This window comes from Nocardia niigatensis NBRC 100131 (assembly GCF_000308655.1).
Lineage (GTDB): Bacteria > Actinomycetota > Actinomycetes > Mycobacteriales > Mycobacteriaceae > Nocardia > Nocardia niigatensis.
In genome coordinates this window covers 57,672-115,342 of sequence record NZ_BAGC01000054.1, presented here as the reverse complement: position 1 = coordinate 115,342, position 57,671 = coordinate 57,672, and the positions used below count along the sequence as shown (strand labels likewise).

Annotated in this window: 21 protein-coding genes (1 of these 21 only partly in view); 14 read left to right on the top strand and 7 right to left on the bottom strand. The window is 69.9% G+C overall.

Annotated elements, in window-relative coordinates; all coding sequences use genetic code 11:
- The first annotated feature begins 84 nt into the window (after window positions 1–84).
- Together ON33_RS26125 and ON33_RS26120 are read left to right on the top strand one after the other, a co-directional pair.
- Complete coding sequence (locus tag ON33_RS26125) at window positions 85–528, top strand: SRPBCC family protein (RefSeq protein WP_040861739.1); 444 nt, start codon at window positions 85–87, stop codon at window positions 526–528.
- A gap of 21 nt (window positions 529–549) precedes the next feature.
- Window positions 550–1,314, top strand: a complete 765-nt coding sequence (locus tag ON33_RS26120; RefSeq protein WP_040861738.1) for an enoyl-CoA hydratase — start codon at window positions 550–552, stop codon at window positions 1,312–1,314.
- A 253-nt stretch (window positions 1,315–1,567) separates the two neighbouring features.
- On the opposite strand, the gene ON33_RS26115 is transcribed toward ON33_RS26120, so the two are convergent.
- Window positions 1,568–2,158 (bottom strand): SACE_7040 family transcriptional regulator, encoded by a 591-nt coding sequence (locus tag ON33_RS26115; RefSeq protein WP_040861737.1) that lies wholly within the window; start codon window positions 2,156–2,158, stop codon window positions 1,568–1,570.
- A 113-nt stretch (window positions 2,159–2,271) separates the two neighbouring features.
- On the opposite strand from ON33_RS26115, the gene ON33_RS26110 reads away from it, so the two are divergent.
- Genes ON33_RS26110 through ON33_RS26085 form a run of 6 tightly spaced genes read left to right on the top strand, consistent with a single transcriptional unit; the run spans window position 2,272 to window position 10,303 of the window.
- Window positions 2,272–3,852, top strand: a complete 1,581-nt coding sequence (locus tag ON33_RS26110; protein WP_040861736.1) for a carboxyl transferase domain-containing protein — start codon at window positions 2,272–2,274, stop codon at window positions 3,850–3,852.
- Between the two features lie 5 nt (window positions 3,853–3,857).
- A complete protein-coding gene (locus ON33_RS26105; protein ID WP_040861775.1) occupies window positions 3,858–5,864 on the top strand; it encodes an acetyl/propionyl/methylcrotonyl-CoA carboxylase subunit alpha in 2,007 nt (668 codons plus the stop codon).
- Window positions 5,861–7,030 (top strand): acyl-CoA dehydrogenase family protein, encoded by a 1,170-nt coding sequence (locus ON33_RS26100; RefSeq protein ID WP_040861735.1) that lies wholly within the window; start codon window positions 5,861–5,863, stop codon window positions 7,028–7,030. Before ON33_RS26105 ends, ON33_RS26100 begins: the two co-directional genes overlap by 4 nt.
- Window positions 7,018–7,527, top strand: coding sequence for a MaoC family dehydratase (locus ON33_RS26095; protein WP_040861734.1), 510 nt, complete (start codon window positions 7,018–7,020; stop codon window positions 7,525–7,527). Before ON33_RS26100 ends, ON33_RS26095 begins: the two co-directional genes overlap by 13 nt.
- Window positions 7,524–8,357, top strand: a complete 834-nt coding sequence (locus ON33_RS26090; RefSeq protein ID WP_040861733.1) for an HpcH/HpaI aldolase/citrate lyase family protein — start codon at window positions 7,524–7,526, stop codon at window positions 8,355–8,357. Before ON33_RS26095 ends, ON33_RS26090 begins: the two co-directional genes overlap by 4 nt.
- Before the next feature lie 11 nt (window positions 8,358–8,368).
- Window positions 8,369–10,303 (top strand): acetoacetate--CoA ligase, encoded by a 1,935-nt coding sequence (locus ON33_RS26085; protein ID WP_040861732.1) that lies wholly within the window; start codon window positions 8,369–8,371, stop codon window positions 10,301–10,303.
- 11 nt (window positions 10,304–10,314) lie between these two features.
- On the opposite strand, the gene ON33_RS26080 is transcribed toward ON33_RS26085, so the two are convergent.
- From ON33_RS26080 to ON33_RS26065, 4 genes are all read right to left on the bottom strand, one after another.
- On the bottom strand, window positions 10,315–10,740 hold the full coding sequence (locus tag ON33_RS26080) for a DUF4254 domain-containing protein (RefSeq protein ID WP_040861731.1): 426 nt from the start codon (window positions 10,738–10,740) through the stop codon (window positions 10,315–10,317).
- A 136-nt stretch (window positions 10,741–10,876) separates the two neighbouring features.
- Window positions 10,877–11,656 (bottom strand): SDR family NAD(P)-dependent oxidoreductase, encoded by a 780-nt coding sequence (locus ON33_RS26075; RefSeq protein WP_040861730.1) that lies wholly within the window; start codon window positions 11,654–11,656, stop codon window positions 10,877–10,879.
- Between the two features lie 80 nt (window positions 11,657–11,736).
- Window positions 11,737–12,318 (bottom strand): TetR/AcrR family transcriptional regulator, encoded by a 582-nt coding sequence (locus ON33_RS26070; protein ID WP_040861729.1) that lies wholly within the window; start codon window positions 12,316–12,318, stop codon window positions 11,737–11,739.
- A 48-nt stretch (window positions 12,319–12,366) separates the two neighbouring features.
- Window positions 12,367–13,506, bottom strand: a complete 1,140-nt coding sequence (locus ON33_RS26065) for an epoxide hydrolase family protein (protein WP_040861728.1) — start codon at window positions 13,504–13,506, stop codon at window positions 12,367–12,369.
- A 92-nt stretch (window positions 13,507–13,598) separates the two neighbouring features.
- Between ON33_RS26065 and ON33_RS26060 the strand changes: the two genes are divergently transcribed.
- On the top strand, window positions 13,599–14,567 hold the full coding sequence (locus ON33_RS26060) for a helix-turn-helix transcriptional regulator (RefSeq protein ID WP_040861727.1): 969 nt from the start codon (window positions 13,599–13,601) through the stop codon (window positions 14,565–14,567).
- Window positions 14,568–14,943: 376 nt separating this feature from the next.
- On the opposite strand, the gene ON33_RS26055 is transcribed toward ON33_RS26060, so the two are convergent.
- Window positions 14,944–15,669: an ABC transporter ATP-binding protein gene (locus ON33_RS26055; RefSeq protein ID WP_040861726.1), complete on the bottom strand. Its 726-nt coding sequence runs from the start codon at window positions 15,667–15,669 to the stop codon at window positions 14,944–14,946.
- A gap of 35 nt (window positions 15,670–15,704) precedes the next feature.
- A complete protein-coding gene (locus tag ON33_RS26050; protein WP_040861725.1) occupies window positions 15,705–16,754 on the bottom strand; it encodes an ABC transporter permease in 1,050 nt (349 codons plus the stop codon).
- 129 nt (window positions 16,755–16,883) lie between these two features.
- Between ON33_RS26050 and ON33_RS26045 the strand changes: the two genes are divergently transcribed.
- From ON33_RS26045 to ON33_RS26025, 5 genes are all read left to right on the top strand, one after another.
- Window positions 16,884–18,062, top strand: coding sequence for a sensor histidine kinase (locus tag ON33_RS26045; RefSeq protein WP_040861724.1), 1,179 nt, complete (start codon window positions 16,884–16,886; stop codon window positions 18,060–18,062).
- Window positions 18,059–18,694 (top strand): LuxR C-terminal-related transcriptional regulator, encoded by a 636-nt coding sequence (locus tag ON33_RS26040; protein WP_040861723.1) that lies wholly within the window; start codon window positions 18,059–18,061, stop codon window positions 18,692–18,694. The genes ON33_RS26045 and ON33_RS26040 overlap by 4 nt, the downstream gene beginning before the upstream one ends.
- Window positions 18,695–18,712: 18 nt before the next feature.
- On the top strand, window positions 18,713–19,138 hold the full coding sequence (locus ON33_RS26035; protein ID WP_040861722.1) for a PPOX class F420-dependent oxidoreductase: 426 nt from the start codon (window positions 18,713–18,715) through the stop codon (window positions 19,136–19,138).
- A gap of 58 nt (window positions 19,139–19,196) precedes the next feature.
- Window positions 19,197–19,955 (top strand): precorrin-4 C(11)-methyltransferase, encoded by a 759-nt coding sequence (gene cobM / locus ON33_RS26030; RefSeq protein ID WP_040861721.1) that lies wholly within the window; start codon window positions 19,197–19,199, stop codon window positions 19,953–19,955.
- Window positions 19,956–20,258: 303 nt separating this feature from the next.
- Window positions 20,259–57,671 carry the 5' portion of a non-ribosomal peptide synthase/polyketide synthase gene (locus ON33_RS26025; protein ID WP_040861720.1) on the top strand. The gene runs 7,104 nt beyond the window's last position, so the window shows 37,413 of its 44,517 coding nt (coding positions 1–37,413); the start codon lies at window positions 20,259–20,261; its stop codon lies beyond the right edge, outside the window.

Here is a 57,671-nt window from a genome sequence, read left to right as displayed (position 1 = left end):
TAGTCACCAGGCATTTCCGTCGACGCCGCGCCGCCGATCTCGTAGGCTGCGCACAGGATCCGCGTCCATCAGAACGGAGCCGGCATGCGCACGGTTGATGTCGAACGCACCATCGCGGCGCCGCCGCCCGATGTCTTCGACTGGCTCACCGATGTCGCCAATTACCAACGGGTCCCGCTGGTCCGCCGCGTCACGCTGGTGCGCCCCGGTGACAAGGCCGGCAACGGCGTGGGCGCGGTGCGGCTGGTGGTGACCCCGCTGCTGCGCCTCACCGAGGAGATCGTGGAATACGATCCGCCCCGGCTCATGCGCTACCGGTTGCTGAATTCCGTTCCGCCGCTGCGGCATCAGGAGGGCTCCATCACCTGCGAGCCGGTCGCGGCGGGCACCCGGGTGCGCTGGTCGTCCACCTTCGAGATCGCTGCCCCCGTACTCGCGCCGCTGTGGACGCGGATCTTCCTGCCGGTGGTGCACGGCGGTTTCGTGATGGTGCTGCGAACCGCGGAGCGCGAACTCGGCGGACGGTGACGCGGGTTACCATCTGGGGCCATGGCGGAGATCAAGGTGGAGCGCCTGAGCTCAGTGGCGCTCGTAACGGTGCACGACCCAGACAAGCGGAATGCGTTGACGCTGGACCTATCCGCCGATCTCGCGGACGCGGTGGCGGACGCGGAGGCCGACGAATCGGTGCACGCGCTGGTGGTGACCGGTACGCCCCCGGCCTTCTGTGCGGGCGCGAACCTGACCGCCCTGGGTGAGGCGAGGGAAGAGGGCCTGCGGGCCATCTACGAGGGCTTCCTCGCGGTCGCGCGCTGCAAGCTGCCGACGGTCGCCGCGGTCGGCGGCGCGGCGGTCGGCGCGGGCCTGAACCTGGCCCTGGCCGCGGACCTGCGTTTCGCGAATACCAAGGCGCGCTTCGACGCTCGCTTCCTGCGCCTGGGCATCCACCCGGGCGGCGGCATGACCTGGATGCTGCAGCGCGCGGTGGGCCCGCAGCAGGCGACGGCCATGACGCTGTTCGGTGAGGTGCTGGACGCGCAGGCCGCGGAGCGGGCCGGTCTGGTGCACCGCGTCGTGGACGGCGATCACGCCGCCCTGGTGGCCGCCGCGGTCGAATTCGCCGCCGCCACCGCGGAAGTCCCGCGCGAGCTGCTCATCACCACCAAGCGCACCATGCGCGCCACCCGGGCCCTGGCCGCCCACGCCGAGGCGGTGAACACCGAGGTGGTGCCGCAGCTGGCCTCGCTGGAGTCTCCGGAATTCGCCGCCCGGCTGGCCGCGGCGCGGACCCGGATCACCGGTTCGAAGCACTGAGAAGGACAGTGGTGCGGGCGGATTCGCTTCCGCTCGCGCCACCGTCCCCGACCGCGCTCGGGGAGAATCGGCCCGCCACCGCGAGTGCCCCACGCCATGGCGTGGTCGCTGGCTCGTCGGGCTGCGGGGTCACCTCTCCCGACCTCGCTCCGCGTGGGCGGACCATCTCCGCCCGCGCCATATCCATGCCGTGCCAGGGGAATTCAGCCCAGTGCCGATCTCACCCAGCGTCGATCTCAATGCGGTGCCGACCTCACCCCAGGGCAGCGAGCGCCATGCGCCGCAGCACCGGTCGTGCGCGGGTCGCGCTGGCCGGTGCGCTGTGCGGCGTGGAGTTGATCAGGCCGAAAGTCGCGTGCGCCTGCACGCGCGCCGTCTGCTCGGGTAGCTCCGGCCGCAGTTCGCGCAGCACCCCCACCCAGACCTCCACGTACTGCCGCTGGGTGCGCCGCACCTGCCGGCGCGCCGATTCCGGCAGGTTCTCCAGGTCGCGATCCTGGATCCGGATGAGTTCGGGCTCGCCGAGCGCGAAGTCGAGGTGGAAGTCCACCAGTCCGCCCAGCGCCTGCTGGGGCGACTCCGCCGATTCGGCCACCGCCTTGCCGCCGTCGAGCAGCCGCTGACTGATGCCGACCAGCAGCTCGACCAGCAGCGCCTCCTTGTTGGGGAAGTGCCGGTACACCGCGGGCCCGCTGATCCCGGCCGCCGCGCCCAGATCGTCGAGCCGCATGCCCAGGAAACCGCGATCGGCGATGAGCCGCGCCCCGGCCTCCAGCAGTTGCTGTCTGCGCTGGGCTTTGAGCTGCTCACGACGGGTGAGCGTGACGGTTTCCGCAGTGTCCACCGTGGCTCCCTCGCGTCGATGCTGGACAACTCAGTTAGTGAAGATTATCTTATTTTCCAGTTATTGGTGACTAACCGAGCGGACCGGACCGGTCGCACGGGGAGGCGGAGCGAATGACGCTGACCGAAGGCACGCGGACCGGGAACCGGGCCGCACATCTGGCGTTGGTCGACGAGTTGCGGGAGCGGCTGGCCGTCAGCGCACTGGGCGGACCGGAGAAGGCCCGGGAACGGCACCTGGCGCGCGGCAAGCTGCTGCCGCGCCAGCGGGTGGACCAGCTGCTGGACACCGGCAGCCCGTTCCTGGAGCTGTCGCCGCTGGCGGCCAACGGCATGTACGACGACCAGTCGCCGGGCGCGGGCGTCATCGGCGGCATCGGCCGGGTCTCCGGGCGCGAGTGCGTGATCATCGCCAACGACGCGACGGTCAAGGGCGGCACCTACTACCCGATGACCGTCAAGAAGCACCTGCGGGCCCAGGAGGTGGCGCTGCAGAACAACCTGCCGTGCATCTACCTGGTCGACTCCGGCGGGGCCTACCTGCCGCGCCAGGACGAGGTGTTCCCCGACCGCGAGCACTTCGGCCGCATCTTCTACAACCAGGCGAACATGAGCGCCAGGGGGATCGCGCAGATCTCCGCGGTGCTCGGCTCCTGCACCGCCGGCGGCGCGTACGTCCCCGCCATGAGCGACGAGACCGTCATCGTGCGCAATCAGGGCACCATCTTCCTGGGCGGCCCGCCGCTGGTGAAGGCGGCCACCGGCGAGGTCGTCACCGCCGAGGAGCTGGGCGGCGGCGATCTGCACTCGCGCACCTCGGGCGTCACCGACCACCTGGCCGAGAGCGATCAGGACGCGCTGCGCATCGTGCGCAATATCGTGGCCACCCTCGGCCCGAAGACCCCGACGCCGTGGGACGTGGTCCCGACCATCGATCCGATCGCGCCGCAGGACGAGCTGTACGACGTGGTGCCGGTCGACCTGCGCACCCCCTACGACGTCCGCGAGGTCATCACCCGCATCATCGACGGTGGCGAATTCCAGGAGTTCAAGGCCGAATACGGCAAGACCCTGGTCACCGGCTTCGCCCACATCCACGGCCACCCGGTCGGCATCGTGGCCAACAACGGCGTGCTGTTCAGCGAATCCGCCATGAAGGGCGCGCATTTCATCGAACTGTGCGACAAGCGCAAGATCCCGCTGCTGTTCCTGCAGAACATCACCGGCTTCATGGTCGGGCGCGACTACGAGGCGGGCGGCATCGCCAAGCACGGCGCCAAGATGGTGACCGCGGTGGCGTGCGCCCGGGTGCCCAAGCTGACCGTGGTCATCGGCGGCTCCTACGGCGCGGGCAACTACTCCATGTGCGGGCGCGCGTATTCGCCGCGCTTCCTGTGGATGTGGCCCAATGCCCGCATCTCGGTCATGGGCGGCGAGCAGGCGGCGTCGGTGCTGGCCACCGTGCGCGGCGAAGCGCAGGGAGGTGGAGCGCAGTCCGAGGCGGATCTGGAGGCGTTCAAGGCCCCGATCCGTGAGCAGTACGAACACCAGGGCAACCCGTACTACTCCACGGCCCGGCTCTGGGACGACGGCGTCATCGACCCGGCCGACACCAGAACCGTTGTCGGCCTTGCCCTCTCGGTCTGCGCGCAGGCCCCGCTCGAGCCCATCTCCTACGGCGTCTTCCGGATGTGATGACCATGATGAACAGCGCACTACCTGTTGCCTTCGACACCGTGCTGGTCGCCAATCGCGGCGAGATCGCGGTGCGGGTCATTCACACCCTGCGGGCCATGGGAATTCGATCGGTCGCGGTCTACAGCGACGCCGACGCCGGCGCCCGCCACGTCCGCGAGGCCGACACCGCGGTCCGCCTCGGTCCCGCCCCCGCGCGCGAGTCCTACCTGAGCATCGACAAGGTGGTCGCGGCCGCCGTGCGCTCCGGCGCGCAGGCCGTGCACCCGGGATACGGCTTCCTGTCCGAGAATTCGGCCTTCGCGGCCGCGCTCGAGGCGGCGGGCATCGCCTTCCTGGGCCCGTCCGCCCGCGCCATCGAGGTGATGGGTGACAAGATCACCGCCAAGAACGCGGTCGCCGAATACGGCGTGCCCGTGGTGCCCGGCATCGCCCGGCCCGGCCTCACCGACGCCGAATTGATCGACGCCGCAACGGAGATCGGCTACCCGGTGCTGGTGAAGCCTTCCGCCGGTGGCGGCGGCAAGGGCATGCGCCGGGTCGATGATCCGGCCGATCTGCCCGCCGCCCTGGCCAGCGCCCGGCGCGAGGCCGGCGCGGCCTTCGGCGACGACACCCTCTTCCTGGAACGTTTCGTCACCCGCCCGCGCCACATCGAGGTGCAGATCCTGGCCGACCAGTTCGGCCACGTGCTGCACCTGGGTGAACGCGAGTGCAGCCTGCAGCGCCGCCACCAGAAGGTGATCGAGGAGGCCCCCTCTCCGCTGTTGGACGCGGAGACCCGCGCCCGGATCGGCGCGGCCGCCTGCAATACCGCGCGCAGTGTCGACTATGTCGGCGCGGGCACCGTGGAGTTCATCGTCTCCGCCGACCGGCCGGAGGAGTTCTTCTTCATGGAGATGAACACCCGCCTGCAGGTCGAACACCCGGTCACCGAGCTGGTCACCGGTGTCGACCTGGTGGAATGCCAGGTCCGGATCGCGGCCGGGCAGAAGCTGGCGGCCGCCCAGGACGACATCCGCCTCACCGGCCATGCCATCGAGGCGCGCGTCTACGCCGAGGATCCGGGTCGCGACTTCCTGCCCACCGGCGGCACCGTGCTCGCGTTGTCGGAGCCGGAAGGTCCCGGCGTGCGGGTGGATTCGGGCCTGCGCGCGGGCACCGTGGTCGGCACCGACTACGACCCGATGCTGTCCAAGGTCATCGCCCACGCCGCCGACCGCACCGCCGCCATCGCCAAACTCGATGCGGCCCTGCGGGATACCCAGATCCTGGGCGTGCGCACCAACACCGATTTCGCGCGCTTCCTGCTGGCCGACCCGGATGTGCTCGCCGGACGGCTCGACACCGGACTGCTGGATCGTCGCGCCGCCGATTTCGCGCCCGCGCCGGTCACCGACGGGCAGTTCATCGCCGCGGCCGCGCAGCTCTGGCTGGACCGCTGGCCGGCCGGCCCGGTCGATCCGTGGCAGCAGCCCACCGGCTGGCGGGTCGGCGCGCACACGCCCACCGGCATTCGCCTGATCGGCGGCGACCGCACCGCGCACGTGTACCTGGCCGGCACCCCGGACCGGGCCACTGCCTGGGTCGAGGGCGGCGAGAAGCGCACCCTGACAGTCGAATCCGACGGTGACGCGCTCGCCCTGGTGCTCGACGGTCTGCGCACCCGCTACCGGGTCGCCGCGCAGCCCGGCCGCATCTGGGTCGCCGACCGCACCGGCACCGCCCTGCTGCGCGAGGTCGCCGAGGCCGATGTGCGCGGCGGTGACGCCCATGTCGGCGACGCCGAGATCCAGAGCCCCATGCCGGGTTCGGTCATCGCCACCCCCGCCGCCGACGGCGACCTGGTCGCCGCGGGCACGCCCATCGTGGTGGTGGAGGCCATGAAGATGGAACACACCCTCACCGCACCCATTGCCGGTCGCGTCGAACTGCTGGTCGAGCCCGGCGCGCAGGTGAAACTCGAACAGCCGCTGGCTCGCATCATCGCCGAGGAGAACACCCAGTCATGACCGACTTCCTGTCCACCGGAACCCTGCCGGACGAGTACCGCGACCTCGCGCTCACCGTCCGCGATTTCGCCAACCAGGTGGTGGCCCCGGTCGCCGCCAAGCACGACGCCGAGCACAGCTTCCCCTACGAGGTGGTCGCGGGCATGGCCGACATGGGCCTGTTCGGCCTGCCGTTCCCCGAGGAGTTCGGCGGCATGGGCGGCGACTACTTCGCCCTCTGCCTGGCCCTCGAGGAGCTCGGCAAGGTCGACCAGAGCGTGGCCATCACCCTGGAGGCGGGCGTCTCGCTGGGCGCCATGCCGATCTACCGCTTCGGCAACGACAAGCAGAAGGCGGAGTGGCTGCCGCTGCTGGCCAGCGGGCGCGCGCTGGGCGCGTTCGGCCTCACCGAGCCGGGCGCCGGCAGTGACGCGGGCGGCACCCGGACCACCGCGCGGCTGGACGGCGACAGCTGGATCATCAACGGCTCCAAGCAGTTCATCACCAACTCGGGCACCGACATCACCCGGCTGGTGACGGTCACCGCGGTCACTGGCGAAGTGGACGGCAAGAAGGAGATCTCGACGATCATCGTGCCGGCCGACACTCCCGGCTTCACCGCCGAGCCCGCCTACAACAAGGTCGGCTGGAACGCCTCCGACACCCACCCGCTCAGCTTCGACGACGTCCGGGTGCCCGCCGAGAACCTGCTCGGCGAGCGCGGCCGCGGCTACGCCAACTTCCTGCGCATCCTCGACGAGGGCCGGATCGCCATCGCGGCGCTGTCGGTCGGTGCGGCCCAGGGCTGTGTGAACGAGAGCGTGCGCTACGCCAAGGAACGGGAAGCCTTCGGCCGCCCCATCGGCACCAACCAGGCCATCGCCTTCAAGATCGCCCGCATGGAGGCGCGCGCCCACATGGCCCGCACCGCCTACTACGACGCGGCCGCACTCATGCTGTCCGGCAAGCCTTTCAAGAAGCAGGCCGCCATCGCGAAGCTGGTCGCCAGCGAGGCCGCCATGGACAATGCCCGCGACGCCACACAGATCTTCGGTGGCTACGGCTTCATGAACGAATATGCTGTGGCCCGGCACTATCGCGACAGCAAGATCCTGGAAATCGGTGAGGGCACCACGGAGGTGCAGTTGATGCTGATCGGGCGGGAGCTCGGGCTGTGGCAGACGTAGCCCCGAAGCGGGTTGTCCAGCGCGGCTTGTGGTTCGACGAGTTCGAGATCGGCGTGGTGTACGAGCACCGGCCCGGTCGCACCATCACCGAGGCCGACAATGTGCTGTTCACGACGCTGACCATGAACACGCAAGCGCTGCACCTGGATGCCGCGTTCTCCGAGGCGCTGCCGCCGTTCCATCAGCGGCTGGTGAACTCCATGTTCACGCTGTCCACCCTGGTCGGCCTGTCGGTGGCGCAGCTGACCCAGGGCACCATCGTGGCCAACCTCGGCTTCTCCGAGATCGCCTTCCCCAAGCCGCTCTTCCACGGGGACACCCTGTACGCGGAGACCGTGGTCACCGACCTGCGCGAGTCCAAGAGCCGCCCGGGCGAGGGCATCGTGACCTTCGCGCACACCGGGCGCAACCAGCACGGTGACATCGTGGCCACCGCGACCCGCAAGACCCTGGTGAGGCGGAGTCCCGCAGCCGGCTCGCCGGAGGACCCCGCATGAGTTGGGAAATGCCCGGCCCCGCTTGGCTGTTCTGCCCCGCGGACCGGCCCGAGCGCTACGGCAAGGCCCTCGCCGCGGCCGACGTGGTGATCCTCGACCTCGAGGACGGCGTCGCCGAGTCCGACAAGGCGGCGGCCCGCGAGGCGCTCATCGACACCCCGCTGGATCCCGAACGCACCATTGTCCGGGTCAATGCCGCGGGCACCTTCGAGCACATGCTCGACCTGGACGCTCTGGTGCGCACCGGGTACCGGCGCATCATGCTGCCCAAATGCGAATCGGCCGAACAGATCACGCGGCTCGCCGACTACGAGGTGATCGCGCTCATCGAATCCCCGCTGGGCGCGCTCGCCGTCGGCCGGGCGGTCATGGTGCGCAATGCCATCGGCGTCATGTGGGGCGCCGAGGACCTGGTCGCCGCGCTCGGCGGCAACTCCAGCCGGCACGCCGACGGCGGCTACCGGGACGTGGCGCGGCACGTGCGCTCCCAATCCCTGCTGGCAGCCAAGGCCTACGGCAAGTTCGCGCTGGACTCGGTGTTCCTGGACATCCCGGATCTGACCGGGCTGGCCGCCGAATCGGAGGACGCGGTCGCCATCGGCTTCGACGCCAAGGTGGCCATCCACCCCAGCCAGGTGCCGGTGATCCGGACCGCCTACGCGCCGACGGCCCGCGAAGTCGACTGGGCGCGCAGACTATTGGCGGAAGCGCCGAATCATCGAGGTGTCTTCACCTTCGAGGGGCGCATGGTGGACATGCCGGTCATCCGGCATGCCGAGCGAATCGTGCAGCGGGCCGCCACGGCCGGCGGCGCGGGACTCGCATCGTAGGAGGGATTGCGGTGGAACCACAGTGGGTGCCGGGCGACCGGGACATCGCCGAGGCGCAGGTGACGAGCTTCGCGCTGTTCGTCGAGAAGCGCACCGGGCTGTCCCTGCCGGACTATCGAGCCCTGTGGCAGTGGTCGGTGGACGATCTGCCCGGCTTCTGGGGCGCGGTCTGGGACTACTTCGATCTCGGCGAGCGGTCCGACGAGGTGCTGGCGAGTACGGAAATGCCCGGCGCGCAGTGGTTCCCGGGTACCACGCTGAACTATGTCGGGCAGGTGATGCGGCAGGTCCGCGACGACCGGCCCGCCATCCTGTCCGTCGACGAGACCGGTGAGATCACCGAGATCTCCTGGGCCGCGATGATCGCCACCGCCGCCGCCTTCGCCCGCACCCTGCGCGCGCTGGGCGTCGGACCCGGCGACCGGGTCGCCGGATACCTGCCGAACATCCCCGAGGCCGTCATCGCCTTCCTGGCCACCGCCAGCATCGGGGCCGTCTGGAGTGCCTGCGGCCAGGACTACTCCGCCCACGCCGCGCTCGACCGGCTCGGGCAGCTGGAACCGAAGGCCCTGGTCACCGCGGACGGCTACCGGTTCGGCGGCAAGGCGCACGACAAGACCGCCGATATCGCCGCCCTGCGCGCCGGGTTGCCCTCGCTGGCGGCGACCGTGCTGGTGCCGCGCCTCGGCCTCACCGTGCCGGACACCCTGGCCTGGGAGAGCGCCGATCCCGGTGACGGGTTCGTCGAACTCGCCATCGAGGAGGTGGAATTCGCGCACCCGCTGTGGGTGCTGTACTCCTCCGGCACCACCGGCAAGCCCAAGGGCATCGTGCACGGGCACGGCGGCGTCATGCTCGAGCATCTCAAAGCCGTAGCCCTGCAATCGGATATCGGACCGGAGGACACCTTCTTCTGGTACACCAGCCCGAGCTGGATGATGTGGAACTTCCAGGTCGCCGGGTTGCTGGTGGGCGCGACCATCGTCTGCTACGACGGGAGCCCCGCCGCGCCCACGCCGGATGCGCTGTGGCAGTTGGCCTCCCGCACCAGAGCGACCGTGCTCGGCACCAGCCCCGGCTATGTGCTGGCCTGCGCCAAGGCCGGATCCGTGCCGCGCACCGACCATGACCTGTCGGCGCTCCGGCTGGTCGGCATCACCGGCTCGTCGCTGCCGCCCTCGTCCTCGCTGTGGTTGCGCGACAATGTCGGCGAGCAGGTGCCGGTGGCCTCGATCAGCGGTGGCACCGATGTGGTGTCCGCCTTCATCGGCGGCGTCCGCACCGTGCCCGTCTGGCCCGGCGAACTGTCGGCGCCGTATCTCGGTGTGGCCCTCGACGCCTGGGACGAGCAGGGTAACCCGGTGCGCGACGAGGTCGGCGAACTGGTCATCACCAAGCCCATGCCGTCCATGCCGGTGTCCTTCTGGAACGACCCGGACGGGTCCCGGTACCGCGACGCGTACTTCGAGATGTTCCCCGGCGTGTGGCGGCACGGCGACTGGATCACCATCACCGAGCGCGACAGCATCGTGGTGCACGGCCGCTCCGATTCCACCCTGAATCGACAGGGCATCCGCATGGGCAGCGCCGACATCTATCAGGTGGTGGAACGCATTCCGGAAATCGCCGAGGCACTGGTCATCGGCGCCGAACAACCGGACGGCGGTTACTGGATGCCGTTGTTCGTGGTGCTGACCCCCGGGGCCGAATTGACCGACGAACTCCGGTCCCGGATCAATGCCACTATTCGCGCCGAGGTGTCTCCGCGGCACGTGCCGGACGAAATCATCGCGGCTCCCGGCATTCCGCACACCCGCACCGGCAAGAAACTGGAAGTGCCGATCAAGAAACTGTTCCAGGGCGCCGAGGTGTCCACGGTGGTGGCCCCCACGGCCGTCGACGTCCCCGAACTCCTGGACTGGTACGCGGCGCGCAAGCCGGAATGAGTCGCGGATTGTCAGTGTGCGCCGGGTAAACGCCGCCGTCCGGTGCACACCTCCGACGCCAAATCCTCATAGCCGACCGCCAATTCGGCCAGATGCTCCCAGGCAATGGTGAGTTCCCGGCCGGATTCGCGCGCCAGCGCCGCATAGGCCGTGGCGGTGAACCGGGCCAGCCGATCGATGACCGCGCCCAGGGTTTCGGTGTGCACCCGGGCCGCGCCGTGCGACGGCGGCAATTGCGCGGTCACCCAGCAGTCGATCTCGTGAACCAAATCCGTTCGGATGGTGTCGAGTTCGATCAGCTGCGCCGGTTCGGCATTGAGCAGGCGCTCGTGCAGCGCGGTCAGATCGTGCGCCGCACGTAGTAATGGATGCCCCGGCTGATCAGAACCTCGACAAGCCTGAAGGACCTGGTTCTTGGACGGCAGTGTGTCCCTCATCGCGACTCCTATAACGCGACCTGCGAATTCCCAGCACGTTAGTCAGCGCAGATGACAAGGACATGACTGCCGGTTCAACAGCCCACTTCGATTCCGCTATTGGAAGCTCGCCGTGCCCGGAGGGCAAACGGTGAGCTCAGGCTGTGGCGCCGCCATCGATGACCAGATCGTGCCCGATGACGAAAGCGGATTCCGGGGAGGCCAGCCACACCACGGCCGCCGCGATCTCGGCCGGATCCGCGACCCGGCCCAGCGGAATCGCCGAGGCCACCCGCGCATCGCGATCGGAACGAGATTCACCCGGGCGGAACGACATTCGCGTATCCGTCGCACCCGGGCTGACCGCATTGATGCGAATGCCGTCACCGATATGGTCACGCGCCGCGGTCTGGGTCAGCACGCTCACCGCCGCTTTGGACGCCGCGTAGGCGGCCAGCCCCGGGCGGCGGCCGTGGGTGCCGATATTCGAGGCCATATTCACGATGACGCCGCCGCCATTGGCGCGCATATGGGCGATCTCATGTTTCATGGACAGGAAAACGCCGGTCAGGTTGACGTCCAGCACTCGATGCCAGTCAGCGTCCTCCAATTCGCCGACCGGGGCGGGGGTGCCCAGAATTCCGGCATTGTTGAAGGCCACGTCCAGGCCGCCGTGCCGGCGCACGACCTCCTCGACCATGGCCGCGACCTGGTAGCTGTCGGTCACGTCGGCGACCACCCAGTCCACCTCTCCGCCCCGGTCCACCTTGCGGCCAGTCGGCCGGGCCTGCGCGGCCGCGGCGGCCAGCTGGTCCGCGTCCCGGCCCGCCAGCACCACGATGGCCCCGAGTTCGGCGAACGCCTGGGCGGTCGCGCCCGCGATCGTGCCCGCGCCACCGGTGATCAGCACAGTTTTGTCATCGAATCGGGTGCTCATGACCGTCCCTGACTCCTTTGGAGAATGATCGTTCTTGAATTCGGGCAGTGAGGAAAGCTGTGGATGAATGGGAAACCTGTTCAGCCGAGCACGGATACGGCCACTCGCGCCGCATCCCGCAGGCGCGCAGCCGAATCCGGTGTTCGCTCGAGAACGCGGACGCCCTGGAAGAAGACCAGCAGGAATCGGGCGAGTGCGCGCGGGTTCGCATCGGCGGCCAATTCGCCCTGTGCGCGAGCGCGCAGGAGCGCGGAGGTCAGTGTTGTCTCGAGGTGAGCCCAGCTGGCCTCCACGAGCCGCGCGACCGCCTCGTCGCGATGCGCCAACTCGACCGCGCTGTTCACGACGAGGCAGCCCAGAGATGAATCGGGACTGGAGGCTTCGCGCACATACCGCTGCACGAGTGCTCGCACCGCGGGCAGGACGGGGCCGGGCTGCGACAGCTCGTCCATGATCACCGGATCGGTGGTCTCGAGGTACTGCCGGAGTGCCTTCAGGTAGAGGTCGCGCTTGCCACCGAAGGTCGAGTAGATACTCGCTCGGGCAATCCCAAGATGCTCAACCAGATCCGACATGGACGTCGCCTCATAGCCGCGCTCCCAAAACAATTCGAGAGCTCGGCGGAGCACCTGGTCGGGATCGAACTCCTTGGTCCTCGCCATGCCGAGGACACTACGACTTTCAAGATCAATCGGTCAAATATGGCAGGCTCAGCGGATCTTGCCGAAGAACGCCTGAATATCGGCCGCGTGCGCCCGGGGCACATCCATGGCGAGGAAGTGGTTGCCGGTATTGCCCTCGGGCCAGTGCACGATGGTGTTGTCGCGCTCGGCGAGCCGGCGCATGAGCGGCGAGCCCCCGGCGTAGACGCCCACCGGGACCAGCTTCTGGCCGGACGGCCACACGAAACCGTCGTCGCCGAGCCCGTTGTACATGGGCCACGACGAGGTGGCGGCGGTATCGGAGAACCAGTAGACGCTGACATTGGTCAGCAGCTGGTCGCGGTCAACCGCATCCTCGAGCCGGTCGGCCAGCGGCGAGAATTCGTGGAACTTGTGGACCATCCAGGCGAGCAGGCCGACGGGGGAGTCGGTCCAGGCGTGCGCGAAGGTCTGCGGCGCCTGACGCAGCAGGACGTGATGATTCACGCCGGACCGCCACTTCTGCATGAGATCCCATTCGGCGCGTTCCTCGGCCGTCATGGTCGGGACGTCCGCCTCGGTGGGCAGGCCGATGCCGCCGTCGATGTGCACGCCGATCAGGTGGCCCGGGTCGGCGATCGCCATCTCCTGCACCACGTACGCGCCCAGATCGCCGCCCTGTGCGCCGTAGCGGTCGTAACCCAGACGGGCCATCAGCTCCACCCACATGTGTGCCACGTGACGTGGCCGCATGCCCGGCTCGCGCGGCGCTTCGGAGAATCCGAAACCCGGCACCGAGGGAATCACGACATGGAACGCCTGCGTCGCCTCCAGGCCGTGTGCGCGCGGATTCGTCAGCAGCGGAATTGTTTTCGTGAACTCCACCAAACTGTTCGGCCAGCCGTGGGTGAGGATGAGCGGCAACGCGTCCGGGTCCTCCGAGCGCACGTGCAGGAAGTGCACGTCCAGCCCGTCGATCTCGGTCAGGAATTGCGGGAACTCGTTGAGTGCGGCTTCCTGTGCGCGCCAGTCGAATTCGGTGTGCCAATGCTCGGCCAGCTCGCGCAGATAGTCCACCGGGACGCCGCGCTCCCAACCCTGGCCCGGGAGTTGCCGGGTCCAGCGGGCCCGCGCCAGCCGGTCCATGAGGTCATCGAGATCGGACTGCGGCACGGCGATACGAAACGGACGGATATCGGCGGTGGTCATCGTGACTCCTGACGTCGGGTGAGCGATCCGCTGATCACGCTAGAAACCATCCAGGACTAATCTCGTCCTACTTCGAACGGAGGATGTCGGGTATGAGCGACACGTCGGCACGACTGCTGCGGCTGCTGTCACTGCTGCAGACCCCACGCGAATGGCCCGGCAGCGAACTTGCCGACCGCCTCGGCGTCACCGATCGGACCGTCCGCCGCGACATCGACCGCCTCCGTGGCCTGGGCTACCCCGTCGAGGCCACCATGGGCGCCACCGGCGGCTACCGCCTGGTCGCCGGGGCCGCCATGCCGCCGCTGCTGGTCGACGACGAGGAGGCCGTCGCCATCGCCGTCGGACTCCGGGCTGCCGCGGGCTCCGCCATCGCCGGCATCGAGGAGGCTTCGGTCCGCGCCCTCGCCAAGATCGAACAGGTCCTGCCCGCCACACTCCGCCGCCGCGTGCGAGTCCTGGGGGCGGCCACCGTCACGCCCCGCACGGGCGCGAACCCTGTCGACCCCGAGTTGCTCACCGCCCTGGCCGCGGCCGTGACCAACAAGGAGCGAGTGCGTTTCGCCTACGAAGCCGCCGACGGCTCCGAAACCCGCCGCAACACCGAGCCCGTGGGCCTGGTCCCGCACAAACACCGCTGGTACCTGGTCGCCTTCGACCTCGACCGCAATGACTGGCGAGTCTTCCGCGCCGACCGAATCCACCGAGTGCACGCCACCGGCGCCCGCTTCACCCCACGCGACCTTCCCGCCGCCAACCCCGCCGCGTACGTGACCGGTGCGCGAACCGACTGGCGCACACCGACATTGCACTTCCTCGTCGACATCGCCGCTCCCGCCGAAGTCGTCATCGGTCGTCTGGGCGAAGGCCCCGGCGACGTCGTCCCGCACGGACCCGACACCTGCGCCCTGGACATGAACAGAGACGACCTCCCCGAATGGGTGGCCCATCGCCTCCTGGAGTTGGGCGCCGACATCAAGGTGCACAGCCCCGCCCAGCTGACCGAAGCCATCCGAACCATCCGCGATCGCGCCGCCCGCGCGATAGATGGCAAAAGCTGATCTGTCGGCCGGTCCGGCTGGGGTTCACCGCACTGCCCGGTCGTGGCGCTGGCGACTTGATAGGAGCCTGTGCCCGCAGGAACGGTACGACGTCTTTCGCCGCACTGCCCTTCGGAAGGGAGCGGTCGCAAGCCTCGATGATCAGCCGTGAATCCAACGCCGACAGCTGCCTTTTGCAGGTCTCCAACCGCTGCATCAACTCGATGACATCACCATCGGTGAAGTCCTTCAGGCTGGAATTCGAAAGGGTCTGGACTGCGGCCGCCAATTCGACGATACCGCAGCCCTCGAGTCCTTCCCCCTTCGAATTCATACCTCTATTCTATCGCCTAAGCCGCCTGCTAGTAACACGAATTGTCAAGTAGTACAACGTATTTCAAGCAGCCAGTGCAGTCTTCTGCTGCGTGAGAACGCCATCCACCATCCGATACACGCTGTCCATCTGATCCAGATGCGACAGATCGTGCGTCACCAGCAATGTCGCCGCCCCATGCTCCCGCACGATCCCCACGATCAGATCGATGATGGCCGCCCCCCGCTCCTGATCCAACGCGCTGGTCGGCTCGTCGATGACCAGCAGCGACGGATCGTTCATCAGCGCCCGTGCGATGTTCACCCGCTGCCGCTGCCCACCCGAGAGCTGAGCCGGCCGCTTGTTCTCATGCCCCGACAGTCCCACCGCCGCCAGCAGATCCCGTGCGTGCGAACGGACTTCGCGCCGCTTGGCGGGTGAGACGAACCAGCTCTGCCCCAGGTGCGCCATCGCCTCGAGCTGCTCGAGCGCGGTCAGCGCCGGAACCAGATTGGACTGCTGGAACACGATGCCGATGGAGGTCCGCCGCAGGGTTGCCGCGTCGCGGCGGCTCAATGCGGCGAGATCGGTCGTGCCCGTGGCAGTTTCGAGTTCCACCCGGCCCGATTCCGGCCGCAGCAGAGTGGAGACGGTGGCCAGCAGGGTCGACTTGCCGGAGCCGGAGGGCCCGGTGATGGCCGCGATCTCGCCGCCACCCACGCGCAGGTTCACTCGGTCGAGGGCGGTGAGGCGGTCCGTGCCGTCCGGGAAGGTGAGGGTCAGGTCGGAGACGGTGAGTGCGTTGGTCATCGCAATGCTCCTGGGAGACAAGGGGAGTGTGGTCATCAGCGGGCCTGGTTGAGTGCGGTGAGGGGATCGGTGGTGACGAGGAAGCGCAGGGCGAACGTCGCGCCGAGCAGGCCGAGCGCGATCAGGGCCGCGGCCGGGAACAGCGTGGTGCTCGCACTGAGGACGAACGGCACCGCGCCGCCCATGAACGCGCCCGCCACCGCGGTCAGTCCGACGCCGATGCCGACGCCGAGCAGCAGCACGATCAGCGCCTGGCTCAGGGCATCCCGGATCAGTGAGCCGGTGGTCGCGCCGAGCGCCTTCAGTGTCGCGATGTCCGGTTGGCGCTGCACGGTCCACACCGTGAAGAACGCGCCGATGACGAGCGCCGAGATGGCGAACAGCATGACGGTCATGAGGGTCAGCGAACCGTTCTCGGCCTGGTAGGAGGCCATGGCCGACAGCGAATTCTTGCTGCTGGTCGTGGTGGTGTGCGCGGTGGCGTCGATCGCCTTCTCGTCGCTCACGCCGGAGACGGCGAGGATGGTGGCCGCGCCCGAGTGCGGGTTGAGAATCTGCCAGTCGGACAGCGTCATCCACACCACCGGCGTGTGCGCGTACCAGTCGTCGTCCGTCACGCCCTGCACGGTGTAGGAGGCCGATCCCAGTTCGACGGTGTCACCGGTCTTGGCGTTCAGGTCCTTGGCGGCCGCCTTGGACAGAATCACCGAACCCTGATCGGTTGCCACGCGCTTGCCGAAAGGGGTGCCCTGGACGCCGAACAGTGCGACCTGGGTGGGTGACGCGCCGTTGAGCGTGGCCCGGGTGCGGCTGATGCCGATGGGGTCGACGGTGCCACCGGACTGCTGCCAGGTCTGCACCTGCTCCTGGCTGAGGGTCGACGCGTCGAAGGAGGGCGCGGATCCGGTGTCGGAGAAGACGACCGTGTCGGACTTCAGCGACTGGATGGCGGAAATGTTCTGATGCGCCAATCCGGCCGTCAGGCCGCTGAGAAAGCTGACCAGCAGCGCGACCAGAGTGACCACCAGGGAAATGAGGAGGAAGCGGCCGCGGGCGGCCCGCAGATCTCTGAGTGCGACGAACATACTTACACTCTGTCCGGGAAACCGCTGGCAGCCATCGCGCCGCGGAACGAATCCCGCTCCGTCGACGGCACGGCGGCGTTTCCTACTTTCGATGGATGCCGCCGCAATAGCCGGGCATAAGCTGGTCGCGTGCACCGCTCGCCCCTGACCCCTGTCTTCTCCGCCCTGCAGCTCGGGCTGCACGCCCTGGTGGTGGCGCTGACCGTGGTGGTGGCGGTGCAGGAGATCGTCTCGGGGTCGTATCCGGTCCTCGTCGTCGTACTGGCCGTCCTGTTCCTCGGTGTCTACTTCTTCGGCGGCCGGTTCCGGCGCAATCTGCCCGCCGCGCAGGTATGGCTGGCGCTGCTCACCCTGATCTGGCTGGGCCTGGTGACCGTCGCGCCGCTCGCCGTCTACCTGGTTTTCGGCCTCTTCTTCCTGTATCTGCATCTGCTGCCGCGCTATTGGGGCCTGGTGGCGGTGACCGCGGCGACCGTGGTGTCGGTGGTCGGGTTTGCCGCGCACCGCGGCTGGACCCTCGCCGGCGTGATCGGCCCGCTGCTGGGCGCGCTGGTGGCCGTCGCGATCGGACTGGGTTACGGCGCGTTGTTCCGGGAGGCCGCCGAACGACAGCGCCTCATCGACGAATTGCTCGCCACCAGAAACACTCTCGCCGAGCAGGAGCGCACGGCGGGCAAGATGGCCGAGCGCGAACGCCTCGCCCAGGAGATTCACGACACGGTTGCCCAGGGCCTCAGCAGCATTCAGCTGCTGCTGCACGCCGTCGAGCGCGCCGCCCCGGACCATCCGGCGCTGGAGAAGATCCGGCTGGCCCGCGAGACCGCCGCCGACAATCTGGTCGAAACCCGCCAGCTCATCGCCGAACTCACGCCGGCCCCGCTCGAAGGTCAATCGCTCGCCGGCGCCCTGCACCGCATCGCCGAGCGGGCCGCCGCGCCCGGCCTGGACGCCGAGGTGCTCGTCGAGGGGGAGCCGCAGGCGCTGCCCATGTCCGTGGAGGCGGCACTGGTCCGCATCACCCAGGGCGCGGTCTCGAATGTGGTGCGGCACGCCCACGCTCAGCGCATGCGGGTCACCCTCACCTACGGCGATGACGCCGTGCACCTGGACGTGGTCGACGACGGGGTCGGCATCGAACCGGCGGTGCTGGCCGAATCCCCTTCCGGCAGCTTCGGTCTCACCGGCATGCGTAATCGGGTGGAGCAGCAGGGTGGCACCATGGACGTCGAATCCGAGCCCGGCCATACCGCGGTCACCGTCTCCTTCCCCCTGGAGGAGCAGCCCAACCTCACCCCGGAGCAGAAATGATTCGCATCCTCCTCGCCGACGACCACGCCATCGTCCGCGCGGGCCTGCGCGCGCTGCTGGACTCCAGCGTCGCCGAAACCGATTCCGACGACGTCGAAGTCGTGGGTGAGGTGGCGACCGCCGAAGAGTCCGTGGCCTTCTGCTCCACCACCCCCGTCGACCTGGTGCTGATGGACCTGCGCTTCGGTCCCGGCAAGTCCGGCGCCGACGCCACCGCCGCCCTGCGCGACCTCCCGAACCCGCCGAATGTCCTGGTGGTCACCAACTACGACACCGACGCCGACATCCTCGGCGCGATCGAGGCGGGCGCGGTCGGCTACATCCTCAAGGACACCCCGCCCGCCGAACTGCTGGCCGCCGTGCGCTCCGCCGCAGAGGGGGAGAGCGTGCTGTCGCCGTCGGTCGCCTCCCGCCTCATGACCCGGGTCCGCAAGCCCGACACCACCCTGAGCCCCCGCGAGATCGAGGTGCTGCGGCTGGTCGCCGACGGTCACTCCAACCGGGAGATCGGCAAACGCCTGTTCCTCTCCGAGACCACCGTGAAATCGCACCTGGTTCACATCTATTCGAAGCTCGGCGTGAAATCCCGAACCTCCGCGGTGGCCCGGGCTCGCGAGCGCGGGGCCATCTGAGGTCGTACGGTGTCGCCCATGGCCTCACTGTCCGATCAGCGTGTACGCGACTTCCTGACCGAGGGCACCCGGACCGGCAAGCTCGCCTTCGTGGCGGGAGACGGCCGCCCGCTGGTCGCGCCCGTGTGGTTCATCCTCGAGGGTGACGAGCTCGTCTTCAATACCGGCAAGGACACCGCCAAGGGCCGCTCGATCCTGCGTGACGGCCGCCTCACCCTGTGCGTGGACGTGGCCGCGCCGCCGTACTCCTTCGTTCAGGTCCAGGGTGTGGCCGAAGTCTCCGAGGATCCGGCCGAACTGCTGCGCACGGCCACCGAGATCGGCGCCCGCTACATGGGCGCGGACCGCGCCGGGGAATTCGGCCGGCGCAACGGGGTCCCGGGCGAACTCGTCGTCCGCCTGCGCCCCACCAAGGTCCTCACCGATTTCGAGGTCAGCGGCTGATACCCGGGTGCGATGACGGCCGGACGGTTCACCGGACACGGTGTGCGAGACTCGGCCGATGACAGTGCACTTCATCGGGGCCGGGCCCGGGGCGGCTGATCTGCTGACCGTACGGGCGGTCGAGCTGCTGCGGCGGTCGCCGGTGTGCCTGTACGCGGGGACCTATCTGGACCCCGAGGTACTCGCGCACTGCGCGCCGGACGCCGAGCTGATCGATACCCAGCGCCTGGATCTGGACGAGATCGTCGCGCACTGTGCCCGGGCACACGCCGAGGGCAAGGACGTCGCACGGCTGTGCTCGGGAGACCCCTCCTTGTATTCCGCGCTGACCGAGCAGAAGCGCCGGCTGGACGCACTGGGAATCCCCTGGGACGTGACGCCCGGGGTCCCGGCCTACGCGGCCGCCGCGGCGCTGCTGGGCGCGGAGCTCACGGTGCCCGAGCAGGTGCAGTCGGTTGTGCTCACCCGCACGCAGGCCCGCTCGACCGCGATGCCGGAGTCGGAGGCGCTGGCAAATTTCGCGCGTACCCGGGCCACCCTGATCCTGCATCTCGCCATCACCCGGATCCGGACGCTGGCCCGGGAGCTGATTCCGGACTACGGCGCGGACTGCCCGGTCGCGGTGGTCTACCGCGCGACCCAGCCTGAGCAGCAGGTTCTCCGGGGCGCCCTGGCAGATATCGCCGATCGGGTGGAGGCAGCCGGGTTTCGGCAAGCGGCTGTGATTCTCGTCGGTCCCGCATTGGCCGAAACCCTCGAGTGCGCCCAATCGCATCTGTACGATCCTGCTCGCGATAGGTCGCACATCACTGGCTGAAAGTGCCAAATGCGATGATAGGTAAGGGCTATGGCCCTTTCTTTATGTGGCTTGCGCGCTGACGGTAGATTGGACCGAGTGTCCGTCACCAAGTTTGCGACCGTGACTGCCCGGGAGCGGGCGCTGGGTGTGGTCGTGCCCATGTAACAAGATCGGCCAGCTGGGGGGATACCCCAGAGAGTCTCAATTTACGGTGAAGTGAGCCCCGAACACCGGACGCCACGCTGAAGCAGGCGTGGCGTCCTGTTCGGGTTTTCGGCGGGGAGCGCTGCGTGTCGTGGTGTTCCGGAAGCGAGGTTTGGGTTGGACCGGCTGGATTTCGGCGGCATCGGCGAAGCTGGCAGCGAAATCGCACCGGGATCGGGCGAACTTTTCCCGCTGTCGCCGGCGCAGCTCGGCATCTGGTATGCCCAGCACCTGGACCCGCAGGTCCCGATCAACATCGCCCAGTACGTGGAACTGCGCGGCGAACTCGACCTCGAGTTGCTGGAACGCGCCATGGTCCACGGCTCGGAGGAGTTCGGGTCGGGCTTCCTGCGCATCGTCGAGCGTGACGGTGAGCCGATGCAGATGGTGGACCACTCGCTGGACCGCACCATCTACCACGTCGATCTGAGTGACGAGGCCGATCCGGCCGCCGCGGCCCAGGACTGGATGCGCGCCGATTACAGCGCCCCGCTGGAGCTCACCCGGGACCGCCTCATCCGCACGGCCATGGTGAAACTGGCCGACGGCCATTACTACTGGTACGCGCGTATCCACCACATCGTGCTGGACGGCTTCGGCGCGGTGACCTACATGACCCGGGTCGCCGAGCTGTACACCGCGTACGTCCGGGGCGAGGAGCCCGCGCCGCACAAGCTGACCGACCTGCCCACCCTGGTCGAGCAGGAATTCGCCTACCGCGAGAGCAGCCGCTTCAAGTCCGACAAGGAGTACTGGGCCGAGCGGGTCGCCGGGCTCGAGGACGGCACCAGCCTGGCCGGCCGCTCCGCGCCGCCGGCCGCGATCAACCGGATCGCCACGGGCGCGCTCAGTGAGGGCCAGTCCTCGCTGCTGGACGAGGCCGTGGCCCGCCACGAGTCCTCGCCCGCGGGCCTGCTGATCGCCGGTTTCGCCGCCTATCTCGCGCAGTGGACCGGCACCGAGGACGTCATCCTCAGCCTCCCGGTGACCGCGCGCACCACCGCGATCATGCGCCGCTCCGGCGGCGCGGCCTCGAACATCGTGCCGCTGCGCCTGAAGGTCGGCCACGACGCCACCGTGGCCGATCTGCTCGGGCAGGTGCAGGTCGCGGTCTCGGGCGCGCTGCGGCACCAGCGCTACCGCGCCGAGGACATCCGCCGTGACGCGGCGAGCCGCGCATCGGGCACCGGCACGGGCGAGTTCAGCGGCGGCGACGTGGGCGCGCAGTTCTTCGGCCCGTGGGTCAACATCATGTTGTTCCACAACGAGGTCGTGCTCGGTGACATCACCGGTGAATACAGCGTGCTGTCCACCGGTTCCATCGAGGATCTGGGCGTCAACTTCTACCAGTCGGTGAAGGGCACCCGGAATCACATCGATTTCGAGACCAACCCCAACCTGTACTCCGAGCGCGAGACGCAGCAGCATCACGCGCGCTTCCTGGAGTTCTTCGACCGCTTTCTGGCGGCGGGGGAGGCGCAGCCGGTCTGGGGTCTGCCCATCACCACCGCGGCCGAGCGCACCCGCACGCTGATCGAGTGGAACGAGTCGGCGCACGAGGTGCCGGTCACCACCCTTCCGGCCCTGCTGGACAAGCAGATTCCGCTGACCCCGGGCAATGTCGCCGTCGAGTTCGAGGGCGAGCAGCTCACCTATGCCGAGTTCGGCGAACGCGTGAACCGCCTGGCCCGCTTCCTCATCGAGGACGGGGTCGGCCCGGAATCGCTGGTCGCCCTGGGTATGCGCCGCTCGCTGGAGCTGGTCGTGGGCATGCACGCGGTGCTGCGCGCCGGTGGCGCGTACGTGCCGATCGACCCGGATCACCCGGCCGACCGCACCGCCTACATCCTGGAATCCGCGGCACCGGTCTGTGTGCTGACCACCGCCCGTGACGAGCTCGAGCTGCCGGAATCGGTGCGGCGCTTGGAGATCGACACCCTCGACGTGTCTGAGTACTCCGCCGATCCGGTGACCGACGCGGACCGGCGCGGCCCGCTGCGCCCTGACAACACCGCCTACGTCATCTACACCTCGGGTTCGACCGGCCGCCCCAAGGGCGTCGCGGTCACCCATCACGCCATCGTCAATCAAGAGCTGTGGATGCTCGACGAGTATCCGCTCACCGAAGACGATGTCTACCTCCAGAAGACGGCCACCACGTTCGACGTGTCGCTGTGGGGCTACTTCATGCCGCTGCTGGTCGGCGCGAAGCTGATCGTGGCGACCCCGGACGGCCACCGCGATCCGCTGTACGTGGCGGAGATGATCGAGCGCCACGGCGTCACGGTCACCGACTTCGTGCCGTCCATGCTGACGGTCTTCGTCGCGCACGCCACCCGGGCCCAGTGCGCCTCGCTGAAGTACGTTTTCGTGATCGGTGAGGCGCTGCCGCCGGAGACCGGCGCGGGCTTCCGTGAGATCACCTCGGCCGGGCTGCACAACCTGTACGGCCCCACCGAGGCCGCGGTCTCGGTCACCTACTGGGAGAACACCGCCGCCGACACCGTCACGGTGCCGATCGGTATGCCCGAGTGGAACGTCGAGGTCTACGTTCTGGATTCGCGCCTGCGGCCCGCCGCCATCGGCGCCTCGGGTGAGCTCTATCTGGCGGGCCGTCAGCTGGCGCGCGGCTACAAGGGCCGCCCGGATCTGACCTCGGACCGCTTCGTGGCGAACCCGTTGTCGCCCAACGGCGAACGCATGTACCGCACCGGTGACCTCGTCCGCTGGAACGACGCCGGGGCCCTGGAGTACATCGGCCGCACCGACTTCCAGGTGAAGTTCCGCGGTCAGCGCATCGAGCTCGGCGAGATCGAGACCGATCTGCTGGCCCATCCGACCGTGAGCCAGGCGGCCGTCCTGGTGATGGACACCGCCACCGGCCAGCAGCTGGTCGCGTATGTGGTCCCGGTCCCGGGTCAGTCCATCGACCCGGCCGAGCTGACCCGTTTCGCCGCCGAGAAGCTGCCGTCCTACATGGTTCCGGCGTCGATCATGGTGCTGGACGCGTTCCCGCTCAACACTTCCGGCAAGCTGGACCGCAAGGCCCTGCCGGAGCCGGTGTTCAGCGCGGACGCCGCCGGTTACCGCGCGCCGCGCACCGCCGCCGAGGAGATCGTGGCGGGCGTGTTCGCCGATGTGCTCGGCCACGACCGGGTCGGCGTCGACGACAACTTCTTCGATCTGGGCGGCAACTCGCTGGTCGCCACCCAGGTGGTGGCCCGCATCTCGGCCGCGTTCAGCACCCGCCTGGGTGTGCGCGCGCTGTTCGAGACCCCGACCGTGGCCGGCCTGGCCGCGCGGGTGGAAGCCGCTGGGCCGTCCGAGATTTCGCGGACCCCGCTGGTGGCGCAGGAGCGCCCCGAGCGGGTGCCGCTCTCGCTGGCGCAGCAGCGCATGTGGTTCCTCAACCAGTTCGACCCGACTGTCCCCACCTACAACCTGCCGTTCGTGGTGCGGTTGCGCGGGCAGGTCGATATCGAGGCCCTGCAGCTGGCGCTGACCGATGTGGTCGCGCGCCAGGAATCCCTGCGCACCATCTTCCCGGAGTCCGGTGACGGCGGCTTCCAGCAGGTGCTGCCGATGTCGGAGGTGGCGCTCGGCGTCGAGGTCGCCGACCTCGCCGAGGCCGAATTGCCTTCCGCGCTGGCGGAATTCGCCTCCACCGGTTTCGATGTCTCGACCCAGCTGCCGATTCGCGTGCGCGTGTTCCGGGTGGCCGGCGACGCCGCGCTCGGTGACGACGAGGTCGATCTCGCGGTCGCCTTCGTGGTGCATCACATCGCGGCCGATGGTTTCTCGTTCGGTCCGCTGTCGCGGGACATGACCGCCGCCTACCTGGCGCGGGTGGCCGGTCAGGAGCCCGCGTGGGCGCCGCTGCCGGTGCAGTACCAGGACTTCAGCATCTGGCAGCGCGAGGTGCTCGGCTCGGAATCCGACGCCGAGTCCATGGCCGCCCGCGAGATCGCCTACTGGCGTGGGGCGCTGGCCGGGCTGCCGGATCAGCTGGACCTGCCGGCCGACCGTCCGCGTCCGCCGGTGCAGAGCTTCCACGGCTCCCGTGTCACCTTCGACATTCCGGCCGAGTTGCACACCCGGCTGGCGGGTCTGGCCCGCGCCCAGGGTGTTTCGCTGTTCATGGTCATGCACAGCGCGCTGGCCGTGCTGCTGGCCCGGCTCTCGGGCACCAGCGACATCGCCATCGGCACCCCGGTAGCCGGTCGTGGTGAGCAGGCGCTCGACGACCTGATCGGCATGTTCGTCAACACCCTGGTGCTGCGTTCGGAAGTGGATGGGGCGGAACGCTTCACCGATTTCCTGGCCCGCACCCGGGAGACCGATCTGGCGGCCTTCGCCAACACCGATGTCCCGTTCGAGCGACTGGTCGAGGTGCTCAACCCGACCCGTTCGCAGGCCCGGCATCCGCTGTTCCAGGTCATGCTGTCGTTCCAGGAGATGTCGCACGGCTCCATGGAGCTGCCCGGTCTGACCGTCTCGGCGGACGAGCTCGAGGTCGACATCGCCAAGTTCGACCTGCAGTGGACGCTGACCGAGCAGCGCGGCCTGGCCGGTGAGCCGGCCGGGCTGGCGGTGGTGCTGTCCTACGCCACCGATCTGTTCGACGCCTCGACCGTGGCCGAGTTCGGGCAGCGCTACCTGCGCGTGCTCGAAACCGCCGTCGCCGCACCGGACACCGTGGTGCGCGATATCGATGTCCTCGACGCCGGTGAGCGCGAGACCGTGCTGCACGCGTGGAACCACACCGCGCGTGAACTGCCCTCCGCCACAACCGTTCTCGACCTTTTCGAGCGGCAGGTGCGGATCCGGCCGGACGCCACCGCCCTGATCTTCGATCCGGGTGAGCGCAGCGGCAGCATGTTCGGCCCCGCCGAGGAGCTGAGCTATGCGGACTTCTCCGCCCACGTGAATCGCCTGGCGCGCAGGCTGATCGCCGCCGGCGTGGGTCCGGAGGCCCTGGTCGCGGTGGGCATCCGCCGCTCGGTGGACATGCTCATCGCCATCTACGCCACCCTCACCGCGGGCGGCGGCTACGTGCCGATCGACCCGGACCACCCGGCCGAGCGCACCGATTACGTGCTGCGCACCGCCGGGCCGGTGGTGCTGCTCACCACCGCCGACGATGCCGTGGAATCCGCGGATTGCCTGGTGCTGCACCTGGATTCGCTGGATCTGAGCGACTACAGCGACGCCCCGGTCACCGACGCGGACCGGCTCGCGCCGCTGCGGCCGGCCAATGCCGCCTATGTGCTGTTCACCTCCGGCTCGACCGGCCGCCCCAAGGGCGTGGCCGTTCCGCATGCCGCGGTGCTCAACCAGATCGCCTGGATCACCAGCGAATACGAGATCGACGACACCGATGTGATCCTGCAGAAGACGCCGGTCACCTTCGACGTCTCGGTGTGGGAGTTGTTCGGTTCGCTGGCGGTGGGCGCGCAGCAGGTCATCGCCGCGCCGGACGGCCACCGCGACCCGATGTACCTCTCGGAGGTCATCGGCCGCCACCGAGTCACCATGACCTCGTTCGTGCCGTCCATGCTGAGCGTCTTCGCCTCCAGCGCCTCGTCGGCCGAATGCCTTTCCCTGCGTGCGGTTCTCGTGGCCGGTGAGGCGCTGCCGCCCGCCACGGTGACCGCCTTCCGCCGCTTCTCCACGGCGGCCGTGCACAACCTGTACGGCCCGACCGAGTTCACCGTGCACGCCACCTACGCGCCCATCGACGCGTCCGTGGTCACCTCGGTGCCGATCGGCCGCCCGGTGTGGAACGCGCAGGCCTACGTGCTGGACGAGGGCCTGCGCCCGGTCGCCGCGGGCGTCCCGGGTGAGCTGTACCTGGGCGGTGTCCAGGTGGCGCGCGGCTACTTCGGCCGTGCCGACCTGAGCGCCGAGCGCTTCGTCGCCAACCCCTACGGCGAGCCGGGTTCGCGCCTGTACCGCACCGGTGACCTGGTGCGCTGGAACCACAACGAGCCGGGCGTCATCGACTACATCGGCCGCACCGACTTCCAGGTGAAGTTCCGCGGTCAGCGCATCGAGCTCGGCGAGATCGAGACCGCGCTGCTGGACCACCCCAAGGTGCAGCAGGCCGTGGTGCTGGTCATCGACACCGTGGCCGGCGATCAGCTGGTCGCCTACATCGTGGCCGGCGGCCCGGTGGACCTGGACGGCGTCAAGACCTCGCTGCAGCGCACCCTGCCCGCCTACATGGTGCCGGGTTCGATCATGGTGCTGGACGCGTTCCCGGTGAACGCCTCCGGCAAGCTGGATCGCCGGGCGCTGCCCGCGCCGCTTTTCGAGGTGCGCGAATTCCGCGCTCCGACAACGCCGATCGAGGAGATCGTCGCCCAGATCTTCGGCGAGGTGCTGGGTATCGCCCGGGTCGGCGTCGATGACGACTTCTTCGAGCTGGGCGGCAACTCGCTCATCGCCACGCAGGTGGCGACCCGCCTGGGCACCGCCCTCGACACCCGCGTGCCGGTGCGCATGCTGTTCGAGGCGGCCACGGTGGAGGCCCTGGCGGCGCGCGTGGAATCGCATGTCGGCGACGGCGGCCGCAAGGCCCTGGTCGCCCGCGAGCGGCCCAGCGAGGTCCCGCTTTCCCTTGCGCAGCAGCGCATGTGGTTCCTCAACCGCTTCGACACCGCCTCGGCGGTCAACAACATCCCGGTCGCCATCCGGCTCTCGGGTGAGCTCGACATCGCGGCCCTGCAGGTCGCGGTCATCGACGTCATCGACCGTCACGAGTCGCTGCGCACGGTCTTCCCGGAGACCGCGCACGGCCCGGTGCAGCGGGTGCTGGACGCCGCGCAGATCGTGCCCGACCTGACGCCGGTGCCGGTCACCGAGTCGAATCTCATCGACCACCTGGTCGAGCTGGCCACCATGGCCTTCGACGTCACCGACGAAGTGCCGCTGCACGCCGCGCTCTTCGAGATCAGCGAGTCCGAGTACATCCTCGGCATGGTGGTCCATCACATCAGCGCCGACGGCTGGTCCATGGGGCCGCTGGCCCGCGATGTCATGGTCGCCTACGCGGCCCGCACCTCCTGGGAGGCCCCGGCCTGGGCCGAGCTGCCGGTGCAGTACGCGGACTACGCGCTGTGGCAGCGCGAAGTGCTCGGTTCCGAGGACGATCCGGATTCGCTGATCGCCAAGCAGATCCGCTACTGGACCGACGCGCTCGCCGATCTGCCGGACGAGCTGGTGCTGCCCGCGGACCGGCCGCGTCCGGCCGTGGCCAGCTATCAGGGTGGCACCTACCCGTTCGCCATCTCCGCCGAAACCCAGCAGGCGCTGGTGGATCTGGGCCGCAGGCACAATGCCTCGCTGTTCATGGTCATGCACAGCGCGCTGGCGGTGCTGCTGGCCCGCCTGTCCGGGACCGGCGACATCGCCATCGGCACCCCGGTGCACGGCCGCGGTGAGGCCGCGCTCGACGATCTGATCGGCATGTTCGTCAACACTCTGGTGCTGCGCACCGAGGTGGACGGCAGCGAGACCTTCGCCGACCTGCTGGCCCGGTCCCGCGATACCGACCTGCACGCCTTCGCCCACGCAGACGTGCCGTTCGAGCGGCTGGTCGAGGTGCTCAACCCGGCCCGCTCGCAGGCCCGCCACCCGCTGTTCCAGGTCATGCTGACCTTCCAGAACACCCGGCAGGCCAGCCTGGAACTGCCCGGCCTCTCGGTCAACGGCATCGACTACGACGCCCGCCTGGCCAAGTTCGACCTGCAGCTGACCCTGCAGGAGGCGCAGGACGACCACGGCGAGAACGCCGGCATGTCCGCTGAGATCTCCTACGCGCTGGACCTTTTCGACGAGCCCACCATCGCGGCCTTCGCGCACCGCCTGGACCTGATTCTGGCGGCGGTGGTCGCGGACCCGGATCGGCCGCTCGGCGATATCGACCTGCTGGTCGCCGACGAGCGCGAGCGGGTGCTCGACGACTGGAACGACACCTCGTTCAATCTGGCGCGGGTGCTGCCCGCGCTGCCGGAGGGCGAGGCCGCGACGCTGGTTTCGCTGTTCGAAGCACAGGCTCTGACCAGCCCTGATGCGCCTGCCGTGGAATTCGAGCACGCCGATACCTCCCAACCGGCTACAGGTCTGTCCTACGCCGAGTTCGCGGCGCGGGTGCACCAGTTAGCCCGCAAGCTCATCGCTCAGGGCGTCGGCGCGGAATCGCATGTGGCGCTGGCCATCCGGCGCTCGCTGGATCTGGTCGTCGCCATGTACGCGGTGCTGGAGGCCGGTGGCGCGTACGTGCCGCTGGATCCGGATCAGCCGGACGAGCGCATCGACTACGTGCTCGACACCGCCCGCCCGGTCGCGATCCTCACCACCAGCCGTGACGATTTCGTCACCGGCCGCAATGTGCCGGTGCTCGAGGTCGACACGCTGAACCTGGAGGCCTACTCCGACGCGCCGATCACGGATGCCGAACGGGGACAGGCGATCCGGCCGGAGCACACGGCCTACGTCATCTTCACCTCCGGTTCGACGGGCCGCCCGAAGGGTGTCGCGGTCGAGCACGGCGCGATCGTGAACCGCCTGCTGTGGATGCAGCACGAGTACCCGATCGACGCGAACGACGCTGTCCTGCAGAAGACTCCCGCCACCTTCGACGTGTCGGTGTGGGAGTTCTTCTGGCCCTTGCAGACCGGTGCGCGCTTGGTGGTCGCCAAGCCGGACGGTCACCGCGACCCGGTGTACCTGGCCCAGGTCATCGCCGAGACAGGCATCACCACGGCCCACTTCGTGCCGTCGATGCTCTCGGTGTTCGTCGCCACCCTCGGCAGCGAGAACGGCGACTCCGCGGTTCCCGCACCGCGTTTGCGTCAGGTGTTCGCGTCCGGTGAGGCGCTGCCCGCGCCGACCGCGCAGAAGCTGCGTGAGTTGACCGGCGCGCGGCTGCACAACCTGTACGGCCCGACCGAAGCGGCCGTCGACGTCACCTACCACGAGGTCGTGGACACCGACACCGTGTTCGTGCCGATCGGCCGCCCGGTCTGGAACACCGAGACCTACGTCCTCGACGCGCGTCTGCACCCGGTCGCGCCGGGTGTCGCGGGTGAGCTCTATCTGGCGGGCGATCAGCTGGCGCGCGGCTACCTCGGCCGCCCCGACCTGTCCGCCGATCGCTTCGTCGCGAACCCGTTCGTCTCCGGCGACCGCATGTACCGCACCGGTGACCTGGTCTCCTGGACGGCCGACGGTGAACTGAACTACCTGGGCCGCACCGACTTCCAGGTCAAGCTGCGCGGTCTGCGCATCGAGCTGGGCGAGATCGAGGCCGCGCTGCTGGCGCAGCCGGGCGTCGCCCAGTCCGTCGTGGTGGTCCGCACCGACGCGCACGCCGGTGACCAGCTCGTGGGTTACGTTGTCCGCGAAGCGGATACGACCGTCGACGTCGATGCGGTGAAGGCCGCGCTGAGCGGCTCGCTGCCCGCCTACATGGTCCCGGCCGCGCTCGTGGTGCTGGACGCCTTCCCGGTCAACGCCTCCGGCAAGCTGGACCGCCGGGCACTGCCCGCGCCGGTCTTCGAGGCCAAGCGCTTCCGCGCCCCCTCGACCCCGATCGAGGAGATCATCGCGCAGATCTTCGCCGACCTGCTCGGTGTCGAGCGCGTCGGCGTGGACGACGACTTCTTCGAGCTGGGCGGCAACTCGCTGGTCGCCACCCAGGTGGTGGCCCGCCTGGCCGCCGCGCTGAACGCCGAGATCGGCGTGCGCGTGCTGTTCGAGGCCCCGACCGTGGCCGGGCTGGCCGCCCGCGTCGAGTCGCACGCGGGAACCGGTGTGCGCCAGGCGCTCACGGTGCAGTCGCGGCAAGCGCAGGGAGGCGGAGCGGAGTACCCGCCGCTGTCGCTGGCGCAGCAGCGCATGTGGTTCCTCAACCGGTTCGATCCGGAATCGGCCGCCAACAACATCCCGGCGGCCGTGCGGCTCACCGGCGCACTGGATCTCGACGCCATGCGCGGGGCCATCGCCGACGTGGTGGCGCGGCACGAGTCGCTGCGCACCCTCTACCCGTCGCACGAGGGCGTCGCCTACCAGAAGGTGCTACCCACCGGCCGCGCCATCCCCGAGCTGGATGTGCTGGACGTGACCGAGGGCGAATTGTTCGCCGCGGTCTACGACTTCGCCGCCCGCGGCTTCGACGTCACCGCCGAGACCGCCGTCCGCCTGCGTGCCTATCGCCTCGCGGCCGACGATCACGTGCTGGTGCTGGTGGCCCACCACATCGCGGCCGACGGTTTCTCGATGAACCCGCTGGTGCGTGACCTGATGACCGCCTACATCGCGCGTAGCAACGGCGAGACCCCGGGCTGGACCGAACTGCCGGTGCAGTACGTGGACTACGCGCTGTGGCAGCGGGAAACGCTGGGCTCGGAAGAGGATCCGCGCTCGCTCATCACCGAGCAGCTCGACTACTGGCGTGACACCCTGTCCGGCCTGCCGGACGAGCTGCGCCTGTCGGCCAAGCCGCGCCCGGCGGTCGCGTCCTACGACGCGGGCACGCACCGCTTCCAGGTTCCGGGCGAGCTCATCGCCGGGCTGAACCGGGTGGCGCAGTCCAACGGCACCACCCTGTTCATGGTGGTGCACAGCGCTTTCGCCGCGCTGCTGGCGCGGCTGAGCGGCACCGACGACATCGCGGTCGGCGTTCCGGTGGCGGGCCGCGGCGAGCAGGCGCTCGACGATCTCGTCGGCATGTTCGTCAACACCCTGGTGCTCCGGTCGCCGGTCGACACCGGCACCAGCTTCACCGACCTGCTGAAGACCGTGCGCGAGCGCGATCTGCAGGCCTTCGCCCACGCGGACGTGCCGTTCGAGCGGTTGGTCGAGGTGCTCAACCCGGCCCGTTCGCAGGCCCGGCACCCGCTGTTCCAGGTCATGCTGTCGTTCCAGAACCTGGGCCGCACCTCGCTGGAGCTGCCGGGTCTGAGCGTGTCCGAGCTGGCCATCGACCAGCAGTCGGCCAAGTTCGACCTGCAGCTGACGCTCAGCGAGATCATCGATGGCGACTCGACCATGGATGCCGAGCTCGTCTACGCGACTGACCTTTTCGACTCGCACTACGCCGGTGTCTTCGCGCAGCGCTTCGTGGCGATGCTCACCGCCGTGGTCGCGGACCCGACCCAGCTGGTCGGCGATGTCGAGCTGCTGAGCGAGGCCGAACGCCGCCGGCTGCTGGTCGGCTGGAACGAGACCGCGTTCGAGTTGGACACCGCGCTGCCGGAGATCTCGGAAGGCGCTGCGGCGACGCTGGTTTCGCTGTTCGAGGCGCAGGTCGCGCTGACTCCCGAAGCGACTGCGGTCACCTTCGAGGGGACACCCGGGCGGAGCCCGGAAAATAAGACACAGTTGTCCTACGCGGAGTTCGCGGCTCGCGTCCGCAAGCTCGCGCGCTGGCTCATCGCCGAGGGCGTCGGACCGGAATCTCTTGTGGCGCTGGGCATGCGCCGCTCCATCGACCTGGTCGTGGGCATGTACGCGGTCACGGTCGCCGGTGGCGCGTACGTGCCGCTGGATCCGGATCACCCGGCCGAGCGCACCCAGTACATCCTCGAGACCGCACAGCCGGTCTGCGTGCTGACCTCCGGCGACGACTTGGAAGGCGTTGACGCGCGCCAGGTCCGGATCGACGAGCTGGACCTGGACGCCTTCGCCGACGCCCCGGTCGCCGATGCCGAGCGCCGCTCGCCGCTGCGCCCGCAGAACACCGCGTACGTGATCTTCACCTCCGGCTCCACCGGCCGCCCCAAGGGTGTGGCCGTGAGCCACGCGGCCATCGTGAACCGTCTCGTCTGGATGCACGCCCAGTACGGGCTGGCCGCCTACGACGTGGTGCTGCAGAAGACCCCTGCCACCTTCGATGTGTCGGTGTGGGAGTTCTTCTGGCCTTTGCAGGTCGGCGCCCGCCTGGTGGTCGCCAAGCCGGACGGCCACCGCGATCCGGCCTACCTGGCCGAGATCATCGTCCGCGAGGGCGTCACGGTCACCCACTTCGTGCCGTCCATGCTGGCGGTCTTCGTGGCCGAGCCCGCCGCGGCCGACTGCGTCAGCCTGACCAATGTCTTCGCCTCCGGTGAGGGCCTGCCCGCGCCGACCGCGCAGCAGCTGCGGCAGCTCACCGGAGCCCGCCTGCACAACCTGTACGGCCCCACCGAGGCCGCGGTCGACGTGACCTTCCACGAGGTCACCGATTCCGATCTGACGTCGGTGCCGATCGGCGCGCCGGTCTTCAACACCCAGGTGTACGTGCTGGATTCGCGCCTGAAGCCGGTTCCGGTGGGTGTCGCGGGTGAGCTGTACCTGGCCGGCGATCAGCTGGCCACCGGCTATGTGGCCCGCCCGGATCTGACCGCGGATCGCTTCGTGGCCAACCCGTTCGGTGACGGCGTCCGCATGTACCGCACCGGTGACCTGGTCACCTGGACGGGCAATGGCGAGCTCGAGTACCTGGGCCGCACCGACTTCCAGGTGAAGCTGCGCGGTCTGCGCATCGAGCTCGGCGAGATCGAGTCGGCCCTGACGGCCATCGGCTCCATCGCCCAGGCTGTGGTCGTGGTGCACTCGGACGCCAAACTGGGCGACCAGCTCGTGGCCTACGTAATCCCGTCCGCTTCCGCCTCGGAGGTTCGAGACCTTCAGCGCCGCGAACCCGCCCGGAGCGAAGCGGAGGGCAAATTCGACGCCACCGCCGTCAAGGACGAACTGTTCGAACGGCTTCCGGCCTACATGGTCCCGGCCGCCTTCATGGTGCTGGAAGCCTTCCCGCTCAACGCCTCCGGCAAGCTGGACCGCAAGCAGCTGCCCGCGCCGACCTTCGCCGCCAAGGCCTTCCGCGCCCCGGCCACGCCGGTGCAGCAGACCGTCGCCGGCACCATCGCCGACGTGCTCGGCCTGGACCGGGTCGGCCTGGACGACGACTTCTTCGAGCTCGGCGGCAACTCGCTGATCGCCACCCAGGTGATCGCGCGCCTGTCGGCCGCCCTGGACGCCGACATCCCGCTGCGCACGCTGTTCGAGGCCACCACCGTGGCTTCCCTTGCCGCGCAACTGGAATCGCGCGTCGGCACCGGCGCGCGCGCCGCGCTGGTCGCCCAGGAGCGCCCGGAGCTGGTGCCGCTGTCCCTCGCACAGCAGCGCATGTGGTTCCTGAACCGCTTCGACAACCGCACCGCGGTCAACAACATCCCGGTGGCGCTGAAGCTCACCGGCGCGATCGACCCGGCCGCCTTCACCGCCGCCATCGGCGACGTGCTGGCTCGGCACGAGTCGCTGCGCACCATCTACCCCGAGGTCGAGGGCGACGGCTACCAGCGCATCCTGCCGCTGTCCGAGGTCGACTTCGAGGTGCGGACCGAGACGGTCACCGCGGCCGACCTGACCGCGCGCATCACCCAGCTCGCGAGCGTGTTCTTCGACGTCACCCGCGAACTGCCGTTCCGCGCCACCGTGCTCAGCCTCAGCGAGACCGAGCACGTGCTGGTGTTGGTGCTGCATCACATCAGCGCGGACGGCGTCTCGCTGCGCCCGCTGCTGCGCGATGTGGTGGCCGCCTACCTGTCCCGCAGCAGCGGCGAGGCTCCGGCCTGGGCGCCGCTGCCGGTGCAGTACGCCGACTACACGTTGTGGCAGCGCGAGATCCTGGGCGCGGAAACCGATTCCGAGTCCGTCGCGGCCCAGCAGATCGCCTACTGGACCGACCGCCTGGCCGACCTGCCCGAGCAGATCGAGCTGCCCGCCGACCGCCCGCGGCCGGAGATCGCCACCAATGCCGGTGGCACCTACGACTTCTCGATCGACGCCGAGCTGCACCGCGCCCTGACCGGCGTGGCCCGCGAGCACGACGTCACCCTGTTCATGCTGGTGCACGCCGCCCTGGCCACCTGGGCCGCGCGCCTGTCCCGCGCCACCGACATCGCCATCGGCACCCCCATCGCGGGCCGCGGCGAGCGGGCGCTGGACGACCTGGTCGGCATGTTCGTCAACACCCTGGTGCTGCGCAGCGAGGTGAAGGCGGACGCCGCGTTCCGCGACCTGCTGGCCCAGGTGCGCCGCACCGACCTGGCCGCCTTCGCGCACGCCGATGTGCCGTTCGAGCGCCTCGTCGACGTGCTCAGCCCGGTCCGCTCGCAGGCGCACCACCCGCTGTTCCAGGTGGCGCTGACCTTCGAGGCCGCCGGGGCCGAGGACGCGGCCGCGGTCGCGCTGCCGGGCCTGGAGCTCGAGGTCGTCGAATTCGACCCGGGCACCGCCAAGTTCGACGTCCAGCTCACCGTGAGCGAGCGCGCCGACGGCTCGCTGGGACTGTCCTGGAACTACGCCACCGACCTGTTCGACGCCGAGACCGTCATCTCCTTCGCCGAGCGCCTGGTGCGCATCCTGCGCGCGGTCGCCGAGAACCCGGCCGCGCTCATCGGTGACATCGACCTGCTGGGCGAGGGCGAGCGCCACAATGTGGCCGAGCACTGGGTCTCCGCGGGCGAGGACATCGTCGCCCTGGCCCGGACCGCGCGGGCCGCGGTCGCCGACGCCGAACGCGCTGTCGCCGAGGGCACCTCGGGCATCGCGCCCGAGGCCGCCGCCCTGCTCGCGCTGGGCGGGTCCGCCGAGCGCCTGGCCAACCCGCTGGCCGCCCTGGCCAGCCCGTTCGTAGCGGCCGACGCCACCCTGTCGAGCCTGTTCGACCTGGCGGTGGCAGCGAATCCGGAGCGCGTCGCGGTGCGCTTCGGCGACGAGGAGCTCACCTACTTCGACCTGGATCGCCGCGCGAATGTGCTGGCGCGCCGCCTGATCGGCGAGGGCGCGGGACCGGAATCGCTGGTCGCGGTGCTGCTGCCGCGTTCGGCGGATCTGGTGGTGGCGCTGCTGGCCGTGATCAAGACCGGTGCGGGCTACGTGCCGATCGATCCCACCTACCCGGCCGACCGCATCGCCTACGTGCTCTCGGACGCGCGGCCGACCAGCGTGATCACCGACTCGACCGTGCAGGTCGAGCAAGTGTTGGGAGGTGGAGCGGCCGCCGACCTGAACACCGTGCTGCTGGACGGGTTCTCGCTGGAGGCCGGCAATATCGTGGACGCGGCCGACGGGCCGGTCACCGATGCCGATCGCCGGGCCGCGCTGCGCCCGGACCACGTCGCCTACGTCATCTACACCTCCGGCTCCACCGGCCGCCCCAAGGGCGTGGCCGTGGCGCACCGGAATGTGGTGCGGCTCATGGCGAACACCGATCGCGAGTTCGGCTTCACGCCCGACGACGTGTGGACCCTGTTCCACTCCTACGCCTTCGACTTCTCGGTGTGGGAGCTGTGGGGCCCGCTGCTCTACGGCGGCAAGCTCGTCGTGGTCGACTACTACGTCTCCCGCTCTCCCGAGCAGTTCCTGGAACTGCTGCGCCGCGAACAGGTCACGGTGCTCAACCAGACCCCGTCGGCCTTCTACCAGCTGGCCGAGGCCGATCGGATCGCTACCTCGGCGAGCCGGGAACCGGATGCCGCCGCGGGCGATCACCAGTCGCTGGCGCTGCGCTACGTGATCTTCGGCGGTGAGGCGCTCGAGCTGCGCCGCCTGTCGGATTGGGTTGCCCGCCACGGTGATTCCACGCCGTATCTGGTGAACATGTACGGCATCACCGAGACCACCGTGCACGTCTCCGTGCGCGTGCTCGACGCCGACACCATCGCCGCCGCCACCGGTTCGGTGGTCGGCCGGGCCATCGCCGGCCTGCGCGTGTACGTCCTCGACGACCGCCTGCACCCGGTGCCGGTGGGTGTCGCGGGCGAAATGTACGTCGCCGGACCGCAATTGGCGCGCGGCTACCTGGGCCGCCCGGACCTGTCCGCGGCCCGCTTCGTGGCGAGCCCCTTCGGCGTGCCGGGGGAGCGGCTGTACCGCTCCGGTGACGTGGCCCGCTGGAACCGCTTCGGCGAGCTCGAATACCTGGGCCGCGCCGACGATCAGGTCAAGGTGCGCGGCTTCCGCATCGAGCTCGGTGAGATCGAGTCCGCCGTGCTGGCCCAGCCGGGCGTGGCCCAGGCCGCGGTCATCGTGCGCGAGGACCAGCCGGGCGATCAGCGCATCGTGGCCTACGTGGTGCCGGCGGACGGCGTCGCGCCGGCCGTGGACGCGGTCCGCGACGGCGCGGCCGAGCTGCTGCCGTCCTACATGGTCCCCTCCGCCATGGTGCTGCTGGACCGGATCCCGTTGACCGTCAACGGCAAGCTGGACCGCCGGGCGCTCCCGGCTCCCGCCGCGCAGGCGCGGGCCTTCCGCGCCCCGGAGACCCCGGTGCAGGAGACGGTCGCCGCTGTCTTCGCCGAGGTCCTGGATCTACCGCGGGTCGGCCTGGACGACGACTTCTTCGATCTGGGCGGTAACTCGCTCATCGCCACCCGGGTGGTGTCGCGCATCGGCGCGGCCCTGGACACCACGGTCGCGGTGCGCACCCTGTTCGAGGCCACCACGGTCGAGGCCCTGGCGGCCCGCATCGAGTCGCACGCCGACGGCGCGTCCCGCGCCAAGCTGGTGGCCCGCACCCGCACGCCGGGTGAACTGGTGCCGCTGTCGTTCGCGCAGCAGCGCATGTGGTTCCTGAACCAGTACGACACCTCCTCGGCGGCCTACAACCTGCCGCTGGCCATCCGCCTGCGCTCCGTCGACCCGCGCTTCGGCGAACTCGACACCGCCGCACTGGAACTCGCGGTCGCGGACGTGGTCCGCCGGCACGAGTCGCTGCGCACCCGATATCCGGAGCACGGCGGCACCCCGATGCAGGTGGTCGTCCCGGCCGAGGAGATCGCCCTCGACCTGCGGCCGGTCACGGTCGCGCCCGAGGACGTGACCGCCACCGTGACCGCCTTCGCCACGCTGGGCTTCGATGTGGCCGAACAGGTTCCGCTGCGCGCCCGCCTGTTCCGCGTCGGCGGCGAGGACGCCGCCGAGCACGTGCTCGTGGTGGTCGTGCACCACATCGCCGGTGACGGCTTCTCGATGTCCCCGCTGGCCCGCGACGTCATGGTCGCCTACACCGCGCGCAACCAGGGCGCGGTGCCGGGCTGGGCCCCGCTGGCCGTGCAGTACGCGGACTTCGCCGTCTGGCAGCGCGAAGTGCTGGGCTCCGAAGAGGACTCGTCCTCGATCATGGCCCGCCAGGTGGCCTACTGGCAGCGCGTGCTCGGCGGCGTGCCCGACGAGCTGGCCCTGCCCACCGACCGCCCGCGCCCGGCCATCGCCTCGCACCGCGGCGCCACGCTGCAGCGGACGCTGTCGCCGGAGCTGATCGCGGCGCTGGAAGAGGTTGCCCGCGGCCGTGGTTCGTCGCTGTTCATGGTCATGCACAGCGCGCTCGCGGTGTTGCTGGCCCGCCTGTCCGGCGGCGACGACATCGCGATCGGCACCCCGGTCGCCGGTCGCGGTGAGGCCGCGCTGGATGACCTGGTCGGCATGTTCGTCAACACCCTGGTGCTGCGCACCGGCATCGAGCCCGGCGAGTCGTTCACCGACCTGCTGGACCGCGTGCGGCACACCGACCTCGACGCCTTCGGCAATGCCGACGTGCCGTTCGAGCGGTTGGTGGAACTGCTCGCGCCCGAGCGCTCGCAGGCCCGCAACCCGCTGTTCCAGGTCATGCTGGCCTTCCAGAACCTGGATCGCACCAGCATCGAGCTGCCGGGGCTGACGGTCTCCACGCTGGACCTCGACGAGAGCATCTCCCGCTTCGACCTGCAGTTCACGCTGTCGGAGCAGGACGCCGGGATGGCGCTCGCGCTGACCTACGCCACCGATCTGTTCGACGAGGCCACCGCGGCCGGATTCGCGCAGCGCTGGGTGCGGGTGCTCGAGGCCGTCGCGGCCGACCCGGAGATCGGCGTCGGCGCGATCGACATCCTGGATCAGGACGAACGTGCCGATCTGACGGCCCGTTTCGGCCTGCCCGCCGTCCCGGCGCGCACACTGCCGGAACTGATCGCCGACGCCGTCGCCCTCGACCCGGCCGCCCCCGCGGTCGTGTTCCAGGGTCGGAGTCTGTCCTATGGCGAGCTGGACGCTCGCTCGAACCGCCTGGCGCGCTTGCTCATCGAGCGCGGCATCGGCGCCGAGGATCTGGTCGCGGTGGCCGTGCCGCGCTCGGACGACTCCTATTTCGCCGAATGGGCGGTGTCCAAGACCGGTGCGGCCTTCGTGCCGGTGGACCCGAACTACCCGGCCGACCGCATCGCTCACATGGTCACCGACTCCGGTTCGCCGGTCGGCCTCACCGTGGCGTCGGTGCGCGCGGACATGCCGGACTCGGTCGAGTGGCTGGTCCTCGACGAGCTGGATCTGAACGCCTTCGCGGACACCGCGATCGCCGATGCCGAGCGGGCGCGCCCGCTGCGTCCGGAGCACCCGGCCTACGTCATCTACACCTCCGGTTCCACCGGTGTGCCCAAGGGCGTCGTGGTCACCCACGCCGGTCTGGCCAACTTCAGCGTCGAGCAGGCCGAGCGGTACGCGCTCGACTCCTCCTCGCGCGCACTGCATTTCGCGTCGCCCTCGTTCGACGCGTCCATGCTGGAGTTCTTGCTCGCCATCGGCAAGGGCGGCACCCTGGTGGTCGTCCCGCCGGGCACCTACGGCGGCGAGGAGCTCTCCGAGCTGATCCGCCGCGAGCGGGCCACCCACGCCTTCATCACCCCGGCGGCGCTGTCCACGTTCGGACCGGCGGGCCTGGACTCGCTGCGCGTGCTGGTCGCCGGTGGTGAAGCGGTACCCGCGGACCTGGTCGAGAAGTGGGCGGTTCCGTTGGCGGACGGCACGATTCGTGCGTTCCACAACGGCTACGGCCCCACCGAGACCACCATCATGACCAATATCAGCGACGCGCTGACGCCGGGTGAGCTGGTCACCATCGGCGGTCCCATCCGGGGCATGCAGTCGCTGATCCTCGACAACCGCCTGCGCCCCGTTCCGGTGGGTGTCGCGGGTGAGCTGTACCTGTCGGGTATCCAGCTGGCGCGCGGCTACCACGCGCGGCCGGGCCTGACCGCCGAGCGGTTCGTGGCCAACCCGTCCGTGCCCGGCGAGCGTATGTATCGCACCGGTGACGTGGTGCGCTGGACTCCGGACGGCCTGGTCGAGTATGTCGGCCGCTCCGACTTCCAGGTCAAGGTGCGCGGTTTCCGCATCGAGCTCGGCGAGATCGACGCCGCGCTGGCCTCGCACGAATCCGTCGACTTCGCGGTCACCGTCGGCCACAAGAACGCCGCGGGCGCGACCTCGCTGGTGTCGTACGTGGTTGCCACGCCGGGTCATTCGATCGATGTGGCGGCCGTGACCGCGCACGTCGAGCAGCGCCTGCCCGCGTACATGGTGCCGTCGTCGGTCATGGTCATCGACCGGGTGCCGCTGACCCCGGTCGGCAAGCTGGACCGCCGGGCGCTGCCCGAGCCGGTCTTCGCCACCGAGGTGGTCTTCCGCGCCCCGCGCAATGCCCTCGAGCACACCATCGCCGAGGTCTTCGCCGAGGTGCTGGGCCTGGAGCGGGTCGGCATCGACGACTCGTTCTTCGCCCTGGGCGGCGACTCCATCGTCTCCATCCAGCTGGTGTCGCGGGCCAAGGCGCGCGGCGTGGTGTTCAGCCCACGCGACGTGTTCGAACAGCGCACCGTCTCCGGCCTCGCCGCCGTCGCGGAAACCGCCGACGGCCAGGGCGATTCGACGCCGCAGCTGACCGAACTGCCGGGCGGCGGCGTGGGTGTCATGCCGCTGACCCCGGTCGTGCGCTTCATGGCGGGCCGGCCGGGCGAGTTCGGCCGCTTCAACCAGACCATGGCGCTGGAACTGCCGATCGGCATCGATCGCGCGGGCATCGCCGCCACCGTCGGCGCGGTCATCGACCGCCACGACATGCTGCGGGCGCGCCTGCGCCGGGTGCCGGACGCGGACTGGATCGTCGAGACCGGCGCGCCCGGCACCGTCGACGCTGATTCGCTCATCGACCGCACCGAGTTCGACGCGGCCGCCACCGACGAGCAGCTGTTCGAGATCGCCACCGCCGCACTGGACGCCACCCTCGACAAGCTGGATCCGGCTGCGGGACAGGTCATCCGGTTCGTGTGGCTGGAGCCGTCGGACGCCACGGCGAGCCGTGAATCGGGCACCGCTCGCGCGGGACGCCTCGTGGTCGCCCTTCACCACCTGGTGGTCGACGGCGTCACCTGGCGAATCCTGGTGCCGGACTTCGTCGCGGCGTGGGGTCAGGTGTCGGCCGGACAGACCCCCGAACTGGTCGCGCCCGCCACCAGCATGCGCACCTGGGCGCACGCCCTCGAGCGTGAGGCCGCCACCGACGAGCGCGTCGCCGAACTGGAGTTCTGGCGCACCGTCGTCGAGGGCCCGGATCCGCTGCTCACCGAGCGCGCCATGGATCCGGCCGTGGACGTCACCGCGACCATCGTCAAGCACCGCGTCGAGCTGTCGGCCGAGGCCACCAAGTCGCTGCTGACCACCGTGCCCGCGCTGTTCCACGGCGGCGTGAACGACGGTCTGCTGACCGCGCTCGCCTTGGCGGTGGCCAAGTTCCGCGCTGCCAAGGGACTGGGGGAGAAGTCTGCCCTCGTCCGGCTGGAGGGCCACGGTCGTGAGGAGGAGGTCGTGCCCGGCGCCGACCTGTCCCGCACGGTCGGCTGGTTCACCGCCATCTTCCCGGTGCGCTTCGACCTGTCCGGCATCGACGTGGACGCCGCCCTCACCGGCGGGCCCGCCATGGGCCGGGCCATCAAGGCCGTCAAGGAGCAGCTGCTCGCGGTGCCCGACAAGGGCATCGGCTACGGTCTGCTGCGCTACATGAACTCCGACACCGCGGGGCAGCTGCCCAAGCTGCTGCCGGGCCAGGTCAGCTTCAACTACCTGGGCCGGGTCACCGACGGCAATGTGCCGGAGGCGCTGCGCGGCTTCGGCTGGATCCCGGCTCCCGAGCTGGCGGATCTGGCGGGCGCCTACGACGCCGACATGCCGGCCATGGCCCCGATCGACATCAACGCCATCGTGGCCGGCGACAAGCTGACCGCGAACATCGGCTACCCGAGCACGCTGCTCTCCGCCACGGAGATCGCCGAGTTCGCCGCGCTGTGGACCGCGGCGCTGGAAGCCGTTGCGCGGCATGCGGAATCGGCGCAGGCGGGCGGGCACACCCCGTCCGACTTCGGCCTGGTGCGCGTCACCCAGCGCGATATCGACGGCTGGGAAAAGCAGTACGGCGAGCTGAGCCAGGTGTGGCCGCTGTCCGCGCTGCAGGCCGGCCTGCTCTTCCACGCGCAGCTGGCCGCCACCTCGGTGGACGTGTACACCGCGCAGGCGGTGCTCACCCTCGAGGGCCGCGTCGACGCCGACCGGCTGCGGTCGGCCGCGCAGGCGCTCATCGAACGCCACGAGATCCTGCGCACCGCCTACGTCAACGACGCGTCCGGCGTGCCGGTGCAGGTGGTCATCGACGGCGTGCGGGTGGCGTGGACCAACCACGACCTCACCGATATCGCCGACGACGCGGCCCGCGCCGCGCGCGCGGCGGAGATCATCGCCGCCGACCGCATGCAGCGCTTCGACCTGACCGTGCCGCCGCTCATCCGCTACACCCTGGTGCGCACCGCCCCGCACAGCTACCAGCTGGCCGTGGCGAACCACCACATCCTGCTCGACGGCTGGTCCATGCCGCTGCTCATGCAGGACTTGCTGGTGCTGTACGCCACGCACTCCGACACCGCGGTGCTGCCGCCGGTGCGGTCCTACCGCTACTTCCTGGAATGGGTTGCGGCGCAGGATCGTCCGGCCTCGCTGGCGGCCTGGCAGCGCTCGCTGCGCGGCGTCTCCGAGCCCACCCTGCTCACCCGCCCCGACGCGGGCCGTGAGATCACCGCCCTGTCCGGCGAGTACTTCTTCGACCTGGACGAGGCCGCGACCGCGCGCCTGACCGCGGTGGCCGCCGACCTCGGCGTCACCCCGAACACCGTGCTCCAGGTGGCGTGGGGCATCCTGCTCGGCCGCCTCACCGGCCGCGAGGACGTGCTCTTCGGCACCACGGTGTCCGGCCGTCCGGCCCAGCTCGCGGGCGTCGAGTCCATGGTGGGTCTGTTCATCAACACCGTCCCGGTGCGGGTCGCCTTCGACCCGGCCGAGGCGGCGAGCGCGCTGCTCACCCGCACCCAGGGGGAACAGGCCGACCTGCTCGACCACCACTACGTGGGCCTGGCCGACATCCAGACCGCCGCGGGCATCGGCGGACTCTTCGACACCCTGGTCGTGTTCGAGTCCTACCCCGTCGACGCCGACGGCATCCGGTCCCAGGCCGCCGATATCGACGGCATGGCCGTCACCGGCCTGGACGCCGCCGACGCCACCCACTACCCGCTCACCCTCATTGCCCAGCTCGACACCCGCCTGCGCATCCGCGCCGGCTACCTGCGCGACCTGTTCGACGAGGACACCGTCCACCGCATCGCCGATCGCCTGATCCGCGTGCTGACGGCCATCACCACGGAACCCGCTGCGGCCGTGGGCGATATCGAGCTGCTGGACGGGGCCGAGCGCGAGCTGGTCGTCGAGCGCTGGAACGACACCGCCTTCGACGTCGCGGCCGTGCTCACCGATCGCTCCGCCTCCCCGCGCTTGGCGGCCGAGGCCGCGACCCTGGTCGCCATGTTCGAGGCGCAGGTCGAGCGGACTCCCGACGCGACCGCGGTCAGCTTCGAGGGCACGAGTCTGTCCTACGCCGAGTTCTCCGACCGGGTGCACCGCCTGGCCCGCTGGCTCGTCGAGCGTGGCGTCGGCGCGGAATCCTTTGTGGCGCTGGGCATGCAACGCTCCCTCGACCTGGTGGTCGGCATGTACGCCGTCACCGTGGCCGGGGCCGCCTACGTGCCGCTGGACCCGGATCACCCGGCCGAGCGCATCGAGTACATCCTCGAGACCGCCGACCCGGTGACCGTGTTGACCTCCGGTGAGGATCTGGCGATCGACACCGCCCAGGTGCGCATCGACATGCTGGAGCTGAGCAGCTACTCGGCCGCTCCGCTCAGCGACGCGGAACGCCGTGCGCCGCTGCGGGAGTCGAACAACGCCTACGTCATCTTCACGTCCGGTTCGACCGGGCGCCCGAAGGGTGTGGCGGTGCCGCACTCGGCGATCGTCAACCGCCTCGTCTGGATGCAGGCCGCCTACGGGCTGACCGCCGACGACGTGGTGCTGCAGAAGACCCCGGCCACCTTCGACGTGTCGGTGTGGGAGTTCTTCTGGCCCTTGCAGATCGGCGCGACGCTGGTCGTGGCCAGGCCCGACGGCCACCGCGACCCGGCCTACCTCGCGGATCTCATTGCGCGCGAAGGCGTGACGGTCACCCACTTCGTGCCGTCCATGCTCGCGGTGTTCGTGGCGGAGCTCGCGACTCGGGCCGGAGAAACCCCGGTGGTTCGCAACGCGACCTCCAGCGCCGCGAACCTGCCCCGGAGCGAAGCGGAGGGGCGAATTGGGCACAGCCTGCGCAAGGTGTTCGCCTCCGGTGAGGCCCTCGCGCCCAAGCCCGCGCACAAGCTGCGCGAGCTGACCGGTGCCGAGCTGCACAACCTGTACGGCCCCACCGAGGCCGCGGTCGACGTCACCTACCACCAGGTGGTGGACACCGACGTCGACACCGTGCCGATCGGCCGCCCGGTGTTCAACACCGAGGTCTACGTGCTGGATTCGCGGCTGCGTCCCGCCCCGGTCGGGGTCGCCGGCGAGCTGTACCTGGCGGGCGATCAGCTCGCCACCGGGTACGTGGCGCGCCCCGACCTCACCGCGGATCGCTTCGTGGCCAACCCCTTCACCCCCGGCGAGCGCATGTACCGCACCGGTGACCTGGTCACCTGGACCGCGGACGGTGAGCTGGAGTACATCGGCCGCACCGACTTCCAGGTGAAGCTGCGTGGTCTGCGCATCGAGCTCGGCGAGATCGAATCCGCGCTCAGCGCACTGGATTCCATCGCGCAGTCGGTGGTCGTGGTGCGCAGCGACGTGCACACCGGCGATCAGCTGGTCGCCTACGTCATCCCGGCCACGGGCCACACCGTGGACGCCGAGAAGGTGCGCGCGGAGATCGGCGAGAGCCTGCCCGCGTACATGGTGCCGTCGATCCTGATGGCGCTCGACGAGTTCCCGCTCAACGCCTCCGGCAAGCTGGACCGCAAGGCGCTGCCCGCGCCGGTGTTCGAGGCCGCGGTCTTCCGCGCCCCATCCACCGAGATCGAACGGGTCGTGGCCGGCGTCTTCGCCGAGATCCTCGGCCTGGAGCGGGTCGGCCTGGACGACGACTTCTTCGCCCTCGGCGGCAACTCGCTCATCGCCACCCAGGTGGCGGCGCGCCTGTCGGCCGCGCTCGACACCCACCTCGGCGTGCGCGAGATCTTCGAGGCCTCGACCGTGGCCGCGCTGGCGGCCCGCGCCGAAACCCATTCCGGCGCGGGCACGCGTCAGCCGCTGGTCGCGCAGGAACGGCCGGAGCGGCTGCCGCTGTCGCTGGCCCAGCAGCGCATGTGGTTCCTCAACCGGTTCGATCCCGAATCGGCCGTGGACAACATCCCGGCGGCCGTGCGCCTGTCGGGTCTGGTGGACCGCCAGGCCCTGCAGATCGCCGTGGCCGACGTGCTGGCGCGGCACGAGTCGCTGCGCACCCGCTTCCCCGAGATCGACGGCCAGGCGTTCCAGGAGATCGTCCCCACCGGCCAGGTCATTCCGGACCTGACCCCGGTCGAGGTCTCCGAAGCCGCACTCCCGCAGGCGCTCTCGGAGCTGGTGCTGACCGGCTTCGACGTCACCGTGGACGTGCCGTTCCGGGCCCGCCTGTTCGAGGTCAGCCCCACCGAGCACGTGCTCGCGCTGGTGGTGCACCACATCTCGGCCGACGGCTTCTCCATGGGCCCGCTCACCCGGGATGTCATGACCGCCTATGGCGCTCGCGTCGAGGGCGGCGAACCGGGCTGGCAGCCGCTGGATGTCCAGTACGCGGACTACGCGCTGTGGCAGCGCACGGTGCTCGGCGACGAGACCGACGCCGAATCCGTGATCTCCCAGCAGATCTCGTACTGGCGCGATTCGCTGCGCGGCTTGCCCGATCAGCTGGACCTGCCGGCCGACCGTCCACGTCCGGCCGTCGCGTCGGGTCGCGGCGCGACGCATGTCTTCACCATCGACGCCGACACCCACGCCAAGCTGACCGAACTCGCCCGCACCCGCGGCGCGACGCTGTTCATGGTCATGCACTCCGCGCTGGCGGCGCTGCTGTCGCGGCTGTCCGGCGAACAGGACATCGCGATCGGCACCCCGGTCGCGGGTCGTGGCGAGCGCGCTCTCGACGACCTGATCGGCATGTTCGTCAACACCCTCGTGCTGCGCACCGAGGTGGACGGCGGCGCCGGCTTCACCGCACTCCTGGACACGGTGCGCGCCACCGACATCCAGGCTTTCGGCCACGCCGACCTGCCCTTCGAGCGCCTGGTCGAGATCCTCAACCCGGCCCGCTCGCAGGCCCGCCACCCGCTGTTCCAGGTCATGCTGTCATTCCAGAACACCGGCATCACCGAACTGGAACTGCCCGGCCTGACCGTGAGCGCCGTCGATCTGCCGATCGACACCGCCAAGTTCGACCTGCAGCTGGTCCTCACCGAACGCTCCGCCTCGCCGAGCCTGCTCGGCAGCGACGACGTGACCGGCAACGGCCACGGCTCCAGCCCGTCGGGCATCACCGCCGAACTCATCTACGCCACCGACCTGTTCGACGCGGCCACCATGGCGCTCTTCGCCGACCGGTTCGACCTGCTGCTGAAGGCCATTGCCGCGCAGCCGGAACGGGCCATCGGCGATATCGACCTGCTGGTGCCCGGTGAGCGGACCCGGGTGCTGCGGGACTGGAACCGGACCACCGCCGACGTGGTCTCCGTCCTCGCGGCACTGACCTCCGGGACGCTGTCCGACGAGACCACCGCCGAGGGCGAGGTCGTGCGCAGCGCCTCCGGCGACGCGGGCGAGACCCTGGTCGCACTGTTCGAGGCGCAGGCGGAGCGGACTCCCGACGCGACCGCGGTCAGCTTCGAGGGGACCGGTCTGTCCTACGCCGAGTTCGCCGCGCGTGTGCACCGGCTGGCCCGCAAGCTCATCGAGGCCGGGGTCGGCCCGGACAGCCTGGTGGCGCTGGGCATGCGCCGCTCGCTGGACCTGGTGGTCGCCATGTACGCGATCGTCGAGGCCGGTGGCGCGTACGTGCCGCTGGACCTGGACCAGCCCGCGGACCGCATCGACTACGTGCTCGAGACGGCGGAGCCGGTGTGCGTGCTCACTACCGAGCGTGACGGATTCACCCACGCGAGCGTGCCGACCGTCGCGGTCGACACCGTCGACCTGTCGGGTTACTCCGACGCCGTGCTCACCGACGCGGATCGTGTTGCGCCGCTGCGGGCTTCGAACACCGCGTACGTGATCTTCACCTCGGGTTCGACCGGTCGCCCCAAGGGTGTGGCGGTGCCGCACGCGGCGATCGTGAACCGCCTGGTGTGGATGCAGGCCGAGTACGGCCTGACCGCGGACGACGTGGTGCTGCAGAAGACTCCGGCCACCTTCGACGTGTCGGTGTGGGAGTTCTTCTGGCCCTTGCAGATCGGCGCGACGCTGGTCGTGGCCAAGCCCGACGGGCACCGGGATCCGGTGTACCTGGCCGAAACCATTGCCCGCGAAGGCGTCACGACCGCACACTTCGTGCCGTCAATGCTGGCGGTGTTCGTCGCGGAGCTCGCGAGCCGGGCCGGAGAAACCCCGGTGGTTCGCGGCGCGTCGCGTTCTGGACCGAGCGAAGCGGAGGGGCAGATCGGACACAGCCTGCGGCTGGTCTTCGCCTCCGGTGAGGCGCTGCCCGCGACGACCGCCCAGCAGCTGCGCCGGGTCACCGGCGCGGCCCTGCACAACCTGTACGGTCCGACCGAAGCGGCCGTCGACGTCACCTACCACCAGGTCACCGACGCCGACACCGAGACCGTGCCGATCGGCCGCCCGGTGTTCAACACCCAGGTGTACGTGCTGGATTCGCGTCTGCACCCGGTCGCGCCGGGCCTGCCGGGCGAGCTCTACCTGGCCGGCGTGCAGCTGGCGCGCGGCTACGTGGCGCGCCCCGACCTGTCGTCGGATCGCTTCGTGGCCAACCCCTTCACCCCCGGCAAGCGCATGTACCGCACCGGTGACCTCGTCACCTGGACCGCGGACGGTGAGCTGGAGTACATCGGCCGCACCGACTTCCAGGTGAAGCTGCGTGGTCTGCGCATCGAGCTCGGCGAGATCGAGGCCGCGCTGACCGCGCATCCGGAGGTGGCCCAGGCAGTTGTGGTTCTGCGCGCAGATTCCCGAATCGGCGATCAGCTGGTCGCCTACGTGGTTCCCGAGGAATCTGCCCCCGCCCGGAGCGGAGCGGAGGGCAACTTGGACACAGCCCTGCGCGACCACCTGGCCGCGCAGCTGCCGTCGTACATGGTTCCGGCCGCCTTCGTGGCCCTGGGCGCGTTCCCGCTCAGTGCCAACGGCAAGCTGGACCGCCGCGCGCTGCCCGAGCCGGAGTTCGCCGCCCGCGAATTCCGGGCCGCCGCGACGCGTGCCGAGGAGATCGTGGCCGGCGTGTTCGCCGAGGTGCTCGGACTCGAGAACCCGGTCGGCGCGGACGACGACTTCTTCGAACTGGGCGGCAACTCGCTGATCGCCACCCAGGTGGTGGCGCGACTGGGCGCGGCGCTCGACACCCGCATCCCGGTTCGCACCCTCTTCGACGCCCCGAGCGTGGCGGCCCTGGCCGCGCGCGTGGAGGCCCAGGCGGGCACCGGTGGCCGCCGCGCGCTGGTGGCCCAGGCCCGGCCGGACGAGATCCCGCTGTCCCTGGCCCAGCAGCGCATGTGGTTCCTGAACCGCTTCGACACCGCCTCGGCCGTCAACAACATCCCTCTCGCGGTCCGCCTGACCGGCGACCTCGACGTGGACGCCCTGCTGGCCGCCGTCGGCGATGTGCTGGAGCGCCACGAGGTGCTGCGCACGGTCTACCCGGAGAACGCCGAAGGCCGTGGTGTGCAGGTCATCCTGCCCACCGACCAGGTCCGCCTGGACGCGGCCGCCAATGCCGGCATCCACGGCGGCGGCACCGGCCTGGCCCCGGTCGAGGTGACCGAGGCCGATCTGCGCGAGCGCATCGCCGAACTGGTGCTCACCGGTTTCGACGTGACCGCCGCGGCGCCCGTGCGTGCCGGGCTGTTCCGGGTCTCGGACGCCGGACAGCCCACGCACGTCCTGGTTTTCGTGGTGCACCACATCTCCGGTGACGGCTGGTCGGTGCGCCCGCTGGCCCGCGACGTCATGGTCGCCTACGCGGCCCGCGCGATCGGCACGGCCCCGCAGTGGGCGCCGCTGCCGGTGCAGTACGCCGACTTCGCGCTCTGGCAGCGCGAAACCCTCGGCGACGAGGACGACGCCGACTCGCTGATCTCGCAGCAGGTCTCCTACTGGAGCACCGATCTGGCCGGGCTGCCCGACCAGATCGACCTGCCCTCGGATCGCCCGCGCCCCGCGGTCGCGTCCAATGCCGGTGGCGTGCACGAGTTCTCGATCGACGCCGAGCTGCTGGCCGGACTCAACGGCCTGGCCCGCGAGCACGGCGCCTCGCTGTTCATGGTCGTGCACGCGGCCTTCGCGGCCCTGCTGGCGCGCCTGTCCGGCGCTGACGACATCGCAATCGGCACCGCGGTCGCGGGCCGTGGCGAGCAGGTCCTCGACGACGCCATCGGCATGTTCGTCAACACCCTGGTGCTGCGCACGGCCGTCGACTCGGGGGAGAAGTTCGCCGAGCTGCTGGCCCGTACCAAGGACACCGACCTGGCCGCCTTCGGCCACGCCGACCTGCCCTTCGAGCGCCTGGTCGAGATCCTCAACCCGGCCCGCTCGCAGGCCCGCCACCCGCTGTTCCAGGTCATGCTGTCGTTCCAGAACACCGGCGCGGCGAGCTTCGCCCTGCCCGGCCTGGAAGTGGCCGGCGTGCCGCTGGACGTGGTCACCGCCAAGTTCGACCTGCACCTGAACCTTACAGAGTCGGCCGAAAGCGACGGCATGACCGCCGAATTCGCCTACGCCACAGACATGTTCGACCCGGCCACCATCGCCGCCTTCGGCGAGCGCCTGGTGCGCCTGCTGTCGGCCGTGGTCGCCGAGCCGACCGCGCTGGTCGGCGATATCGAACTGCTGGACGCGGCCGAGCGCCGCCAGGTGCTGCGCACCTGGAACGCCACCGAATACGACGTCAAGCGGGTCGCGCTGGGCGGCAAGAAGATCAGCGCCGAGGTGACCCTGGCGTCGATGTTCGAGACCCAGCTGAAGCAGACCCCCAGCCTCACCGCGCTGGTGTTCGAGGGCGAGAGTCTGACCTACGCCGAGTTCGCCTCGCGCGTGCACCGGCTGGCCCGCCACCTCATCGCCGAGGGCGTCGGACCGGATACCTATGTGGCCCTGGGCATGCGGCGCTCCTTCGAGCTACTGGTCGGCATGTACGCGGTCACGGTCGCCGGTGGCGCGTACGTGCCGCTGGACCCCGATCACCCGGCCGAGCGCAACCAGTACGTGCTCGACACCGCACAGCCGGTGTGCGTGCTGAGCACCGGCGGCGACCGGTTCGAAACCACTACGCGCACACTGCTGATCGACGAGCTGGAGCTGTCCGGCTACTCCGACGCCCCGATCACCGACGCCGACCGGATCGCCCCGCTGCACGGCGACAATGTCGCGTACGTGATCTTCACGTCGGGCTCGACCGGCCGCCCGAAGGGTGTGGCGGTGAGCCACACGGCCATCGTCAACCGCCTGGTCTGGATGCAGACCGAGTACGGCCTGTTCGACGACGACGTGGTGCTGCAGAAGACTCCGGCCACCTTCGACGTGTCGGTGTGGGAGTTCTTCTGGCCCTTGCAGATCGGCGCGTCCCTGGTCATCGCGAAGCCGGACGGCCACCGCGACCCGGGCTACATCGCCGACCTGATCATCGAGACCGGGGTCACCACCGCGCACTTCGTGCCGTCGATGATGTCGGTGTTCGTGGCCGAGGAGAAGGCCGCCGAATGCACCACGCTGCACCAGGTCTTCGCCTCCGGTGAGGCGCTGCCCGCGCCGACCGCGCAGAAGCTGCGCGAGCTCACCGGCGCCCGCCTGCACAACCTGTACGGCCCGACCGAAGCTGCGGTCGACGTCACCTACCACGAGGTGGAGGACACCGACACGCTATCGGTCCCGATCGGCGCGCCGGTCTTCAACACCCGTGTCTACGTGCTGGATTCGCGTCTGCACCCGGTTGCCCCGGGTGTCGCGGGTGAGCTGTACCTGTCGGGCGTCCAGCTGGCGCGCGGTTATGTCGCCCGCCCGGAGCTGACCGCCGACCGCTTCGTCGCGGACCCGTTCCACCACGGCGAGCGCATGTACCGCACCGGTGACCTCGTCAAGTGGACCGGCCGCGGCGAGCTGGAATACCTGGGCCGCACCGACTTCCAGGTCAAGCTGCGCGGTCTGCGCATCGAACTCGGCGAGATCGAGTCCGCCCTCACAGCCATCGATGCCATCGCCCAGTCGGTGGTCGTGGTCCGCAGTGACGAGCGGCTCGGCGAGCAGCTGGTCGGCTATATCATTCCGACCGCCGGCCACAGCGTCGACCTCGACGCCGTGCGTGCCGAACTCCAGGAGGGGCTGCCCGGCTACATGGTCCCGACCGCCTTCGTGGTGCTGGACGCCTTCCCGCTCAATGCCTCCGGCAAGCTGGATCGCAAGCGCCTGCCCGCGCCGGTGTTCGAGGCCAAGGTCTTCCGCGCCCCGTCCACCCCGATCGAGGAGATCGTGGCGGGTACCTTCTCCGACGTCCTCGGCGTCGGACGGGTCGGCCTCGACGACGACTTCTTCGAGCTCGGCGGCAACTCGCTGATCGCCACCCAGGTCACCGCCCGCCTCGGCGCGGCCCTGGACACCCAGCTGGCGGTGCGCGATCTGTTCGAGGCGTCCACGGTCGCGGCGCTGGCCGCGCGCGTGGAGCGCAACGCCGGTTCCGGGGCGCGTCCGCGCCTGATCCCCGGTGAGCGTCCCGCGCACCTGCCGCTGTCCCCGGCGCAACAGCGCTACTGGTTCCTGAACCAGTTCGACACCAGCACCTCGGCGGTCGACAACATTCCGCTGGCGGTCCGCTTCACCGGCGCGCTGGACCTGTACGCCATGAAGCAGGCCATCGGCGATGTGATCGCCCGCCACGAGGTGCTGCGCACGGTGTACCCGCGCTCGGCCGCGGGCCCGCACCAGGTGGTGCTGCCCGCCTCGCAGACCGACCTGTCGCTGGTGCCGGAGGAGGTGACCGAGGGCGAACTGCTCGGCAAGGTCATCGAATTCGCCATGACCACCTTCGACGTCACCGTCGAGGTGCCGCTCGCGGTCAAGATGTTCCGCATCGCCGACACCGCGACCACCCAGCACGTGCTGGCGTTCACCGTCCACCACGTCTCCGCCGACGGCTCCTCCATGGGCCCGATGGCGCGCGACATCATGGCCGCCTACGTGGCCCGCGTGAACGGCGATGTCCCGCAGTGGGCCCCGCTGCCGGTGCAGTACGCCGACTACGCGCTGTGGCAGCGCGAGGTGCTCGGCCGCGAGGACGACGCGGAATCGCTGGCCGCCAAGCAGGTCTCGTACTGGACCCGCGCGCTGAGCGGGCTGCCCGATCAGCTGGAGCTGCCCACCGACCGGCCGCGTCCCCCGGCGCAGTCGTTCCACGGCAAGGCGCTGCGCTTCGACATCGACGCCGAACGCCACGCCAGGCTGCACGAGCTGGCGCGGGCCAACAACGCGTCGCTGTTCATGGTCGTGCACGCCGCCCTGGCGGTGCTGCTGGCCCGCCTGTCCGGCACCGACGACATCGCGGTCGGCACCCCGATCGCGGGCCGCGGTGAACGCGAACTCGACGACCTGATCGGCATGTTCGTGAACACCCTGGTGTTCCGCACCCAGGTCGACGGCGGCGCGAGCTTCGCCGACCTGCTCTCCGAGGTCCGTGAGCGCGACCTGGAGGCGTTCGCCAATGCCGACGTGCCGTTCGAGCGGCTGGTCGAGGTGCTCAACCCGGTTCGCTCCACGGCGCGCAATCCGCTGTTCCAGGTGGGTCTCTCGTTCCAGAACCTGGCCGAGACCGCCTTCGAACTGCCGGGCCTGCATGTGGCCGCGGTCGAATTCGACTCGCAGCTGGCCAAGACCGACCTGCACGTCACGCTCTACGACCGGTACGCCGAGGACGGCACCCCGGCGGAGATCCTCACCGAATTCGGTTACGCCACCGACCTGTTCGACGAATCGACCGTGCGGTCCTTCGCCGACCGGTTCGTGCGGGTGCTGGACGCCATCCTGGCCGACACCACCGTCGCCGTCGGTGACATCGACCTGCTCGACGAGACCGAGAACGCGCGAATCCTGCAGCGGTGGAACAACACCGCACAGGACGTGGACTCGGTCATGGACGGCGGCTCCGAGGCCACGCTGGTCTCGCTGCTCGACCGGTCCGTGGCCGACGACGCCAAGGCCGTCGCCATCGTCACCGACACCGCCGACGGCGTCGAGAACCTGACCTACGCGGAACTCGACGCACGGGTCAACCAGCTGGCGCGGGAACTCATCGCGCGCGGCATCGGCACCGAAGACCGGGTGGCCCTGGCCATTCGCCGCTCCACCGACCTGGTGGTCGCCATGTACGCGGTCGCCAAGTCCGGCGCCGCCTACGTGCCGATCGATCCGGATCAGCCCGCCGAGCGCGTGGGCTACATCCTGGAGACCGCCGCGCCGAAGGTCGTACTCACCACGGCCGCAGCCGGTTTCGACGCCCATACCTCCCAACGGGCTACCGAGCTGGCCGAGGTGCTGCGCATCGACGAGCTGGACCTGTCCGGCCACTCGGCCAAGCCCGTCACCGACGCCGACCGGGTGCGCGTGCTGACCGCGGCGAACACCGCGTACATCATCTTCACCTCCGGTTCCACCGGCCGCCCGAAGGGTGTGGCGCTGCCGCACGGCGCGGTCGTGAACCAGTTGCTGTGGAAGGTAACCGAATTCGGCCTCGACCCGGCCGACGCGGTGCTGCTCAAGACCGCCGCCACCTTCGACCTCTCGGTCTGGGAGTTCTGGTCCGCCGCCGCCTGCGGTGGCCGCATGGTCATCGCCGCGCCCGACGGGCACAAGGATCCGGCGTACCTGAACGAGCTCATGGCCCGCGAATGGGTGACCACCCTGCACGTGGTGCCGTCCATGCTGGACGCGCTGCTCACCGACGGCCTGCCGGATTCGCTGTGGCGCATCCTGGCCATCGGTGAGGCGCTGCCCGGCCCGCTCGCCCAGCGCGTGCTGCGGGAGCGTCCGCGCACCGAACTGTTCAACCTGTACGGCCCGACCGAGGCCGCGGTGTCCATCACCAACCACCGGGTAACCGCCCGCGACGAGCTGTCGGTGTCCATCGGCTCGCCCGAGTGGAACTCCCAGGTGTACGTGCTGGACGCGCGCCTGCGGCCGGTGCCGGTGGGTGTGTCCGGCGAGCTTTACCTGGCCGGCGCGCAGCTGGCACGCGGCTACTTCGGCCGCCCCGACCTCACCTCCGACCGGTTCGTGGCGAACCCGTTCGCCGACAACGGTTCCCGCATGTACCGCACCGGTGACCTGGTGGCCTGGCAGGAGAACGGCGAGCTGGAATACCGGGGCCGCACCGACTTCCAGGTGAAGATCCGCGGCTTCCGCATCGAGCTCGGCGATATCGAATCCGCACTGCTGCGGGTGGATTCCGTCGCCTCGGCGGCCGTGGTCGCGCACACCGATCCGGTGCTCGGCGACCGCCTGGTGGCCTATGTGGTCGGCACCGACGGCGAACCCGACAAACAACAGCTGCAGTCGGCGCTGGCCGCCGAACTGCCGTCGTACATGATCCCGTCGGTCTTCATGCCGCTGACCGCGTTGCCGCTCAACGCCAATGGCAAGCTGGACCGCAAGGAGCTGCCGCAGCCCACCTTCGAGAAGGCGGTCTTCCGCGCCCCCGTCAGCCCGATCGAGCAGATCGTGGCCGGCGTGTTCGCCGAGGTGCTGCGCGTCGAGTCCGGCCGCATCGGCCTGGACGACGACTTCTTCGCGTGGGGCGGCAACTCGCTGCTCGCCACCCAGGTGGCCGCGCGCCTCGGCGAGGCGCTCAACACCCGGGTGCCGGTGCGACTGCTGTTCGAGGCGTCCACGGTGGCCGCGCTGGCGGCCCGCGTGGAACGGGACGCGGGTGCCGGTGGCCGCAAGGCGCTCACCGCCGGACCGCGGCCGGACAACATCCCGCTGTCGCTGGCACAGCAGCGCATGTGGTTCCTGAACCGCTTCGACACCGCCTCGGCCGCCTACAACGTGCCGGTCGCCGTGCGCCTGTCGGGCCTGCTCGACGAGGACGCGCTGCGGGCCGCCATCGCGGATGTGGTTGCCCGCCACGAGATCCTGCGGACCATCTACCCGCAGACCGAGGACGGCCCGGTGCAGGTCATCCTGCCGCCGGCGCAGGCCGTGCCCGAGCTCGAGGTGCGCACCGTGAACGCCGACGAGGTCGTGGGCGCGGTGGTGGAGCTGACCTCCACCGCCTTCGACGTGACCGTCGAGGTGCCGATCAAGGTGGCGCTGTTCAAGATCGAGGGCGAGACCCCGGCGCCGGTTCCGGCCGCGCAGTCGGAGGCCGCGGCGCACGCGGCGGCCTACACCTTCGATTTCGCCGACATCGAGCCCACCGGACAGTTCCCGGTCGTGGACCCGGACGCTCCGGCGCCCGCGGAATACGTACTGGCCCTGGTGATCCACCACATCTCCGGTGACGGTTCCTCGGTGGCCCCGCTGACCCGCGACCTGATGACCGCCTACGCGGCGCGCTCCATCAAGCAGGAGCCGGGCTGGTCCCCGCTCACGGTGCAGTACGCGGACTACTCCATCTGGCAGCGCGAACTGCTGGGCAGCGAGGACGACGCGGAATCGCTGGCCTCCAAGCAGGTCGCCTACTGGCAGCAGGCGCTGGCCGGTCTGCCCGATCAGCTGGACCTCCCGGCCGACCGGCCGCGTCCGGCGGTGCAGTCCTTCGCGGGCGGCACCCTCGACATCCGCATCGATGCCGACCTGCACGCGGGTCTGGTCGACCTGGCCCGGACCGAGGGCGCGACGCTGTTCATGGTCGTGCACACCGCGCTCGCGGTGCTGTTGTCGCGACTGTCGGGCTCCGACGACATCGCCATCGGCACCCCGATGGCCGGTCGTGGCGAGGCCGTCCTCGACGACCTGATCGGCATGTTCGTCAACACCCTGGTGTTCCGCACGCAGGTCGACGGCGGGCAGCCGTTCGCCGAACTGCTGGCCCGCCAGCGCGAGACCGACATCCAGGCCTACGCCAATGCCGACGTGCCGTTCGAGCGCCTGGTCGAGGTGCTCAACCCGGCCCGGTCGACCGCGCGGCACCCGCTGTTCCAGGTGGGCCTGTCCTTCCAGAACCTGACCCGCTCCACCCTCGAGCTACCGGGCCTGAGCGTGTCCGGCCTGGATGTCGACACCGAGCTCTCGCAGTTCGACCTGCACCTCATCGTCTCGGACATCTACTCCGAAAACGGTGCGGCCGAAGGCATCACCGGCATCCTGACCTACGCCACCGATATCTTCGACCGCGACACCGTGCGCGGCTTCGCGGACCGTTTCGTGCACCTGCTGCGCGAGATCGTCGCCGCGCCGCGCACCGCCGTCGGTGAGATCGAGCTGTTGGCCGCCGCCGAGCGGACCGAGATCCTGGAGCGGCGCAATGCCACCGCGCACCGGGTGGATTCGGCCGCGACGCTGGTGTCCCTGCTGAACGCAACGGTGGCGGCCAAGCCGACCGCCATCGCGCTCATCGGGCCCGCGGGCGAGACGCTGACCTACGCCGAACTCGGCGCCCGGGTCAACGGCCTTGCCCGCCACCTGATCTCGCTGGGTGTGGGCCCGGAGGCGCGGGTCGCGCTGGCGCTGCGGCGCTCGGTCGACCTGGTCGTGGCCATGTACGCGGTCTCCGTCGCCGGTGGCGCGTACGTGCCTGTGGATCCGGACCAGCCCGCCGAGCGGACCGGGTACATCCTGGAAACCGCCGCGCCGGTGTGCGTGCTGACCAATGCCGCCGCCGAGTTCACCACCGAGATCGCGCCGCTGGTCTATATGGATCGCGACGCGATTCCGGTGGGGCGGCGGGACGGCGACGAGCTCGCGCTGTCCGGCCCGGTCACCGATGCCGAGCGGGTCGCCCCGCTGCGGCCCGACCACACCGCCTACGTCATCTTCACCTCCGGTTCCACCGGTCGCCCGAAGGGCGTGGCGCTGTCGCACGCGGCCATCGCCAACCAGTTGCAGTGGAAGAGCGCGGAATTCGAGCTCGGCGCGGACGACGCGGTGCTGCTCAAGACCGCCGCCACCTTCGACCTGTCGGTCTGGGAGTTCTGGTCGGCCGCCGTGTCCGGTGGCCGCCTGGTGATCGCGGCGGCCGACGGCCACCGGGATCCGGCGTACCTGAACGAGCTGATGGCGCGCGAGCGGGTCACCACCCTGCACGTGGTGCCGTCCATGCTCGACGCGCTGCTCACCGCGGCCGACGGGACGCTGAACGACGCACTGCGGCGGGTCCTCGCCATCGGTGAGGCGCTGCCCGCGACCGTGGCGCAGCGCTTCCGCGCCGACAACCCGGACGCCGGGCTGTTCAACCTGTACGGCCCGACCGAGGCCGCGGTGTCCATCACCAGCCACCGGGTCACCGACGCCGACCAGGGTTCGGTGTCCATCGGTGCGCCGGAATGGAATTCGCGGGTCTACGTGCTCGACGCGCGCCTGAACCCGGTGCCCGACGGCGTCTCCGGCGAGTTGTACCTCGCCGGTGCGCAGCTGGCGCGCGGCTACTTCGGCCGTCCGGACCTGACCGCGGATCGCTTCGTGGCCGACCCGTTCGCCGTCGGGGAGCGGATGTACCGGACCGGTGACCTGGTGGCCTGGAACGCGATCGGTGAGCTGGAGTACCGGGGCCGTACCGACTTCCAGGTGAAGATCCGTGGTTTCCGTATCGAGCTCGGCGAGATCGAGGCGGCGCTGCTGGCGCTGCCGGAGATCGCGCAGACCGCGGTGCTGGCCAAGACCGACGCCAAGACCGGTGACCGGCTGGTGGCCTACCTGGTGCCGTCCGGCTCGGGTGTCGATGTGCCGCTGGTGAAGTCGGCCCTGTCGGCGGCGCTGCCGTCGTACATGGTGCCCTCGGCCTTCGTGGTCCTGGACGCCCTGCCGCTCAATGTGAACGGCAAGCTGGACCGGAAGGCGCTGCCGGAGCCCGAGTTCGAGACCACCGCGTTCCGCGCGCCGTCCACCCCGATCGAGGAGATCGTGGCCGGCGTC

What these genes read in the sequence shown, in the direction of transcription:
- ON33_RS26105 (WP_040861775.1), top strand. Translation starts at nt 3,858, where the DNA reads ATGATGAACAGCGCACTACCTGTTGCCTTCGACACCGTGCTGGTCGCC.
- ON33_RS26060 (WP_040861727.1), top strand. Translation starts at nt 13,599, where the DNA reads ATGAGCGACACGTCGGCACGACTGCTGCGGCTGCTGTCACTGCTGCAG.
- ON33_RS26100 (WP_040861735.1), top strand. Translation starts at nt 5,861, where the DNA reads ATGACCGACTTCCTGTCCACCGGAACCCTGCCGGACGAGTACCGCGAC.
- ON33_RS26125 (WP_040861739.1), top strand. Translation starts at nt 85, where the DNA reads ATGCGCACGGTTGATGTCGAACGCACCATCGCGGCGCCGCCGCCCGAT.
- ON33_RS26075 (WP_040861730.1), bottom strand. Translation starts at nt 11,656, where the DNA reads ATGAGCACCCGATTCGATGACAAAACTGTGCTGATCACCGGTGGCGCG.
- ON33_RS26065 (WP_040861728.1), bottom strand. Translation starts at nt 13,506, where the DNA reads ATGACCACCGCCGATATCCGTCCGTTTCGTATCGCCGTGCCGCAGTCC.
- ON33_RS26090 (WP_040861733.1), top strand. Translation starts at nt 7,524, where the DNA reads ATGAGTTGGGAAATGCCCGGCCCCGCTTGGCTGTTCTGCCCCGCGGAC.
- ON33_RS26035 (WP_040861722.1), top strand. Translation starts at nt 18,713, where the DNA reads ATGGCCTCACTGTCCGATCAGCGTGTACGCGACTTCCTGACCGAGGGC.
- ON33_RS26110 (WP_040861736.1), top strand. Translation starts at nt 2,272, where the DNA reads ATGACGCTGACCGAAGGCACGCGGACCGGGAACCGGGCCGCACATCTG.
- cobM (WP_040861721.1), top strand. Translation starts at nt 19,197, where the DNA reads ATGACAGTGCACTTCATCGGGGCCGGGCCCGGGGCGGCTGATCTGCTG.
- ON33_RS26055 (WP_040861726.1), bottom strand. Translation starts at nt 15,669, where the DNA reads ATGACCAACGCACTCACCGTCTCCGACCTGACCCTCACCTTCCCGGAC.
- ON33_RS26080 (WP_040861731.1), bottom strand. Translation starts at nt 10,740, where the DNA reads ATGAGGGACACACTGCCGTCCAAGAACCAGGTCCTTCAGGCTTGTCGA.
- ON33_RS26070 (WP_040861729.1), bottom strand. Translation starts at nt 12,318, where the DNA reads ATGGCGAGGACCAAGGAGTTCGATCCCGACCAGGTGCTCCGCCGAGCT.
- ON33_RS26120 (WP_040861738.1), top strand. Translation starts at nt 550, where the DNA reads ATGGCGGAGATCAAGGTGGAGCGCCTGAGCTCAGTGGCGCTCGTAACG.
- ON33_RS26040 (WP_040861723.1), top strand. Translation starts at nt 18,059, where the DNA reads ATGATTCGCATCCTCCTCGCCGACGACCACGCCATCGTCCGCGCGGGC.
- ON33_RS26050 (WP_040861725.1), bottom strand. Translation starts at nt 16,754, where the DNA reads ATGTTCGTCGCACTCAGAGATCTGCGGGCCGCCCGCGGCCGCTTCCTC.